This window comes from Pseudomonas sp. Ps21-P2, from assembly GCF_039672565.1.
Taxonomy (GTDB): Bacteria; Pseudomonadota; Gammaproteobacteria; order Pseudomonadales; family Pseudomonadaceae; genus Aquipseudomonas.
In genome coordinates this window covers 1-56,153 of record NZ_JBDFPL010000010.1, presented here as the reverse complement: position 1 = coordinate 56,153, position 56,153 = coordinate 1, and the positions used below count along the sequence as shown (strand labels likewise).

60 protein-coding genes and 4 tRNA genes (1 of these 64 running past the window's edge) are annotated in these 56,153 nt (G+C 57.5%); 11 read left to right on the top strand and 53 right to left on the bottom strand.

Annotated features, from left to right (window positions below; genetic code table 11):
* Nucleotides 1–670, top strand: the 3' portion of a protein-coding gene (gene trxA, locus ABEH28_RS23220) for a thioredoxin (protein WP_346631170.1). It extends 203 nt beyond the left edge of the window; 670 of the gene's 873 nt are visible here — the last part of the coding sequence; its start codon lies off the left edge, out of view; it ends in the stop codon at nt 668–670.
* Between the two features lie 184 nt (nt 671–854).
* Here trxA and ABEH28_RS23215 read toward each other — a convergent pair whose 3' ends face one another.
* A complete protein-coding gene (locus ABEH28_RS23215; RefSeq protein WP_346631169.1) occupies nt 855–1,208 on the bottom strand; it encodes a hypothetical protein in 354 nt (117 codons plus the stop codon).
* 173 nt (nt 1,209–1,381) lie between these two features.
* On the opposite strand from ABEH28_RS23215, the gene ABEH28_RS23210 reads away from it, so the two are divergent.
* From ABEH28_RS23210 to ABEH28_RS23190, 5 genes are all read left to right on the top strand, one after another.
* A complete protein-coding gene (locus ABEH28_RS23210) occupies nt 1,382–1,960 on the top strand; it encodes a DUF2796 domain-containing protein (protein ID WP_282370143.1) in 579 nt (192 codons plus the stop codon).
* Between the two features lie 63 nt (nt 1,961–2,023).
* A complete protein-coding gene (locus ABEH28_RS23205; RefSeq protein ID WP_346631168.1) occupies nt 2,024–2,734 on the top strand; it encodes an ABC transporter ATP-binding protein in 711 nt (236 codons plus the stop codon).
* A 1-nt stretch (nt 2,735) separates the two neighbouring features.
* On the top strand, nt 2,736–4,001 hold the full coding sequence (locus tag ABEH28_RS23200; RefSeq protein WP_346631167.1) for an ABC transporter permease: 1,266 nt from the start codon (nt 2,736–2,738) through the stop codon (nt 3,999–4,001).
* A 10-nt stretch (nt 4,002–4,011) separates the two neighbouring features.
* The gene (locus ABEH28_RS23195) at nt 4,012–4,536 is read left to right on the top strand and encodes a DUF3299 domain-containing protein (RefSeq protein ID WP_346631166.1); all 525 of its coding nucleotides are present in this window, start codon (nt 4,012–4,014) and stop codon (nt 4,534–4,536) included.
* A gap of 112 nt (nt 4,537–4,648) precedes the next feature.
* Nucleotides 4,649–5,335 (top strand): OmpW family outer membrane protein, encoded by a 687-nt coding sequence (locus tag ABEH28_RS23190; RefSeq protein ID WP_346631165.1) that lies wholly within the window; start codon nt 4,649–4,651, stop codon nt 5,333–5,335.
* Nucleotides 5,336–5,417: 82 nt separating this feature from the next.
* On the opposite strand, the gene ABEH28_RS23185 is transcribed toward ABEH28_RS23190, so the two are convergent.
* Nucleotides 5,418–6,347, bottom strand: a complete 930-nt coding sequence (locus tag ABEH28_RS23185; protein ID WP_346631164.1) for an NAD-dependent epimerase/dehydratase family protein — start codon at nt 6,345–6,347, stop codon at nt 5,418–5,420.
* Nucleotides 6,340–7,224: a sugar nucleotide-binding protein gene (locus ABEH28_RS23180; RefSeq protein ID WP_122536834.1), complete on the bottom strand. Its 885-nt coding sequence runs from the start codon at nt 7,222–7,224 to the stop codon at nt 6,340–6,342. The genes ABEH28_RS23185 and ABEH28_RS23180 overlap by 8 nt, the downstream gene beginning before the upstream one ends.
* Nucleotides 7,225–7,427: 203 nt before the next feature.
* On the opposite strand from ABEH28_RS23180, the gene ABEH28_RS23175 reads away from it, so the two are divergent.
* Nucleotides 7,428–11,693 (top strand): DEAD/DEAH box helicase, encoded by a 4,266-nt coding sequence (locus ABEH28_RS23175; RefSeq protein WP_346631163.1) that lies wholly within the window; start codon nt 7,428–7,430, stop codon nt 11,691–11,693.
* A gap of 51 nt (nt 11,694–11,744) precedes the next feature.
* On the opposite strand, the gene ABEH28_RS23170 is transcribed toward ABEH28_RS23175, so the two are convergent.
* Nucleotides 11,745–13,898, bottom strand: a complete 2,154-nt coding sequence (locus tag ABEH28_RS23170; RefSeq protein WP_346631162.1) for a mechanosensitive ion channel family protein — start codon at nt 13,896–13,898, stop codon at nt 11,745–11,747.
* A 219-nt stretch (nt 13,899–14,117) separates the two neighbouring features.
* On the opposite strand from ABEH28_RS23170, the gene ABEH28_RS23165 reads away from it, so the two are divergent.
* From ABEH28_RS23165 to ABEH28_RS23155, 3 genes are read left to right on the top strand one after another with little or no spacing between them, the layout of a single operon-like run.
* Nucleotides 14,118–16,472 (top strand): FdhF/YdeP family oxidoreductase, encoded by a 2,355-nt coding sequence (locus tag ABEH28_RS23165; protein WP_346631161.1) that lies wholly within the window; start codon nt 14,118–14,120, stop codon nt 16,470–16,472.
* Nucleotides 16,473–16,529: 57 nt separating this feature from the next.
* Nucleotides 16,530–17,108: a TetR family transcriptional regulator gene (locus ABEH28_RS23160; RefSeq protein WP_346631160.1), complete on the top strand. Its 579-nt coding sequence runs from the start codon at nt 16,530–16,532 to the stop codon at nt 17,106–17,108.
* A 49-nt stretch (nt 17,109–17,157) separates the two neighbouring features.
* Nucleotides 17,158–17,637, top strand: coding sequence for a DUF1348 family protein (locus tag ABEH28_RS23155; protein ID WP_282370165.1), 480 nt, complete (start codon nt 17,158–17,160; stop codon nt 17,635–17,637).
* Between the two features lie 91 nt (nt 17,638–17,728).
* On the opposite strand, the gene ABEH28_RS23150 is transcribed toward ABEH28_RS23155, so the two are convergent.
* Both ABEH28_RS23150 and ABEH28_RS23145 read right to left on the bottom strand, forming a co-directional pair.
* Nucleotides 17,729–18,268, bottom strand: coding sequence for a single-stranded DNA-binding protein (locus ABEH28_RS23150; protein WP_346627611.1), 540 nt, complete (start codon nt 18,266–18,268; stop codon nt 17,729–17,731).
* A 9-nt stretch (nt 18,269–18,277) separates the two neighbouring features.
* Nucleotides 18,278–19,672: an MFS transporter gene (locus ABEH28_RS23145; protein ID WP_346627610.1), complete on the bottom strand. Its 1,395-nt coding sequence runs from the start codon at nt 19,670–19,672 to the stop codon at nt 18,278–18,280.
* Nucleotides 19,673–19,861: 189 nt separating this feature from the next.
* On the opposite strand from ABEH28_RS23145, the gene uvrA reads away from it, so the two are divergent.
* The gene (uvrA, locus tag ABEH28_RS23140) at nt 19,862–22,696 is read left to right on the top strand and encodes an excinuclease ABC subunit UvrA (protein WP_192174977.1); all 2,835 of its coding nucleotides are present in this window, start codon (nt 19,862–19,864) and stop codon (nt 22,694–22,696) included.
* A 72-nt stretch (nt 22,697–22,768) separates the two neighbouring features.
* Here the strand turns inward: uvrA and bfr are convergent, their stop codons facing one another.
* The 47 genes from bfr to birA form a co-directional block, all read right to left on the bottom strand.
* A complete protein-coding gene (bfr, locus tag ABEH28_RS23135) occupies nt 22,769–23,233 on the bottom strand; it encodes a bacterioferritin (protein WP_122623962.1) in 465 nt (154 codons plus the stop codon).
* Nucleotides 23,234–23,485: 252 nt separating this feature from the next.
* Nucleotides 23,486–23,872, bottom strand: coding sequence for a 50S ribosomal protein L17 (gene rplQ / locus ABEH28_RS23130; protein WP_074891753.1), 387 nt, complete (start codon nt 23,870–23,872; stop codon nt 23,486–23,488).
* 42 nt (nt 23,873–23,914) lie between these two features.
* Nucleotides 23,915–24,916 carry a DNA-directed RNA polymerase subunit alpha gene (gene rpoA / locus ABEH28_RS23125; RefSeq protein ID WP_007970428.1) on the bottom strand — a complete coding sequence of 334 codons (1,002 nt, stop codon included), beginning with the start codon at nt 24,914–24,916 and terminating at the stop codon, nt 23,915–23,917.
* 22 nt (nt 24,917–24,938) lie between these two features.
* The gene (rpsD, locus tag ABEH28_RS23120; RefSeq protein ID WP_037017742.1) at nt 24,939–25,559 is read right to left on the bottom strand and encodes a 30S ribosomal protein S4; all 621 of its coding nucleotides are present in this window, start codon (nt 25,557–25,559) and stop codon (nt 24,939–24,941) included.
* Nucleotides 25,560–25,577: 18 nt separating this feature from the next.
* A complete protein-coding gene (rpsK, locus tag ABEH28_RS23115; RefSeq protein WP_002555466.1) occupies nt 25,578–25,967 on the bottom strand; it encodes a 30S ribosomal protein S11 in 390 nt (129 codons plus the stop codon).
* Nucleotides 25,968–25,997: 30 nt separating this feature from the next.
* The gene (gene rpsM, locus ABEH28_RS23110; protein WP_037017739.1) at nt 25,998–26,354 is read right to left on the bottom strand and encodes a 30S ribosomal protein S13; all 357 of its coding nucleotides are present in this window, start codon (nt 26,352–26,354) and stop codon (nt 25,998–26,000) included.
* 131 nt (nt 26,355–26,485) lie between these two features.
* Nucleotides 26,486–26,602: a 50S ribosomal protein L36 gene (gene rpmJ / locus ABEH28_RS23105; protein ID WP_002555468.1), complete on the bottom strand. Its 117-nt coding sequence runs from the start codon at nt 26,600–26,602 to the stop codon at nt 26,486–26,488.
* Nucleotides 26,603–26,630: 28 nt separating this feature from the next.
* Complete coding sequence (gene secY / locus ABEH28_RS23100) at nt 26,631–27,962, bottom strand: preprotein translocase subunit SecY (RefSeq protein ID WP_065988454.1); 1,332 nt, start codon at nt 27,960–27,962, stop codon at nt 26,631–26,633.
* Nucleotides 27,963–28,394, bottom strand: coding sequence for a 50S ribosomal protein L15 (gene rplO, locus ABEH28_RS23095; protein WP_037017733.1), 432 nt, complete (start codon nt 28,392–28,394; stop codon nt 27,963–27,965).
* Nucleotides 28,395–28,397: 3 nt separating this feature from the next.
* A complete protein-coding gene (gene rpmD, locus ABEH28_RS23090; protein ID WP_028621547.1) occupies nt 28,398–28,574 on the bottom strand; it encodes a 50S ribosomal protein L30 in 177 nt (58 codons plus the stop codon).
* A 2-nt stretch (nt 28,575–28,576) separates the two neighbouring features.
* A complete protein-coding gene (rpsE, locus tag ABEH28_RS23085) occupies nt 28,577–29,077 on the bottom strand; it encodes a 30S ribosomal protein S5 (protein ID WP_037017729.1) in 501 nt (166 codons plus the stop codon).
* 3 nt (nt 29,078–29,080) lie between these two features.
* Entirely contained in the window at nt 29,081–29,431 is a 351-nt protein-coding gene (gene rplR, locus ABEH28_RS23080; RefSeq protein ID WP_037017727.1) for a 50S ribosomal protein L18, read from the bottom strand.
* 10 nt (nt 29,432–29,441) lie between these two features.
* Nucleotides 29,442–29,975 (bottom strand): 50S ribosomal protein L6, encoded by a 534-nt coding sequence (gene rplF / locus ABEH28_RS23075; RefSeq protein ID WP_108121485.1) that lies wholly within the window; start codon nt 29,973–29,975, stop codon nt 29,442–29,444.
* 12 nt (nt 29,976–29,987) lie between these two features.
* Nucleotides 29,988–30,380: a 30S ribosomal protein S8 gene (gene rpsH / locus ABEH28_RS23070; protein ID WP_037017722.1), complete on the bottom strand. Its 393-nt coding sequence runs from the start codon at nt 30,378–30,380 to the stop codon at nt 29,988–29,990.
* Between the two features lie 214 nt (nt 30,381–30,594).
* A complete protein-coding gene (rpsN, locus tag ABEH28_RS23065) occupies nt 30,595–30,900 on the bottom strand; it encodes a 30S ribosomal protein S14 (protein ID WP_003186042.1) in 306 nt (101 codons plus the stop codon).
* 13 nt (nt 30,901–30,913) lie between these two features.
* Complete coding sequence (gene rplE / locus ABEH28_RS23060; protein ID WP_037017720.1) at nt 30,914–31,453, bottom strand: 50S ribosomal protein L5; 540 nt, start codon at nt 31,451–31,453, stop codon at nt 30,914–30,916.
* A gap of 20 nt (nt 31,454–31,473) precedes the next feature.
* Entirely contained in the window at nt 31,474–31,788 is a 315-nt protein-coding gene (gene rplX / locus ABEH28_RS23055) for a 50S ribosomal protein L24 (RefSeq protein ID WP_002555478.1), read from the bottom strand.
* 11 nt (nt 31,789–31,799) lie between these two features.
* Nucleotides 31,800–32,168 (bottom strand): 50S ribosomal protein L14, encoded by a 369-nt coding sequence (gene rplN / locus ABEH28_RS23050; protein ID WP_002555479.1) that lies wholly within the window; start codon nt 32,166–32,168, stop codon nt 31,800–31,802.
* A 23-nt stretch (nt 32,169–32,191) separates the two neighbouring features.
* Nucleotides 32,192–32,458 carry a 30S ribosomal protein S17 gene (gene rpsQ, locus ABEH28_RS23045; RefSeq protein ID WP_003194644.1) on the bottom strand — a complete coding sequence of 89 codons (267 nt, stop codon included), beginning with the start codon at nt 32,456–32,458 and terminating at the stop codon, nt 32,192–32,194.
* Between the two features lie 2 nt (nt 32,459–32,460).
* On the bottom strand, nt 32,461–32,652 hold the full coding sequence (rpmC, locus tag ABEH28_RS23040) for a 50S ribosomal protein L29 (RefSeq protein ID WP_002555481.1): 192 nt from the start codon (nt 32,650–32,652) through the stop codon (nt 32,461–32,463).
* Entirely contained in the window at nt 32,652–33,065 is a 414-nt protein-coding gene (gene rplP / locus ABEH28_RS23035; RefSeq protein WP_003186052.1) for a 50S ribosomal protein L16, read from the bottom strand. Before rplP ends, rpmC begins: the two co-directional genes overlap by 1 nt.
* Nucleotides 33,066–33,077: 12 nt before the next feature.
* Nucleotides 33,078–33,764, bottom strand: coding sequence for a 30S ribosomal protein S3 (rpsC, locus tag ABEH28_RS23030; protein ID WP_003176422.1), 687 nt, complete (start codon nt 33,762–33,764; stop codon nt 33,078–33,080).
* 13 nt (nt 33,765–33,777) lie between these two features.
* Nucleotides 33,778–34,110: a 50S ribosomal protein L22 gene (gene rplV, locus ABEH28_RS23025; RefSeq protein WP_003103908.1), complete on the bottom strand. Its 333-nt coding sequence runs from the start codon at nt 34,108–34,110 to the stop codon at nt 33,778–33,780.
* Between the two features lie 13 nt (nt 34,111–34,123).
* Entirely contained in the window at nt 34,124–34,399 is a 276-nt protein-coding gene (gene rpsS / locus ABEH28_RS23020) for a 30S ribosomal protein S19 (protein WP_002555486.1), read from the bottom strand.
* A 16-nt stretch (nt 34,400–34,415) separates the two neighbouring features.
* The gene (gene rplB, locus ABEH28_RS23015) at nt 34,416–35,240 is read right to left on the bottom strand and encodes a 50S ribosomal protein L2 (protein WP_003210080.1); all 825 of its coding nucleotides are present in this window, start codon (nt 35,238–35,240) and stop codon (nt 34,416–34,418) included.
* 14 nt (nt 35,241–35,254) lie between these two features.
* A complete protein-coding gene (gene rplW, locus ABEH28_RS23010; protein ID WP_065988457.1) occupies nt 35,255–35,554 on the bottom strand; it encodes a 50S ribosomal protein L23 in 300 nt (99 codons plus the stop codon).
* Nucleotides 35,551–36,153 carry a 50S ribosomal protein L4 gene (gene rplD / locus ABEH28_RS23005; protein ID WP_037017717.1) on the bottom strand — a complete coding sequence of 201 codons (603 nt, stop codon included), beginning with the start codon at nt 36,151–36,153 and terminating at the stop codon, nt 35,551–35,553. Before rplD ends, rplW begins: the two co-directional genes overlap by 4 nt.
* 12 nt (nt 36,154–36,165) lie before the next feature.
* Nucleotides 36,166–36,801 carry a 50S ribosomal protein L3 gene (rplC, locus tag ABEH28_RS23000; protein ID WP_065988459.1) on the bottom strand — a complete coding sequence of 212 codons (636 nt, stop codon included), beginning with the start codon at nt 36,799–36,801 and terminating at the stop codon, nt 36,166–36,168.
* Between the two features lie 81 nt (nt 36,802–36,882).
* Nucleotides 36,883–37,194, bottom strand: coding sequence for a 30S ribosomal protein S10 (gene rpsJ / locus ABEH28_RS22995; protein ID WP_003186070.1), 312 nt, complete (start codon nt 37,192–37,194; stop codon nt 36,883–36,885).
* Nucleotides 37,195–37,333: 139 nt separating this feature from the next.
* Nucleotides 37,334–38,527, bottom strand: a complete 1,194-nt coding sequence (tuf, locus tag ABEH28_RS22990) for an elongation factor Tu (protein ID WP_024646116.1) — start codon at nt 38,525–38,527, stop codon at nt 37,334–37,336.
* A 31-nt stretch (nt 38,528–38,558) separates the two neighbouring features.
* Nucleotides 38,559–40,664: an elongation factor G gene (fusA, locus tag ABEH28_RS22985; RefSeq protein WP_192174976.1), complete on the bottom strand. Its 2,106-nt coding sequence runs from the start codon at nt 40,662–40,664 to the stop codon at nt 38,559–38,561.
* 30 nt (nt 40,665–40,694) lie between these two features.
* Nucleotides 40,695–41,165, bottom strand: a complete 471-nt coding sequence (gene rpsG / locus ABEH28_RS22980) for a 30S ribosomal protein S7 (protein ID WP_002555493.1) — start codon at nt 41,163–41,165, stop codon at nt 40,695–40,697.
* A 116-nt stretch (nt 41,166–41,281) separates the two neighbouring features.
* Nucleotides 41,282–41,653 carry a 30S ribosomal protein S12 gene (gene rpsL / locus ABEH28_RS22975; RefSeq protein WP_002555494.1) on the bottom strand — a complete coding sequence of 124 codons (372 nt, stop codon included), beginning with the start codon at nt 41,651–41,653 and terminating at the stop codon, nt 41,282–41,284.
* A 202-nt stretch (nt 41,654–41,855) separates the two neighbouring features.
* Entirely contained in the window at nt 41,856–46,055 is a 4,200-nt protein-coding gene (rpoC, locus tag ABEH28_RS22970; protein WP_108121483.1) for a DNA-directed RNA polymerase subunit beta', read from the bottom strand.
* A 63-nt stretch (nt 46,056–46,118) separates the two neighbouring features.
* Nucleotides 46,119–50,192, bottom strand: coding sequence for a DNA-directed RNA polymerase subunit beta (rpoB, locus tag ABEH28_RS22965; protein ID WP_192174975.1), 4,074 nt, complete (start codon nt 50,190–50,192; stop codon nt 46,119–46,121).
* Nucleotides 50,193–50,413: 221 nt separating this feature from the next.
* A complete protein-coding gene (rplL, locus tag ABEH28_RS22960) occupies nt 50,414–50,779 on the bottom strand; it encodes a 50S ribosomal protein L7/L12 (RefSeq protein ID WP_019409897.1) in 366 nt (121 codons plus the stop codon).
* A 78-nt stretch (nt 50,780–50,857) separates the two neighbouring features.
* Entirely contained in the window at nt 50,858–51,358 is a 501-nt protein-coding gene (rplJ, locus tag ABEH28_RS22955) for a 50S ribosomal protein L10 (protein WP_192174974.1), read from the bottom strand.
* Between the two features lie 197 nt (nt 51,359–51,555).
* Nucleotides 51,556–52,251 carry a 50S ribosomal protein L1 gene (gene rplA, locus ABEH28_RS22950; RefSeq protein WP_122536823.1) on the bottom strand — a complete coding sequence of 232 codons (696 nt, stop codon included), beginning with the start codon at nt 52,249–52,251 and terminating at the stop codon, nt 51,556–51,558.
* Complete coding sequence (rplK, locus tag ABEH28_RS22945) at nt 52,251–52,682, bottom strand: 50S ribosomal protein L11 (RefSeq protein WP_037017696.1); 432 nt, start codon at nt 52,680–52,682, stop codon at nt 52,251–52,253. Before rplK ends, rplA begins: the two co-directional genes overlap by 1 nt.
* Before the next feature lie 119 nt (nt 52,683–52,801).
* The gene (gene nusG / locus ABEH28_RS22940) at nt 52,802–53,335 is read right to left on the bottom strand and encodes a transcription termination/antitermination protein NusG (protein WP_003317113.1); all 534 of its coding nucleotides are present in this window, start codon (nt 53,333–53,335) and stop codon (nt 52,802–52,804) included.
* A 9-nt stretch (nt 53,336–53,344) separates the two neighbouring features.
* On the bottom strand, nt 53,345–53,713 hold the full coding sequence (gene secE, locus ABEH28_RS22935; protein WP_037017694.1) for a preprotein translocase subunit SecE: 369 nt from the start codon (nt 53,711–53,713) through the stop codon (nt 53,345–53,347).
* Nucleotides 53,714–53,757: 44 nt separating this feature from the next.
* Nucleotides 53,758–53,833: transfer RNA gene (locus ABEH28_RS22930), tRNA-Trp, on the bottom strand.
* A gap of 175 nt (nt 53,834–54,008) precedes the next feature.
* Nucleotides 54,009–54,084, bottom strand: a tRNA-Thr gene (locus tag ABEH28_RS22925).
* Nucleotides 54,085–54,110: 26 nt separating this feature from the next.
* Nucleotides 54,111–54,184 (bottom strand) — tRNA-Gly (locus ABEH28_RS22920).
* Nucleotides 54,185–54,211: 27 nt separating this feature from the next.
* A tRNA-Tyr gene (locus ABEH28_RS22915) sits at nt 54,212–54,296 on the bottom strand.
* 142 nt (nt 54,297–54,438) lie between these two features.
* Entirely contained in the window at nt 54,439–54,876 is a 438-nt protein-coding gene (locus ABEH28_RS22910; RefSeq protein WP_346627607.1) for a hypothetical protein, read from the bottom strand.
* A 62-nt stretch (nt 54,877–54,938) separates the two neighbouring features.
* Nucleotides 54,939–55,895: a bifunctional biotin--[acetyl-CoA-carboxylase] ligase/biotin operon repressor BirA gene (gene birA, locus ABEH28_RS22905; protein ID WP_346631159.1), complete on the bottom strand. Its 957-nt coding sequence runs from the start codon at nt 55,893–55,895 to the stop codon at nt 54,939–54,941.
* Nucleotides 55,896–56,153: the final 258 nt, after the last annotated feature.

Sequence of the window (56,153 nt, the reverse complement as noted above, 5' to 3'; positions counted from 1 at the left end):
TGAACAGGACATCGTGGCGCGCTTCGGCATTCGCAGCCTGCCCACCGTGGTGCTGTTCAAGGACGGCCAGCCGGTAGATGGGTTCTCCGGCGCCCAGCCTGAATCGCAAATCCGCGCACTGCTTGAGCCCCACGTGCAAATGCCACCGCCGGCCGCCGCCGACCCGCTGAAAACCGCGCAGGCGATGTTCGCCGAGAGCCATTTCGCCGAAACCGAAGCGGTTCTGCAGACCATCCTCGCCGAGGACAACACCAACGCTGCCGCGCTGATTTTGTATGCGCGCTGCCTGGCCGAACGTGGCGAGCTGACGGAAGCGCGCACGGTGCTGGACGCGGTGAAGAGCGATGAGCACAAAGCCGCGCTGGCCGGGGCGAAGGCGCAATTGACGTTCCTGGGTGAGGCCGCCGCGTTGCCTGACGTCGCCGAGCTGAAGTCGCGCCTGGCGCAGAACCCGCAGGACGACGAAGCCGCGCACCAACTGGCTATCCAGCAATTGTCCCGTCAGCAATACGAAGCCGCGCTGGAAGGACTGCTCAAGCTGTTCATCCGCAACCGCAGCTACAACGAAGGCCAGCCGCACAAGACGCTGCTGCAGGTGTTCGACTTGCTGGGGAATGATCACCCGCTGGTCACGACCTACCGTCGTCGGCTGTTTGCGGCGCTTTACTAGCCTTCCCTGCTGAAGCCGGTCTTTTAATGGACCGAGCCAGTCCCAAGGAATGTACGCGGTCTACTTGCGGGACCGGCTTTAGCCGGGAAGAGGCCCGCATGAGCACCCTCAATTTTGTGGTGTGACGGCTGAAGCATTCCCGGCTAAAGCCGGTCCTACACGGGTCCAAAAACGGTTGTGTGTATCATTCGATCCAGTGATACACCGGCGTGTCGCCCTGGCTTTCCACTTTCACGTTGGCGCTGTGGCGCATCCGCACCATCAGGCGTTTGCCCGCAGCGGTACTGCCGGACAGACCCTCCAACTGACCGAGCAGATCCGGCCCGGTCAGATGGCCCGCTTTGCGCAACAGCTCTTGAGCGATATCCCAGACAGCATCGTTGCGACTGGCCGCAGGCTTGACGGACGTATCAACCGGCGCCGACGTTGCCTGCACCTGCGCGCCTAGCTGAATGCCCAGCCGTGTCCAGTCGGCGTCGTCCATTTCCACAGTCAGATCCACCGGCAGATCGCCGACGGTTCCACGGATTCGCAGCATGGGGTGTGTCCTCTGATAGGGCGGACCGGCATGGTCCCACAGGAATTGTCGACCTGCACGTGATCCCTGACAGCTCACCCTCCCACAAGGCTGATTGAAAAAGTTAAGAAACAGCGCAACGCATTGTTATAAGATCACATAACAAATTTCAGACTCACCCCCGGAGCTTCCCCATGCGTCGTTTGCTACTCGCCCTGCCCTTCGCCTTGCTGCCCCTCGCTGCTGCTCAAGCGTCCGATGAACATGACCACGATCATGAGCACGGCAGTCTCGGCGCGCATGTGCACGGTGTCGCGCGGCTGGATATGGCGCTGGACGGTCGCACCCTGGAACTGGAACTCGACACGCCGGCGATGAACATCGTCGGCTTCGAGCACCCGGCAACCACGGACGCAGACAAGATGACGCTTGCTCTGGCCAAGGAAACCCTGCTCAAACCCCACGCCCTGTTCAGTCTCCCGGAAGCAGCCGGATGCACCGCGACCAAACAGCGGGTGGAAAGCACGCTGTTCGGCGACAAGGATGACGACGATCACGACCACGCCGATGGCGACGCGGCTGAACACGAGCACAGCGAAATTCACGGCCACTATCAGTTCACCTGCAGCGCGCCGAACGTGCTCAACAAGCTCGATCTGACCCAGCTGTTCAAAAGCTTCCCGGCCACCCAGACCATTCAGGTGCAGCTGGTGACACCGAAACGCCAGATGGGCGCTGAAGTGCGTCCGAGCAATCCGGTGGTCAAGTTTTAACCAACGCCACTCCATCAGCGACCGGGCTTCCCGGTCGATCACTTTTCAAACGCACGTGTGGCCATGACTCAAGCGCTCATTGAATTGTCCGAACTCGGCTTCAGCTGGCCGGGGCATCCGCAGCTGCTGGACATTCCGGCGTTTCGCCTCGATGCCGGCGAAACCCTGTTTCTCAAAGGCCCCAGCGGCAGTGGCAAAACCACGCTGCTCGGTCTGCTGGGCGGTGTGCAGCGCCCCAGCCGCGGCAGCGTTCGCCTGCTCGGCCAAGAACTGACACAGCTCTCGGCCGGCGACCGGGACAGGTTTCGTGTCGACCACACCGGCTACATCTTTCAGCAATTCAATTTGCTGCCGTTTTTGTCGGTGCGCGAGAACGTCGAGCTGCCCTGCCGCTTTTCCAAACTACGCACGCAGCGGGCGACCCAACGCCACGGCAGCGTCGACATAGCGGCCGAAACCCTGCTCGCTCACTTGGGTTTGAAAGACCCCGAAATGCTCAGCCGCCGCGCCGATTCGCTGTCCATCGGTCAGCAGCAACGGGTTGCTGCCGCTCGCGCCCTGATCGGCCAGCCGGAGCTGGTGATCGCCGACGAACCGACGTCGGCGCTGGATGCCGACGCCCGGGAAGCATTCATCCAGTTGCTGTTCGCTGAATGCCGGGAGGCCGGCGCCAGCCTGCTGTTCGTCAGCCACGATCAGAGCCTGGCGCCGCTGTTCGACCGCAACCTGTCGCTGGCCGAACTTAATCGCGCCGCCGTCGCTGCAGAGGTTTGAGATGTATATTCTTCGTCTGGCGCTGGCCAGCCTCGCCAACCGCCGCTTCACTGCCTTCCTCACCGCGTTCGCCATCGCCCTTTCCGTCTGCCTGCTGCTGGCGGTCGAACGGGTGCGCACCGAAGCACGCGCCAGTTTTGCCAGCACCATCAGCGGCACGGACCTGATCGTCGGCGCGCGCTCGGGGTCGGTCAACCTGCTGCTGTACTCGGTGTTCCGCATCGGCAACGCCACCAACAACATTCGCTGGGACAGTTTCGAGCACTTCGCCAACAGCAAGCAGGTGAAGTGGGCGATCCCGATTTCCCTCGGCGACAGCCATCGCGGCTATCGCGTGATGGGCACCAACGAATCGTATTTCGAGCATTACCAGTACGGCCGTCAGCAGCACCTGGAGCTGGCCGACGGCCGGCCGTTCGCCACCGACCCGTTCGAAGTAGTGCTCGGTGCGGAAGTGGCGGATGCGCTGCATTACAGACTGGGCGACAAGCTGGTGCTGGCCCACGGCGTCGCGACAGTGAGTCTGGTCAAGCATGACGACAAGCCGTTCACCGTCGTCGGCATTCTCAAACGCACCGGCACGCCGGTGGACCGCACGCTGCACATTAGCCTCGGCGGCATGGAAGCGATTCACATCGACTGGCACAACGGCGTGCCCGCCCAAGGCGCCGGGCGTATCAGTGCCGACCAGGCCCGCAACATGGACCTCACGCCCACCGCCATCACTGCATTCATGCTCGGGCTGAACAGCAAGATCGCCACCTTCGCTGTGCAGCGCGACATCAACGAGTTCCGGGGCGAGCCGATGCTGGCGATTCTGCCGGGGGTGGCGTTGCAGGAGCTGTGGAGCCTGATGGGCACGGCTGAAAAAGCGCTGTTCGTGATCTCGTTGTTTGTGGTGCTGACCGGGTTGATCGGCATGCTGACGGCGATTCTCACCAGCCTCAACGAGCGGCGTCGGGAGATGGCGATTCTGCGCTCGGTGGGCGCACGCCCTTGGCATATCGCCAGTCTGCTGGTGCTGGAAGCGTTTGCCCTGGCGCTGGGAGGATCGGTTTGCGGACTGGCACTGCTTTACATCGGCATTGCCTCCGCGCAGGGTTACGTGCAGGCCAATTACGGTTTGTACCTGCCGCTGTCCCTGCCAAGCACATACGAGTGGACGCTGCTGGCAGGCATTCTCGGCGCTGCCGTGTTGATGGGCACCGTTCCCGCGTGGCGAGCCTATCGCCAGTCGCTGGCGGACGGGCTGTCGATTCGTTTATGAGGTCTTTGTGATGCGGATGGGCTGGCTGCTGTTGTTGATGATTGTCGCTACACCGTTGTGGGCCCAGGACCTGCGCGTGCTGACGTGGCAGGAAATGATCCCGCCCGACGCGCCACCGGTGAAGCTGATCACCGCGCCGATCCATAACCTGTCGAGCATGGCAGACACCCTGTCCGTCGAGTCCGCGCCGGCCGCCCATCAACTGGCGCCCCATGCACCGGTGGTCAAGTCGCTGGACGGCGAGCGAGTGCGTCTGCCGGGTTACATCGTGCCACTGGAAGTCAGCGAGGAAGGCCGGGTGACGGAGTTTCTGTTGGTCCCGTATTTCGGCGCCTGCATTCATGTGCCTCCACCGCCGCCGAATCAGATCGTCCACGTGACCAGCGAACTGGGCGTCAAGGTGGACGAGCTGTACCAGCCCTACTGGATCGAAGGCCCGATGCAGGTCAAATCCTCGACCACCGAACTGGCCGACGCGGGTTACCAGATGGAAGCGGACAAGATTCTGGTGTACGAAATGCCAGATGAGCAGTGAGGGTCGTTAGCAGGCACACCCTAATTGCACTTTCATTGAGCCAGGTCAAAAACCGCGAACCAGACGCTTCGTAACATACGGCATCTCTTTTTTATGCCCTTACGGAGCCCCCATGCACAAGTCCCTGCTCAGCGTGCCCCTGCTCGCGCTTGCACTCGGTGTCCCTCTCGCCGCTCACGCCCACCAGGCCGGTGACTTCATCATTCGCGCCGGTGCTGCCACGACGGCGCCCAACGAAGAAAGCGGAAACCTGAAGCTGGACGGCACCAAAGTCCCGGGTACCAAAGCGACGCTGGACAGCGACACCCAACTGGGGCTGGCGTTCGCCTACATGCTCACCGATCACGTGGGCCTTGAGTTGCTGGCCGCAACGCCCTTCCAGCACACCGTCGCGGTTAAAGGAATGGGCCCGGGTCTGGATGGCAAGCTGGCGGACGTGAAACAGCTGCCGCCTACCCTGTCGCTGCAGTACTACCCGATGGACGCGACGTCGAAGTTCCAGCCCTATGCTGGTGTCGGCGTGAACTACACCTGGTTCTACGACGAAAACCTGAGCAGCGAACGCAAAGGCCAGGGCATGAACAACCTTCACATCAAGAATTCGTGGGGCTGGGCCGGTCAGATCGGCGCGGACTACATGCTGACGGACAAGATCATGCTCAACGCCGCCGTCTGGTACGTGGACATCGACACCCAAGCCACGCTGGACGGTCCGTCGGCGCTGGGCGTCGGCCGGACCAAAGTGAACGTGGACGTCGATCCGTGGGTGTACATGGTCGGGGTGGGTTACAAGTTCTAAGCGCTTGAAGTTCGAAGCGCTTGCGCCCGAACCAGCAGGCACAAAAAAGGCACCTCCTCGGTGCCTTTTTGCTGCGCGGGTTTCAGCGCCCCAGCAGCCGCGCCAGCCCGACTTTCAGCGGCGTCGGCTCGGGCACCTTAAAGCGCTCAAGCAGACGCTGATTGCTGGCACGTGAATGCTTGATGTCACCCGAGCGTGCGGGCAAGTAGCTCACCGGCGGCAGATCTCCCACCACCTCGGCAAGGGCGCCCAGCAGCTCGTTCAGCGAAGTCGTCGCGTTCAGCCCGACATTGACTGCGCCCTCTGCCACCGTCGGCATCTCGATGCCCTGCACCACAAGGTCCACCAGGTCCTCGACGTAGAAGAAGTCCCGGGTCTGCTCGCCGTCGCCGAAGACCGCAATCGGCAGACCGTTTACCGCCCGCTCTGCGAAAATGCTGATCACGCCGGAGTACGGCGAAGAAGGGTCCTGACGCGGGCCGAAGATGTTGAAGAAGCGGAAAATCACGGGCTCGAAACCGTGCTGGCGACGATAGAAATCGAAGTAGTGCTCACCGGCCAGTTTGTCCGACGCGTAGGGGGTCAGCGGCGATTTCGGCGTATCTTCGGTGATGGCCTCGCCTTCACCGTTGTTGCCGTAAACCGCAGCGCTGGAAGCAAACACAACGCGCTTGATGCCGGCCTGACGCATCGCTTCACAGACATTCAGCGTGCCGATGAAATTGCTCTGGTGCGTCTTCACCGGATCATCCACCGAGGCCTGCACCGACGCGACGGCAGCCAGATGCGCCACGGCCTGACAACCCACCGCCGCCCGGGCCACCAGCGCGGCATCGGCGACATCACCTTCGATCAACTCGAGACGGGGATTGTCCAGAGGCAGGTTGCTGCGTTTGCCGGTGGAAAGATCGTCAAGGATGCGTACGGCGTAGCCCTTGGCGAGCAGCGCGTCGGTCAGGTGCGAACCGATGAAACCGGCGCCGCCGGTGATGAGGACAGGAGCATCAGACATGGCGGTAATAGCGGTCCAGTAGGTTGGGCAAACCAGCACGCCAGGCGCGTGGCTTGATACCGAAAGTGTGGAGAATTTTCTTGCAGGCGAGCACGGCGTTCTGCGGCTCTTCGCTGGCGTCCGGGCGCGCGGCGTGGGCCTGGGCGGTCGGCGTTTCGATTGCCAGCGGGCGCAGCAGACGTGCTTCGGTCAATACGGCCTGACCGAACGCCAATGGCGTGGTCGCTTCGTGCCCGGCGTAGTGGTAAGTGCCCCACAGCGGCGCGGCGCAATCGAGCTGTTTGAGCACCGAAATGATGACCCTTGCGGCGTCATCGACCGGGGTCGGATTGCCACGACGGTCGTCCGCCAGCAGCAACTCACCGGGGGATTCGGCGCGGCTGAGAAAGCGCCCGAGCACGCCTTCGGCGCTGTCGTCGAGCAGCCAGCCGAACCGAAGCAGCACGTGCTGCGGGCAGGTGGCGCGCACGCTTTGCTCGATGCGCCACAAGGCCTGGCCACGGGAACCCAGCGGCACGGGCTCGTCTTTTTCGCTGTAAGCCGTCGCCCGCGAACCGTCGAACACGCGGTAGCTGGACGGTTGGACGAGGACGATATTGTGGTGCTGGCACAGTTCAGCGAGACGCTCGACGGAGCGTTCCTGATTGTCCAGCCTGTCAGCGCTCACCCGCTCCGCCTGAAACCAGTCGAAGTAGTAAGCGAGATTGATCAAGGCATCCGGGCGGGTGTCATCGAGCAGTTGCGTCAGGCTTGCCGCGTCCCAACCGTCTTGGGGTGGACGCGGCGCGAGGAAACCAATGTTCTCCTCGGCACCTAGACGAATCAACGCCTGCCCGAGGGCATTCCCGCCGCCCAACAGCATAAGGCGCATTCGCATAGAGTCAGCAGGCTCAGTCTTCAGGTCGATTAAAAATAGGTGAAAAACGTCCGCAAACATAACACGTCATCGGGCAAGTCCCAACAACGGCGGGCATGCGCGCGTGCGGCCGCCCCTGAAATCCTTCGCCGATCACTCGCCCTGCGTCTTCCACTGAATATCTGACCCTTGCATCTACCAGCCGGCGCCCGCATTAATTGCGCATGAACCTTCTCCAGACGCCCGACCCGGTGCTCGACGCCTTTCATCCGGCGGTCAGCGCGTGGTTTCGCTCCACGTTCCCGGCCATTACCGCGGCCCAGGCCCAGGCGTGGCCGCTGATCAAACGACGCGAGTCCACGTTGATTGCCGCGCCCACCGGCTCCGGGAAAACCCTGACGGCGTTTCTGGCAGTCATCGATGATCTGGTGCATCAAGGGCTGGAGCACGGCGGCGAGCTGCCGAATGAGACCTTCGTGGTCTACGTCTCGCCCCTGAAAGCGCTGTCCAACGACATCCAGATCAACCTGCAGAATCCGTTGGCGGGCATCACCGATCAATTGGTTCAGCAAGGCCTGCCCGGGCTGCGCATCACCACCGCCGTGCGCACCGGTGACACGCCGCAGAAAGAACGCTCCGCCATGCGTAAAACCGCGCCGAACATCTTGGTCACGACGCCGGAGTCGCTGTACGTGCTGCTGGGCTCCGACTCCGGTCGGCGCATGTTGTCGAGCACGCAGACCGTCATCGTCGATGAGATTCACGCGATCGCGGCCGGCAAGCGTGGCAGCCATCTCGCCCTGACGCTGGAGCGTTTGCAGGCGCTGTGTGCAAAACCGCTGCTGCGCATCGGGCTGTCGGCGACGCAAAAGCCCATCGAGCGGGTGTCACGCTTTCTGGTCGGCAGCGATCCGATCAGTCGCCCTTGCGCCATCGTTGACATCGGCCACGCGCGTCCTCGGGATCTGGCCATCGAAGTGCCGCCGGTTGCCTTGAGCGCCGTGATGTCCAGTGACGTCTGGCAACTGGTCTATGACCGGCTCGCGGTGCTGGCGCGCGAACACCGCACCACTCTCATCTTCGTCAACACCCGGCGGCTGGCTGAGCGCATGGCGCGGCATCTGAGTGAGCGACTGGGCAAAGAGGCGGTAGCGGCCCACCACGGCAGCATGGCAAAAGAGCAACGACTCGACGCCGAGCAGCGCCTCAAGCGCGGTGACCTGCAGGTGTTGATCGCCACGGCTTCGCTGGAGCTGGGGATTGATATCGGTGACGTCGATCTGGTTTGCCAGATCAGTTCGCCCCGATCCATCGCTTCCTTCTTGCAGCGGGTCGGTCGTTCCGGGCACCACGTAGGCGGGACGCCCAAGGGACGGCTGTTTGCTGTTTCCCGGGATGATCTGATCGAGTGCGCGGCGCTGCTGGATTGCGTGCGTCGCGGCGAGCTCGACACACTGGTCATTCCCGAGGCGCCGCTGGATGTGCTGGCGCAGCAGATCATTGCCGAGGTCAGCTGTCAGGAATGGCAGGAGCAGGACCTGCTGGCGCTGTTCCGCAAGGCCTCGCCCTACGCCGAAGTCGACGAAACCCATTATCAGGCGCTGCTCAGCATGCTCGCCGAGGGTTACAGCGGGCGTCAGGGCGTGCGCGCGGCGTACCTGCATCGCGACGCGGTAACCCGCACGTTGCGTGGTCGGCGCGGCAGCAAACTCACGGCGGTCACCAGTGGCGGCACGATTCCGGACAACGCCGATTACAGCGTGGTCCTCGAACCCCAGGCGCTCAACATCGGCACCGTCAACGAAGACTTCGCCGTGGAAAGCGCGACGGGTGACATCTTCCAGCTGGGCAACACGTCCTACCGCATTCTGCGGATCGAGTCCGGCCGCGTGCGGGTTGAGGACGCCCACGGCATGCCGCCAAACATTCCGTTCTGGATGGGCGAGGCCCCGGGGCGCAGCGATGAATTGTGTTTTGCCGTCGCACGCTTGCAGGCCGACATCGACCAGCAGCTCAGCGCCCATCCCGGCAACCTTCTGGCCTGCACGGACTGGCTGATGAAAAGCCTGGGCCTGGATCTCGCGAGCGCCGAGCAGATCATTGAATACCTCGCCCGCGCGCACTCGGCCCTGGGTGCGCTGCCGTCACAGGACACGCTGGTCATTGAGCGCTTTTTCGATCAGTCCGGCGGCACACAGCTGGTGATTCATTCCCCGTTTGGCAGCCGGGTCAATCGCGCGTGGGGCCTGGCGCTGCGCAAGCGCTTCTGCCGCACCTTCAACTTCGAGCTGCAAGCCGCCGCCAGCGAGGACGCCATCGTGCTGTCGCTGTCCACGGCGCACAGTTTTGCGCTCGATGAAGTCTGGCGTTATCTCAACTCCGCCACTGCCGAGCATTTACTGATTCAGGCAGTACTCGATGCGCCGCTGTTCGGCGTGCGCTGGCGCTGGAACGCCGGTGTCGCATTGGCCCTGCCGCGTTACACCGGCGGGCGAAAAGTGGCGCCGCAGCTGCAGCGGATCAAGAGCGATGACCTGATCGCCACGGTGTTTCCGGACCAAATCGCCTGCCTGGAAAATCTGGTGGGCGAGCGGGAGGTGCCGGAGCATCCGCTGATCGAGCAGACCCTGGACGATTGCCTGCACGAAGCCATGGACGCCGAAGGCTGGCTCAAACTGCTGCGGCGTATGGAAAACGGCGAAGTGCGTCTGGTCAGTCGCGATCTGCCCGCGCCCTCTCCGCTCGCAGCGGAAATTCTCAACGCCAAGCCGTATGCGTTTCTCGACAACGCGCCGCTGGAAGAACGTCGCACCCAGGCGGTGCTGAATCGGCGCTGGAGCGATCCGGAATCCACCGATGATCTCGGCGCGCTGGATGTCGATGCGATCAAAGCGGTGGCCGATGAAGCCTGGCCGCAGCCGCAAAGCGTGGATGAGATGCACGAGGCGCTGATGACCCTGGGCTGCATCACCGGCGTTGAGGCCCGCGAGCACGGCGACTGGATGAAATGGCTGGAAAGTTTGGCCCGCTCAGGCCGGGGCACGCGCTTGCAGGTCACCCCGGAGCAGGCGTTGTGGATTCCGCTGGAGCGGCTGACCTGTTTGCAGGCGATCTATCCCGCCGCCGAAATGCACCCGCCCTTGGCGGCATTGGCCGGGTTCGATGAAACGTGGAGCGAGGACGAAGCGCGCGTAGAAATCGTGCGGGCGCGGCTTGGCGGTTTCGGCCCGCTGACGGTTCCCGCCATTGCCGAGCCGTTGGCGCTGACGCACAGCGAAGTCGCACAGGCGCTGGCCCAGCTGGAGAACGAAGGTTATGTGCTGCGCGGCCAGTTCAACCCTGACGCCCGCGAGGAACAATGGTGCGAGCGGCATCTGCTGTCGCGTATCCACCGGTATACGGTCAAACGCCTGCGCCGGGAAATCGAGCCGGTGTCGCTGCAGGACTTCACCCGCTTCCTGTTCGACTGGCAGCATCTGTCCGCCACGACCCAGAGTCAGGGCAAAGCCGCCTTGCCGGAAGTCGTCGCGCAACTGGAGGGTTTTTCGTCGGCGGCAGGCGCCTGGGACAGTGATCTGCTTCCAGCCCGCTTGAAGGACTATTCATCGATCTGGCTGGATGACCTGTGTCGGTCCGGCAAGGTGGTGTGGATGCGCCTGACCAGCCGCAACAAGGTCGGCAGCGCTGCGTTGCGCAGTACGCCGATTGTGCTGCTGCCGCGACCGCAGGTTCGCCTGTGGACCGGGCTGACCGAACAGCCGGCGCCGATCGAGTTATCACTGCGCGCGCAGAAGGTCCATGAAGTGTTGTCGAGCCAGGGCGCGATGTTTTTCGATGAGCTGACCTCCGAAGCTCACTTGCTGCGGGCTGAACTGGAAACGGCGCTGCAGGAATTGGTCGGCGCAGGGCTGGTCAATGCCGACAGCTTCGCCGGGCTGCGCGCGCTGATCACCCCGGCGAGCAAACGCAGCAGCCACACCAGCCGACGCAATCGCGGCGCCTTCATTGGCGGCATGGACGATGCCGGGCGCTGGGCGTTGTTGCGTCGCGCGCCGGCGAAGGAAGAAGGCGTGTCGCAACGGATCGACAGCGACACACTGGAGCATGTCGCCATGACCTTGCTGCGTCGATACGGCGTGGTGTTCTGGCGCCTGTTGGAGCGCGAGGCGGACTGGCTGCCGACGTGGCGCGAGTTGCTGCGCACGTTCCATCGGCTTGAAGCTCGCGGAGAGATTCGCGGCGGGCGCTTCGTTGCCGGCCTGGCCGGTGAGCAATTCGCGCTGCCCGAAGCCATCCCGTTGTTGCGCGAAGTCCGCAACCGCCCGCTGGACGGCAGCTTGATTGCCGTCAGCGGGGTCGACCCGCTCAACCTCGCCGGGACGCTGCTGCCCGGCGCGAAAGTCCCGGCGATTGTCGGCAACAAGCTGGTTTACCGCGACGGCATTCCCATCGCCGCCATCATCGCCGGCAAGCCCCAGTACTGGGGCTAGGTGGATGAGGCGCTGATGTTGCAGGTGCGTGATCGGCTGTTCCGGTAGATCTCAAGCCGGGCTTTCGGACCCGTCCTTGTTCACCACCGATGTCTTGCCGGGCAGCGCTTGTTGCTCTGCACCTTCTTCCCCCTCAGGTGCCTGACGATTGTGCGGGCTCATTACCAGTTGTGGATAAGTTTGCGCGAAGCGCACATCAGCTGACTTATCCACAAGCCGCTTGAGCCGGTCGTTGAATGCACGGCTCACCGCGTACTGCCCACCCGAAGAGGTGCGGAACTGCGCCGTGATGACAATGCCGTTCATGTCCATGCGGTCCAGCCCGAACACCTCCAGCGGCCCCTGCAGTTTGCTCGCCAGCAGCAAATCGTCGCTGATCGACTGGCCCGCTTCACGAATCAGCGAGGTCGCCGCGTCAACGTCCGTGTCGTAAGTGAACTGGAACGAGAAGAACGCATAAGCGAACTGCCGGGACTGGTTGGTGACGGCCTTGATCTGTCCGAACGGCACCGAATGCACGAAGCCCTTGCCGTCGCGCAGACGCAGGGTGCGGATGGTCAGGCTCTCGACTGTGCCGGCGTGGCCTGAATCCAGCACCACCCAGTCGCCGATGGAGATGGTGTCCTCGATGATGATGAACAGTCCGGTAATGACGTCCTGCACCAACTGCTGCGAACCGAAACCGATCGCCAGACCGACTACCCCGGCACCGGCCAGCAGTGGCGCGACGTTGATGCCCAGGTTCGCCATCGTCGTGATGGTGCAGATCACCACCAGGATGATCTTCATCGCGTTGCGCAACAGCGGCAGGATGGTCTTCACCCGCGTGCTCGGCTGACGCGCGGAACGTCCATTGGCCGGAGGCTTCAGGGCTTCCTGAATGGCTGTATCCATCACCACCCACAGCAGCCAGGTCACCAGCAGAATCAGACCGATGCTGCTCAGCGAATCGCTGATCACTTTGCCCAGCGCATTGCGTTGGGCGAATTCAAACAGCGAGAAACCCCAGATCCGGCCCAGCAACTCGATGAAGCCAATCGCCAGCGCAATACGCATGACTGCGTGCAACAGGCTCAGCAAACGCTCCTTGTAAACACTGTCGGTCCGCGCCTCGGTGGGCTTGAACACGTGCTGGAATAAGGTGCTGAGAAACACCGCGCCGATCAACAGGACCGTCGTCAGCAACGCGCAACGCAAGGCTTCCTGGCTGCCTTCGCCGGCGCCGATCAGATTCACCGCCGAGACCAGAATCATCAGCAGGATCGGCAAGTGCCACAGGCTGGAGAAAATCTTCAGCGTCTGTTGCACCGCGGGCCGCGCCAGCCGGGCGCCGAGGGAACGATTGCGGATCAGATGGGCGATCGGCCGACGCATGCGGATGACGACCATGCCAAACATGACCGACGCCATCAGCCCGGTGAACGCGGCGATGCTGGTGGTCACGTTACCGCCGAACAGCCGGGCAATCTGCGGACTGGTCAGCGCGTCGCTCAACGCCGCGAGAAAGCCGATGATGAACAACGGGTGCGGCGCGTAGTGACGAATGATGCGCACCGCCGGCCGTTTGTGGCCCGAATTGAACAGCACGATCAGCGACAACAGCACGGATGTGGAGAAAATCCCGCTGCTGGTCGAGTACGCCAGACACAGCGCCAGCGCGCGCCCCACCGAGGTCGGCATGAAGTGACTGACGTAGAGCGTCAGCGGCAGGCAGATCAGCGCCGGCACCATGTAAGGCAACACATAGCCCAGCACACCGACCACGCGATCGCGGCGAATCAGGAACCGATGCCGTGATAACCGAGTGACCAGAAACGCGCCGATTCGGTTGAGCAGCAGGAACGCGCCCGCCCACACCAGGGACAGCATCACGAAATCGCCGGCAATCCGCCACGCTGAGCGCGACTGCGGCTTGTTGACCAGCGCGTCGATCTCGTCAGCGGCTCGGTCGGCGCGCAGGCGCCAGGAGTCGAGCAAGTGGCCATCCACATCGAGCTTGTCTTGCACGCTGTCGATGCTGGAACTGATGGCGCCGAGCAATCCGCCTTTGACCAGAATCTCCGCTTTGGTAGGATCCTCTGGCGCCGGGTCGGCAGGTGCGGCAGCGGGAGTAGTGGCAGCGGCGGGGGCGTCGGCGGCTTGAACATTGACGCTGAAAACGCTTAACAGCAGGCACAGCAACAGAAAGGGTTTGAAATTCGGCAAAACGCGAGTCACTCCTTCGGTCAGGGAACCGTGGAAAAATCGGCCCTCTGGAACTGATCGAATTTCATCCAGCAAGTTCGTTTCCAAGGCGCAATCGTCATGTTGGCCGTTGACGGTCTGCCCGCCAGCAAATGTAACGAACCTTTACCGAGCCGCTTCGTCGTAGCCTAAACGAGGGCGACTGTCTCCAGTGCGCCCGCTCCGCCGAGGATCAACTCCATGTCGCTCATCCATCCCAAAGCTCATTTCCGTCCCTACACGTCTGCCGCCGGCGGCTGGGGCTCGGCAAAGTCGGTGATGGAGATCCTCTGGCGCGAGCAGGCGCCGATTCGAGCAGGCCTGCCGCTGATCAAGCAAAACAAGCCGGGCGGATTCGCCTGCGTCAGCTGCGCGTGGGCCAAGCCCGGCAAACCCCACAGCCTCGAGTTTTGCGAAAACGGCGCGAAGGCCACGGCCTGGGAGCTGACGTCGCGCAAGACCGACCCGGCCTTTTTCGCCGGTCACACGCTCACCGAACTGCGCCGGTGGCCCGATTACGACCTTGAGCAACAGGGCCGCCTCACGCACCCCATGCGGTACAACGCTGCGACCGATCGCTACCAGGAAACCACGTGGGAGGAAGCCTACCGTGACATTGGCGCGCAACTGAAAAGCATGACGCCCGAGAGCGTGGTTTTTTATGCATCGGGCCGGGCCTCGCTGGAAACATCGTTCATGTACCAGCTCATCGCCCGCGCCTACGGCAACAACAATTTGCCCGACAGCTCGAACATGTGCCACGAGAGCACCTCGGTCGGCTTGCAGGAAAGTATCGGCGTGCCTGTAGGAACGGTGACGCTGGATGACTTCGAGCACACCGACTGCATTCTGTTTTTCGGCCAGAACGTGGGCAGCAACAGCCCGCGGATGCTGCATCAACTGCGTGAAGCCCGGCAGCGTGACGTGCCGATCATCACGTTCAACCCGATCCGCGAGCGCGGCCTCGAGCGCTTCGTCAATCCGCAGTCCCCGGTGGAAATGCTCGGGCCGAAGTCGACGGTCATCAGCACCCAATACCATCAGTTGGCAATCGGTGGCGACACGGCGGTTGTGCTAGGCATCGCCAAGTCGCTGTTTGAGATGGACGAGGCGGCGCTGGCAAAGGGTCAGCCTGCGATCATCGATCAGGCGTTTATCGCCCAGCACACTGAAGGGTTCGCCGAGTTCTGCAACTGCGTGCTCGAAACACCGTGGGAAACCATCGAGCGTCAGGCAGGACTCAGCCGTAGCGCGCTGGAGGCAGTGGCGACGGTGTACGCCAGACACGAGCGCGTGATGCTGGTTTACGGCATGGGCATCACCCAACACCGGCGCGGGGTGACCAACGTGCAAATGTTGGTGAATTTGCTCCTGCTGCGCGGCAACATCGGCAAGCGCGGCGCCGGGATTTGCCCGGTGCGGGGTCACTCCAATGTGCAGGGGCAGCGCACGGTTGGCATTACCGAAGACCCGAAAAAAATTCCTGTGGATAAGATTGAGGCGCTGTATGGCTTCTCGGTCCCGTCGAAAAAAGGCTTGAACACCGTTGAGACCTGCGAAGGACTGCTGGACGGGAGCGTGCGCGGATTCATCGGGCTCGGCGGGAATTTTCTGCGGGCGATCCCGGACACGTCCCGCATGGAGCCGGCCTGGAACACGTTGGACCTGAACGTCCAGATCGCGACCAAGCTGAACCGCACACATCTGGTTCCGGGGAAAAACGCGTGGATCCTGCCCTGCCTCGGGCGCATCGAAAAGGATGTGCAAAATGGCGTCGAGCAGGTCTATACCACTGAAGACAGTACGGGCTGCGTGCGGGCCTGGCAGGGTAATAGCGAACCGGCCAGCGCCCATCTCCGCGCCGAAATCGCCATCCTCGCGGGCATCGCCGAGGCAACGTTACCTGGAACCACTCAAATCGACTGGGACGCCTGGCGCCGCGATTACGCGCTGATTCGTCAGGGCATCGCTCAGGTCTACCCCGAGATTTTCCACGACATGGAAACCCGCATGTGGGAAACCGGCGGTTTTCATCGCCCCATTGCCGCAGCGAAGCGTGAATGGAAAACCGAGAGCGGTCGCGCAATGTTCATTACGCCCGAGCTGCTTGAAGAAGACGATGACGTGTACCCGAACCATACTCGCCGCGACGTGCTGCAACTGATGACGCTGCGCAGCAACGACCAGTTCAACACCACGATCTACGGCTACGAAGATCGCTTCCGTGGCGTCAGCGGCACCCGCGCGGTCATCTTCATGAACCGTAATGATGTCCTGCGAATGGGCTTCAAACCGGGAGACTGGGTCAACGTCACCACCGCCATCGAGCCGCAGGTCACGCGTGCGGTAGGGCCTCTACAGATCATCGCTTACGACATCCCCGAAAACTGCTGCGCAGCGTACTACCCCGAGTGCAACCCACTCGTTCCGTTGTGGCACCACGCTGAACGCAGCAAGGTGCCTGCGGCCAAATCTATCCCCGTTACGCTGGCCAAGGCCTCACCCAGCGCAGCCGATTTGAAACGTGCGCTGCCGGACTCCGATCAGGTGCGTTGAGCCTGTTTTTGAATGAGTGGCTTGACGCAGGAGAACGTACGTTCTACCTTCTGCGTCATGAATACATCAACGAACCTCACTCGCGAGAAAATCCTCGCGACTGCCGAGCAGCTCATTTACCAAAACGGCATCCAGGCCACCGGCATGGACCTTCTGGTAAAGACGTCGGGCGTCGCGAGGAAAAGCATCTATCGCTATTTCGCCACTAAAGACGATGTGGCCGCCGCTGCACTCAACGCCCGTGACGTGCGCTGGATAGACTGGTTCCGGACTGAATCAAACAAGGCCGACACCCCTGAAGCGCGCATCCTGAATATGTTTGACGTGCTCAAAGGCTGGTTCGAGTCCGAAAGCTTTCGCGGCTGCGCGTTCATCAATACCGCAGGCGAAGTGGGCGACCCGCAAAACCCCATCCGTCTGATCGCCAAACTGCACAAACAGAAGCTGCTTGATTACGCGCTGGAGCTCTGCGAACAGCTTGGGATTTCCGATCCGCGCGCTCTTGCCAAACAGCTGCTCATCCTCATGGAAGGCGCGATCACCGTCGCCCGCGTCATGGGTGACTACAGTGCTGCTGAAAACGCCAAGGCGGTTGCGCAACTGATGCTGGAGCAGCGTTTGCGTTCCAGTTCCTAGCCTTAAACGTCCCACCCACCACCGAATCATCACCGCCTGGAGGTCCACCATGTCGTCCAATGCCCAGACTCGTCCGCCACTTCCCCCTTTCACCCGCGAATCCGCCATCGAGAAGGTTCGCCTGGCTGAGGATGGCTGGAACAGCCGGGACGCTGAAAAGGTTTCGCTGGCCTACACACTCGACACCAAGTGGCGCAACCGCGCCGATTTCGCCGAGAACCGTGAAGAGGCGAAAAATTTCCTGATCCGCAAGTGGAACAAGGAGCTCGACTACCGCCTGATCAAAGAACTCTGGGCGTTCACCGATAACCGCATCGCGGTGCGTTACGCGTACGAATGGCACGACGACTCAGGCAATTGGTTCCGCTCGTATGGCAACGAGAATTGGGAATTCAATGAAGACGGCTTGATGGCGCGGCGATTCGCTTGCATCAATGACATGCCGATCAAAGAAGCGGATCGCAAGTTTCACTGGCCGCTGGGCCGTCGTCCTGACGATCATCCCGGGTTGTCCGATCTGGGTTTGTAATCCTCGAACGCGACCCAAAACAAAGCCCCCGACAGCTGAGCTGTGCGGGGGCTTTTGTTTGCAGCGTTACTGCGTTTGGGTAACGCGCTGCTTAGAACGGGATGTCGTCATCGAAGCTGTCGAAATCCGGTGCCGGCTGCGGCGCCTGTTGCGGCGCGGGACGCGACTCGCGCTGTGGCTGAGGAGCGGACTGCTGCGGGCGGGCCTGCTGCTGCGGACGCGGCGCGGCGTTCTGGGAGTTCTGATAACCGCCACCACCCTGGCCCTGAGGAGCACCGTCGCCCTGAGGACGGCCACCGAGCAACTGCATGGTGCCTTGCATGTCGACGACGATTTCAGTCGTGTAACGCTTGATGCCGTCTTTCTCCCACTCGCGGGTCTGCAGCTTGCCTTCGATGTAAACCTGCGAACCCTTGCGCAGGTACTCGCCGGCGATTTCGGCGACTTTGCCGAACATCGATACGCGGTGCCATTCGGTCTTCTCGACCTTCTGACCGGTTTGCTTGTCGGTCCACTGTTCGCTTGTCGCCAGACTCAGGTTGGTCACGGCATTACCGTTAGGCATGTAGCGGACTTCGGGATCCTGGCCGCATGTGCCGACCAATATGACTTTGTTTACCCCACGGGCCATAACGTTCTCCTAGGCTTCACACGTTTCCGACGCTGGATTGACCACTTCGTCGAAAGACGCCCGATCCAACAGTTCTTTGTCAAATTTGATATAGATGGCAGCCTCGTCGGCCACCACTACTGCATCTGTTACTCCACGTACGGCCAACACGCGATCGGCAAGGCCTGTGTCGCGTTGAGCCTCGGGCGACAACGGCAAGCGAAGGCTGGTTACGTAGGGAGGTTCACGCATGGTAACAGCAAACGTTAGCCAGAGGGCGGCCAGCCCGGCGCCTCCCAGGAACACCACATCCAGTCCGCCGTGCTGGAAAAGCCACCCACCGAGGATGCCCCCCGCTGCCGAACCCAGGAACTGACTGGTGGAATAAATCCCCATCGCCGTGCCCTTCCCGCCCGCCGGAGACACTTTGCTGATCAGCGACGGCAGCGACGCTTCGAGCAAATTGAATGCGGTGAAAAAAACCACGGTGCCGATGACCAGTGCTCGCAGCGTGTCGCCGAACTCCCAGAAGAATAGCTCAGTGAGCATCAGCACCAGTACGGCGCCGAGTAACACGCGCTTCATCTGACGCTTCTTCTCGCCGTAGATGATGAAAGGGATCATTGCGAAGAACGAAATCAGCAGTGCGGTCAGATACACCCACCAGTGCTGCTCTTTGGGCAGGCCGGCTTTCTCGACGAGCGCCAGCGGCAATGCCACGAAACTGGACATCAGCATGGCGTGCAACGCGAAGATACCCAGGTCCAGACGCAACAGGTCAGGATGACGAAGCGTCGCGCCCAATGCCTGTCGCGCCAGACCGGACTCCCGGTGCTGCAGGGTTACCGTGGACTTGGGCACGACGAAGGCGACGATTGCCACGCCCACCAGCGCCATCGCGCCGGTCGCCAGAAACAGGCCGGACAATCCGAAAGCACTGGTCAGAATGGGGCCGACCACCATCGCAACGGCGAAGGACACACCAATAGTCATGCCGATCATCGCCATGGCTTTGGTGCGATGCTGCTCGCGGGTCAGATCGGACAGCAACGCCATGACCGCAGCGGAGATAGCGCCCGCGCCTTGCAGAACCCGACCGGCGATCACGCCCCAGATCGAGGTCGACTGAGCGGCCAGCACGCTGCCGAGCGCAAACACGATCAGTCCCAGATAAATGACGGGACGACGGCCGATGCGATCAGAAATAATGCCAAACGGAATCTGCAGCACCGCTTGTGTCAGGCCGTAAGCGCCGATCGCCAGACCGATGAGTGCCGGGCTGGCGCCCGCAAGGTCCATCCCGTAAGTGGCGAGGACGGGCAGCACCATGAACATGCCAAGCATACGGAAGGCGAACACCAGCGCCAGACCGCCCGCGGCGCGGGTTTCGCTGCCGCTCATGCGCTCGCTGTGAGAATCGTGCATGAAGGAACCTCGTATGAACCGGCGGCGATTCTACCAGTCCCATCGTTTAGAGCACATACGACGGTTTGCCGCGCATCGCAGGAATTTTCTTTTTTCCAGGTGAGGCGGCGCGATCCTCAATAGTGTGTATCCATCCAGTATTTCCCCGTATACTTCCACGTTTTACACGCCCGCCGTGCGAGGCCAGCTTTGGACAAGATCTTGATTCGTGGGGCTCGAACCCACAACCTGAAGAACATCGACCTGACCCTTCCACGCGACAAGCTGATCGTCATCACCGGATTGTCCGGCTCGGGAAAATCGTCCCTTGCGTTCGATACGCTCTACGCCGAGGGCCAGCGCCGCTACGTCGAGTCGCTGTCCGCCTACGCGCGTCAGTTCCTGTCGATGATGGAGAAGCCGGACGTCGACACGATCGAAGGCCTGTCGCCGGCCATTTCCATCGAGCAGAAGTCCACGTCCCATAACCCGCGCTCGACCGTGGGCACCATCACCGAGATCTACGACTACCTGCGTCTGCTGTATGCGCGTGTGGGGCAGCCGCGTTGCCCGGATCACGACATTCCTCTGGAGGCGCAAACCGTCAGCCAGATGGTCGACCTGGTCCTGGCCCAGCCGGAAGGCGCCAAACTGATGCTGCTTGCCCCCGTGGTACGGGAGCGCAAAGGCGAGCATTTGGCCGTCTTCGAAGAGCTTCGCGCTCAGGGTTTCGTCCGCGCTCGGGTGAACGGTCGGCTGTGCGAGCTGGACGAACTTCCCAAGCTCGATAAACAGAAGAAGCACTCGATCGATGTCGTCGTTGACCGCTTCAAGGTGCGCTCGGACTTGCAACAGCGCTTGGCTGAGTCCTTCGAGACCGCGCTGAAGCTGGCCGACGGCATCGCGCTGGTTGCGCCGATGGACGACGAGCCCGGCGAAGAGATCATTTTCTCCGCGCGATTCGCTTGCCCAATCTGTGGCCATGCGATCAGCGAGCTTGAGCCAAAGCTGTTTTCGTTCAACAACCCCGCCGGCGCATGCCCAACCTGCGACGGGCTGGGCGTGAAACAGTTTTTCGACACCAAGCGCCTTGTCAATGGCGAGCTCACGCTGGCGGAAGGCGCGATTCGTGGCTGGGACCGGCGAAACGTCTATTACTTCCAGATGCTCGGCTCGTTGGCGAAGCATTACGGCTTCAGCCTGGAGGTGCCGTTCAAGGAACTGCCGGCCGATTTGCAGAAGGTCCTGCTGGGCGGCAGCGGTAAGGACAGCGTTGATTTCCGCTACCTGAACGACCGCGGCGACATCGTCAAACGTGCGCACCCGTTCGAAGGCATTGTCCCGAATCTTGAGCGCCGGTACCGGGAAACCGAATCGACAACGGTTCGCGAGGAGCTGGCGAAGTTTCTCAGTACCCAACCCTGCCCCGAATGTCGTGGCACGCGGTTGCGCCGAGAGGCCCGTCATGTGTGGGTTGGCGAGAAGACACTTCCCGCCGTCACCAACATGCCGATTGGCGACGCAACCAATTATTTTGGTGAGCTGAAGCTCACGGGGCGACGCGGCGAAATCGCTGACAAAATTCTCAAGGAAATTCGCGAGCGCCTGCAGTTCCTCGTTAACGTCGGGCTGGACTACCTGACACTGGATCGAAGCGCCGATACGCTTTCCGGGGGCGAGGCGCAGCGGATTCGTCTGGCCAGCCAGATCGGTGCAGGCCTGGTCGGCGTGATGTACATCCTCGATGAGCCTTCAATCGGCTTGCACCAGCGCGATAACGATCGGCTGCTGGACACGTTGCGGCACCTGCGAGACATCGGCAACACGGTGATTGTGGTGGAGCACGACGAGGACGCCATCCGACTGGCCGACTACGTGGTCGACATCGGGCCGGGCGCAGGCGTGCATGGCGGCAAGATTGTCGCGGAGGGCACACCACAGGAGGTGATGGATCATCCGGACTCGCTGACCGGTAAATACCTGTCGGGCCGGGTGAAGATCGCGGTCCCTGCCAAGCGGACGCCTCGCAATAAAAAGCTCTCGCTCAAACTCAAAGGCGCGCGTGGCAATAACCTGCGCAACGTCGATCTGGAAATTCCAATCGGCTTGCTGACCTGCGTGACCGGTGTATCGGGATCGGGCAAATCTACGCTGATCAACAACACGCTGTTCCCTCTCAGCGCTACTGCGCTCAATGGCGCAACGACGCTTGAGGCTTCGGCACACGACAGCATTGATGGCCTGCAGCATCTGGATAAAGTCGTTGATATTGACCAGAGCCCAATCGGGCGTACCCCACGGTCAAATCCTGCGACCTATACCGGGCTGTTCACGCCAATCCGTGAGCTATTCGCCGGCGTGCCCGAGTCAAGGTCTCGTGGCTACGGCCCTGGCCGATTCTCTTTCAACGTCAAGGGTGGTCGCTGCGAAGCGTGCCAGGGCGACGGCTTGATCAAGGTTGAGATGCATTTTCTGCCTGACATCTACGTTCCTTGCGATGTGTGCAAGAGCAAGCGATACAACCGTGAGACGCTTGAGGTTAAGTACAAGGGCAAAAACGTCCACGAGGTCCTGGAAATGACGATCGAGGAGGCGCGGACATTTTTCGACGCCGTGCCTGCCCTTGCCCGGAAGCTGCAGACGCTGATGGATGTGGGGCTGTCCTATATCAAACTTGGCCAGTCAGCGACCACGCTTTCTGGTGGTGAAGCGCAGCGGGTGAAGCTGTCGCGCGAGCTGTCCAAGCGTGACACCGGCAAGACCCTGTACATCCTCGACGAGCCCACCACCGGCCTGCACTTCGCGGATATTCAGCAATTGCTGGATGTATTGCATCGACTTCGCGACCACGGCAACACGGTTGTTGTGATCGAGCACAACCTGGATGTGATCAAGACCGCCGACTGGCTGGTCGACCTGGGCCCTGAAGGGGGTTCGAAAGGCGGGCAGATCATCGCGACCGGTACGCCAGAGCAGGTGGCGGACATGAAACAGTCCTACACCGGCCACTATCTGAAGCCGCTTCTGGAGCGCGATCGCGCCTGATTGCATGGCCTTAACAAAAAGCCCTTGTCGCAATATGCGGCAAGGGCTTTTTTTTAGCGGCGGTCTGAGTAATCAGAACTGCGACTGAAGATAGTTTTCGAGTCCGATGGACTTGATCAGGCCTAATTGCTTCTCAAGCCAGTAGGTATGGTCTTCTTCGGTGTCGGCGAGTTGAATGCGGAGGATGTCGCGGCTGACGTAGTCTCTGTGCTGCTCACAGAGCGCAATACCTTTGCACAGTGCGGCTCGCACCTTGTATTCCAGGCGAAGATCGCTGGCGAGCATCTCCGGTACCGTAGTGCCCACATCCAGATCGTCAGGACGCATACGCGGAGTGCCTTCGAGCATCAGAATCCGGCGCATCAACGCATCTGCGTGTTGAGCCTCTTCTTCCATCTCGTGATTGATACGTTCGTACAGCTTGCTAAAACCCCAATCTTCGTACATCCGCGAGTGAACGAAATACTGGTCGCGCGCAGCCAGTTCGCCAGTCAACAGCGTGTTGAGGTAATCAATTACATCCGGGTGGCCTTGCATCGCCGTCCATCTCCACGTGAAAGGCGTTAGTTTGAACCAACCAGACTGGTTGGTCACCCTGCGGCATAGCAAATAAACATAGAAATCCGGCGAAATTCGGACATTTGGTACCGAAAAGACGGGTAAATGAGGAGGGTTCCGTTTATCACTTAGAATCACCCCGAATTGCGCTGAGCCTAGCGCTCCGGGAGGCTTTGGTGCGGACAACAAAAAACCGGGCGCTAGGCCCGGTTCTTTGTATTGACTGATGTCTTATTCAGCGGCTTCTACAGAGCCACCGACAGGACGATCAACCAGTTCGACGTACGCCATAGGCGCGTTGTCGCCAGCGCGGAAGCCGCACTTGAGGATGCGCAGGTAGCCACCCTCACGAGTTGCATAACGCTTGCCCAAATCGTTAAACAGTTTGCCGACCATTTCTTTCGAACGGGTACGGTCAAATGCCAGACGACGGTTAGCAACGCTGTCAATCTTGGCCAAGGTGATCAGCGGCTCAGCAACGCGACGCAGTTCTTTGGCTTTCGGCAGGGTAGTTTTGATCAGCTCGTGCTCGAACAGCGACACCGCCATGTTTTGGAACATGGCCTTACGGTGAGAGCTGGTACGGCTCAGGTGACGTCCACTTTTACGATGACGCATGGTTCATTCCTTACCAAACAGTACGTTCGGTGATTACGACGATCAGGCAGTCGCCTTGTCGTCCTTCTTAAGACTTGCAGGCGGCCAGTTGTCGAGGCGCATGCCGAGGGAGAGACCACGAGAAGCCAGAACGTCCTTGATCTCGGTCAAGGATTTCTTGCCCAGGTTCGGAGTCTTCAACAGTTCTACTTCGGTGCGCTGAATCAGGTCGCCGATGTAGTAAATGTTCTCCGCCTTAAGGCAGTTGGCCGAACGTACGGTCAGTTCCAAATCGTCAACCGGACGAAGCAGGATCGGATCGATCTCGTCTTCCTGTTCGACTACAACGGGTTCGCTATCACCTTTGAGGTCGACGAACGCAGCCAACTGCTGTTGCAGAATGGTTGCTGCACGACGGATAGCCTCTTCAGGATCCAGAGTACCGTTGGTTTCCAGATCGATAACCAGCTTGTCCAGGTTGGTACGTTGCTCGACACGGGCGTTTTCCACCACGTATGCAATGCGACGAACCGGGCTGAACGAAGAGTCGAGCTGCAAGCGACCAATGCTGCGGCTTTCGTCTTCATCGCTCTGACGCGAGTCTGCTGGTTCATAACCGCGACCACGAGCTACAACGAGCTTCATGTTCAGGGCGCCGTTAGACGCCAGGTTAGCGATTACGTGATCGGGGTTAACGATCTCGACATCATGATCCAGCTGAATATCGGCAGCGGTAACCACCCCCGAACCCTTCTTCGACAAGGTCAGCGTAACTTCGTCTCGACCGTGCAGCTTGATAGCCAGACCTTTCAGGTTCAACAGGATTTCAATGACATCTTCCTGTACACCTTCGATTGCGCTGTACTCATGGAGTACACCATCAATCTCGGCCTCGACTACTGCACAGCCGGGCATGGAGGACAACAGGATGCGGCGCAGCGCGTTGCCCAGGGTATGGCCGAAACCACGCTCGAGAGGCTCGAGAGTGATTTTGGCGCGGGTCGGACTGACAACCTGCACATCAATGTGGCGGGGTGTCAGGAACTCATTTACCGAAATCTGCATGGATGCACCTATTTTCTAGCCCTTACTTGGAGTAGAGCTCGACAATCAGGCTTTCGTTGATGTCGGCGGACAGATCACTGCGAGCTGGGACGCTTTTGAAGACGCCAGACTTTTTCTCAGTGTCTACTTCTACCCATTCTACGCGGCCACGTTGGGCACACAGATCGAGAGCCTGGACAATACGCAGCTGGTTTTTCGCTTTTTCGCGAATTGCCACTACGTCACCAGCACGGACCTGGTAGGACGGAACGTTAACGGTTTTGCCGTTTACGCTGACCGACTTGTGCGATACCAGCTGACGCGATTCGGCACGAGTCGAACCAAAGCCCATGCGGTATACAACGTTGTCCAGACGGCATTCGAGCAGTTGCAGCAGGTTCTCACCAGTTGCGCCTTTCTTGCCGGCAGCTTCTTTGTAGTAACCGCTGAACTGACGCTCGAGAACGCCATAAATACGACGGACTTTCTGCTTTTCACGCAGTTGGGTGCCGTAGTCGGACTGGCGACCGCGGCGTTGGCCGTGGATACCAGGTGCTGCTTCGATGTTGCACTTCGATTCGATCGCGCGCACGCCGCTCTTCAGAAAGAGATCGGTGCCTTCGCGACGAGCGAGTTTGCATTTTGGACCAATGTAACGAGCCATTCTTTACAATCTCCTGGATTACACGCGGCGCTTCTTCGGCGGACGGCACCCGTTGTGCGGGATTGGCGTCACGTCGGTGATGCTGGCGATCTTGTAGCCGCAGCCGTTCAAAGCACGGACAGCAGATTCACGACCTGGACCTGGACCTTTGACGTTGACGTCGAGGTTTTTCAGGCCGTATTCCAGCGCAGCTTGACCAGCACGTTCGGCAGCTACTTGAGCAGCAAACGGCGTGGACTTGCGGGAACCGCGGAAACCCGAACCACCGGAGGTTGCCCAGGACAGAGCGTTACCTTGACGGTCGGTGATGGTCACGATTGTGTTGTTAAAAGATGCATGGATGTGGGCGATGCCATCAACCACTGTCTTTTTAACTTTTTTACGAGGACGAGCAGCAGGTTTTGCCATGATTTAATTCCTGTCGATTCGCTGGGGCGATTACTTGCGGATCGGCTTACGCGGACCTTTACGGGTACGCGCGTTAGTCTTGGTACGCTGACCGCGTACTGGAAGACCACGACGATGACGCAGACCGCGATAGCAACCGAGGTCCATCAAGCGCTTGATTTTCATGTTGATTTCGCGACGCAGATCACCTTCAGTGGTGAACTTCGCGACTTCGCCACGCAGCTGTTCAATCTGCTCGTCGCTCAGATCTTTGATCTTTACCGCCGGGTTAACCCCGGTAGTAGCACAGATTTTGTGTGCAGTTGTGCGACCAACACCATAGATGTAGGTCAGCGAGATAACAGTATGCTTGTTATCTGGAATGTTAACGCCTGCAATACGGGCCATTCAGTGGGACTCCAATTGACAGCTACCTACGCCCCGGAAGCCAAGAAATAGGGCGCGAGATAATATCGCTGTAATAACAAATAATCAACCCAGCAGCGCACTAGCTGCTGGGCTTTTAGCACAGATCACATTTAGCCTTGGCGCTGCTTGTGACGTGGTTCCGCGCTGCAAATTACTCGAACAACACCTTCGCGGCGAATAATCTTGCAGTTGCGGCACAGCTTTTTCACCGATGCACGAACTTTCATCACCAACTCCTCGAACCTTATGGGTGCTTCAGCGCAGCATGCCGCTGCCGTAGCCCTTCAGGTTGGCTTTCTTCATCAGGGATTCATACTGGTGCGAAACGAGGTGCGATTGCACTTGGGACATGAAGTCCATCACAACCACGACCACGATCAGCAACGAGGTCCCGCCAAGGTAAAACGGCACGTTTGCAGCGACCACGAGAAACTGTGGAAGCAAGCACACGGCCATCATATAGAGAGCACCGAACATGGTCAGACGAGTCAGAACGCCATCAATATAGCGCGCAGACTGCTCACCAGGACGAATGCCCGGAATAAAGGCACCGGACTTCTTCAGGTTTTCCGCTACGTCTTTCGGATTGAACATCAACGCCGTATAGAAGAAGCAGAAGAAAATAATCCCTGCACTAAACAGCAGAATATTCAACGGCTGACCAGGTGCGATCGACTGCGAGATGTCCTGCAACCAGCCCATACCTTCAGACTGACCGAACCAGGCACCCAGCGAAGCCGGAAACAGCAAGATGCTGCTAGCGAAGATGGCAGGAATAACGCCCGCCATGTTCACTTTCAACGGCAAGTGGCTCGTCTGCGCAGCGAAGACCTTGCGGCCCTGCTGACGTTTGGCGTAGTGAACAGCAATACGACGCTGACCACGCTCGATGAACACCACGAAACCGATGATCGCTACTGCCAGCAAACCGATGGCGACCAAGGCGAAGATATTGATATCACCCTGACGTGCAGACTCGAAAGACTGCCCGATCGCTCTCGGAAGACCGGCGACGATACCCGAAAAAATCAACATCGAGATACCGTTGCCAACACCTCGCTCAGTGATCTGCTCGCCCAGCCACATCATGAACAGCGCACCAGCAACAAAGGTGGTGACTGCAACGAAGTGGAAGCCGATATCTGCTGAGAACGCAACGCCCTGACCGGCCAAACCAATGGACATGCCAATAGCTTGAACCAGAGCCAGGACGACGGTGCCATAGCGGGTGTACTGGCTGATCTTACGACGACCAGCCTCACCTTCCTTCTTCAACTGCTCCAGCTGCGGGCTGACCGCGGTCATGAGCTGCATGATGATCGATGCCGAGATATACGGCATGATCCCCAGTGCAAAAATGCTCATGCGCTCCAGCGCACCACCTGAAAACATGTTGAACAAGCTAAGAATGGTCCCCTCATTCTGTCGAAACAGGTCCGCCAGACGGTCAGGGTTGATACCCGGAACTGGGATATGCGCACCGATCCGATAGACGATAATCGCCAGGAACAGGAAACGCAGACGAGCCCAGAGTTCGGACAACCCGCCGCTTTTGCCTAGCGCTGAGAGAGCACCTTGCTTAGCCATTTATTCCTCGAACTTGCCGCCAGCTGCTTCGATAGCCGCACGCGCACCTTTGGTGGCTGCGATACCTTTGAGGGTGACTGCGCGAGTAACCTCACCGGACAGCATGATTTTCACACGCTGTACGTTTTGGTTGATCACGTTGGCATCCTTCAGGGACTGCACAGTGACGACGCCTTCTACTTTAGCCAGCTCGGAGGTGCGAACTTCAGCACGATCCATAGCTTTCAAAGAGACGAAGCCGAACTTGGGCAGACGACGATGCAACGGCTGTTGGCCGCCTTCGAAGCCCGGAGCAATGGTGCCACCGGAGCGGGAGGTCTGACCTTTGTGGCCACGGCCACCGGTCTTGCCCAAACCACTACCGATACCACGGCCCGGACGATGCTTTTCGCGACGGGAACCCGGCGCTGGACTCAGATCATTGAGTTTCATCGATTAACCCTCGACTCGCAGCATGTAGTAAGCCTTGTTGATCATCCCACGGTTTTCCGGGGTATCAACGACTTCTACAGTGTGACCGATGCGACGCAGACCCAAACCCTTAACGCACAATTTGTGGTTAGGGATGCGGCCGGTCATGCTTTTGATCAGCGTTACTTTAACGGTAGCCATGATCAGAAGATCTCCTGGACGTTCAGGCCGCGTTTAGCAGCGATGGACTCAGGGGACTGCATGGTCTTCAAACCCTTGAACGTTGCGTGAACAACGTTGACCGGGTTAGTCGAACCGTAGCACTTGGCCAGAACGTTGTGGACGCCAGCAACTTCGAGAACGGCGCGCATTGCGCCGCCAGCGATGATGCCAGTACCTTCCGACGCAGGCTGCATGTAGACCTTCGAAGCCCCATGAGCGGACTTGATAGCGTACTGCAGCGTGGTGCCGTTCAGATCGACCTGGATCATGTTGCGGCGAGCAGCTTCCATTGCCTTCTGGATCGCAGCAGGCACTTCACGTGACTTGCCACGGCCGAAGCCAACACGCCCTTTACCATCACCAACCACGGTCAACGCGGTGAAAGTGAAGATACGGCCGCCTTTAACGGTTTTTGCTACGCGATTAACTTGTACCAGCTTCTCGATGTAGCCTTCGTCGCGTTTTTGGTCGTTATTTGACATAACTTAGAACTCCAGCCCGCCTTCACGAGCAGCATCAGCCAGCGCCTTAACGCGACCGTGGTACTTGAAGCCAGAACGATCAAAAGCCACTTGCGATACACCGGCGGCTTTCGCACGCTCAGCGATCAGCTGGCCAACTTTAGTGGCCGCGTCGATGTTGCCAGTGGCGCCATCACGCAGTTCTTTGTCCAAAGTCGAGGCGTTTGCCAGGACTTTGCTGCCGTCGGCCGAGATGACCTGGGCATAAATGTGCTGCGAAGAGCGGTACACGCAGAGACGCACGACTTCGAGTTCGTGCATTTTCAGGCGTGCTTTGCGAGCGCGACGCAGTCGGGTAACTTTTTTGACGGTCATTTGCTATGCCCTACTTCTTCTTGGCTTCTTTACGACGGACGACTTCGTCCGCGTAACGCACGCCTTTGCCTTTGTACGGCTCTGGACGGCGGAAGTCGCGGATCTCAGCGGCCACTTGACCAACCAACTGCTTGTCGATACCGCGAATAACGATATCGGTTTGGTTGGGAGTCTCAGCGGTGATGCCTTCCGGCAATTCGTAGTCCACTGGGTGCGAGAAGCCAAGGGCCAGGTTCAGTACCGTGCCTTTTGCTTGCGCTTTGTAACCAACACCGACCAGCTGGAGCTTGCGCTCGAAGCCTTGGCTTACGCCTTGGACCATGTTGTTTACCAACGCACGAGTGGTACCGGCCATTGCGCGAGTTTGTTGATCGCCGTTGCGAGCAGCAAAACGCAGCTCACCGGACTCTTCAACAATTTCAACGGACGAATGAATGTTCAGGTCTAGAGTGCCCTTGGCACCCTTCACCGAAAGCTGCTGGCCGACGAGCTTGACTTCGACGCCTGCTGGCAACTTAACGGGGTTCTTAGCTACGCGTGACATGCTTATCCCCCCTTAGAACACAGTGCAAAGCACTTCGCCGCCGACACCGGCAGCGCGCGCAGCACGATCCGTCATCACACCTTTGTTGGTGGAGACGATAGACACACCGAGGCCGCCACGAACTTTTGGCAACTCATCGACGGACTTGTACTGACGCAGGCCTGGACGGCTAACGCGCTTCACTTCCTCGATGACCGGACGGCCTTCGAAGTACTTCAGCTCGATGGATAGCAACGGCTTTGTTTCGCTGCTGATCTGATAACCCGCAATGTAACCTTCGTCCTTCAGGACTTTGGCTACAGCCACCTTCAACGTGGAGGATGGCATGCTTACGACGGGCTTTTCAGCCATCTGGGCATTACGGATACGAGTTAGCATGTCCGCTAACGGGTCCTGCATACTCATGGGCTAGACGCTCCTGATACAAAAAAAATGAGCCTTACGGCTACAACCTGTCGCCTTAAAATTCCGGGCACGTGCGAGCACGGGCTCTGGCGAGCCGGCAATTCTAGGCGCACCCCAGAAATGAATCAAGCCCCAAAAGGGGCTTGATTCAAATTCAGGCTCTACGCCCATCGGTTCGACGTGAACACAATGGGCGTACTGCGTGAATAACTGCTTACCAGCTGGCTTTAACCAGACCTGGTACGTCGCCACGCATTGCTGCTTGACGCAGCATGTTACGGCCGAGGCCGAACTTGCGGTACACGCCGTGCGGACGACCTGTCAGGCGGCAACGGTTACGCATGCGCGAGGCACTTGCGTCACGTGGCTGCTTCTGCAGTGCGACCGTAGCTTCCCAACGTGCTTCTGGACTTGCGTTCAGATCTACGATGATCGCTTTCAGCGCAGCACGTTTGGTAGCGTACTTGGCAACGGTGAGCTGACGCTTCAGCTCACGGTTTTTCATGCTCTTCTTGGCCATGGTCCTACTCCAATCAGTTGCGGAACGGGAACTTGAAAGCACGCAGCAATGCGCGACCTTCTTCGTCCGTACGAGCAGTGGTGGTCAGGGTAATGTCCAGACCGCGCAGGGCATCGATCTTGTCGTAGTCGATTTCCGGGAAAATGATCTGCTCTTTAACGCCCATGCTGTAGTTACCACGACCATCGAAGGACTTGGCATTCAGGCCGCGGAAGTCGCGGACCCGAGGCAGGGAGATCGACAGCAGACGATCCAGGAATTCATACATACGCTCACGGCGCAGAGTCACTTTGACGCCGATCGGCCAACCTTCACGGACTTTAAAGCCAGCGATAGATTTGCGAGCGTAGGTCACGACGACTTTTTGGCCGGTGATTTTTTCCAGATCTGCAACAGCGTGCTCGATGACTTTTTTGTCGCCGATCGCTTCGCCCAGACCCATGTTCAGGGTGATCTTGGTAACGCGTGGAACTTCCATCACGTTCGAAAGCTTAAGTTCTTCCTTAAGCTTCGGTGCGATTTCTTTCCAGTAAATCTCTTTTAGTCGTGCCATGGTCTTCTACCTAGCAGTGTTCAAGCATCAACCGCTTTTTGGGTCGACTTGAAGACACGAATTTTCTTGCCGTCTTCAACTTTGAAACCAACGCGGTCAGCCTTGTTGGTTGCGCCGTTGAAAATGGCGACGTTAGAAGCGTGCAATGGCGCTTCTTTCTCGACGATACCGCCCTGTACGCCCGACATCGGGTTTGGCTTGGTATGACGCTTCACCAGGTTGATCCCACCAACGACCAAGCGGTCGTCAGCGAGAACCTTGAGCACCTTACCGCGCTTACCTTTGTCTTTGCCGGCGATCACGATGATCTCGTCGTCACGACGAATCTTTTGCATGTCGGATCTCCTTACAGCACTTCTGGGGCGAGCGAGACGATCTTCATGAACTTCTCAGTACGAAGTTCACGGGTCACTGGCCCAAAGATACGGGTGCCGATCGGCTCTTGCTTGTTGTTCAACAGAACAGCAGCGTTGCCATCAAAGCGGATGATGGAGCCGTCTGCGCGACGAACACCATGGCGAGTGCGGACTACTACTGCAGTCATCACTTGGCCTTTTTTCACCTTACCGCGCGGAATTGCTTCCTTGACGGTAACTTTGATGATGTCACCGATACCAGCGTAACGACGATGAGAGCCACCAAGCACCTTGATGCACATAACGCGGCGTGCGCCGCTGTTATCGGCCACATCGAGCATGGATTGAGTCTGAATCATATAATTTCTCCGACCCCTAGCCCTTAGACTTCCACAGCGCGTTCGAGAACATCAACCAGTGCCCAGGACTTAGTCTTGGCCATCGGACGAGTTTCACGAATAGTGACCTTGTCGCCGATGTGGCACTGATTGGTTTCGTCGTGCGCGTGCAGCTTAGTCGAACGCTTAACGTATTTACCGTAGATTGGGTGCTTGACGCGACGCTCGATCAGTACGGTGATGGTCTTGTCCATCTTGTCGCTGACGACACGGCCAGTCAGCGTACGGACGGTTTTTTCGGCTTCAGCCATGATTACTTACCTGCCTGCTGGTTGAGCACAGTCTTCACGCGAGCGATGTCACGCTTAACTTGCGAGAGCAGGTGAGACTGCCCCAACTGGCCAGTTGCTTTCTGCATGCGCAGATTGAACTGGTCGCGCAGCAAGCCGAGCAGTTGCTCGTTCAGTTGCTGTGCTGATTTTTCACGAAGTTCATTCGCTTTCATCACATCACCGTCCGCTTAACAAAGGAGGTGGCGAGCGGCAGCTTTGCAGCAGCCAGGGCGAAAGCCTCACGCGCCAACTCTTCGGAAACACCCTCGATTTCATACAGGACTTTGCCTGGCTGAATCTGGGCAACCCAGTACTCCACGTTACCCTTACCTTTACCCATCCGAACTTCGAGTGGCTTTTTGGTGACAGGCTTGTCCGGGAATACACGGATCCAGATCTTGCCGCCACGTTTAACGTGACGGGTCAGTGCACGACGCGCTGACTCGATCTGACGAGCGGTGAGACGACCACGAGCAACAGACTTCAGCGCGAACTCGCCGAAGCTGACTTTGCTACCGCGCAATGCCAGACCACGGTTGTGGCCGGTCATCTGCTTGCGGAACTTCGTACGCTTAGGTTGCAACATTTGGCGTACCCCTTACTTAGCAGCTTTTTTACGAGGCGCTGGTGCTTGCGGTTTCAGCTCTTCTTGGCGACCACCAATTACTTCGCCTTTGAAGATCCAAACCTTTACACCGATCACACCGTAAGTGGTGTGAGCTTCGTAGTTGGCATAGTCGATGTCGGCACGCAGGGTGTGCAATGGCACACGACCTTCGCGATACCATTCAGTACGTGCAATTTCAGCACCGCCGAGACGACCGCTCACTTGGATTTTGATGCCTTTGGCACCAATGCGCATGGCGTTCTGCACTGCACGCTTCATAGCGCGACGGAACATTACGCGACGCTCCAGCTGCTGAGCTACGCTCTGCGCAACCAGCATACCGTCGAGCTCCGGCTTACGGATCTCTTCGATATTGATGTGCACAGGCACACCCATTTGCTTGGTCAGGTCCTGACGCAGCTTCTCAACATCCTCACCTTTCTTCCCGATAACGATACCTGGACGAGCGGTGTGGATGGTGATGCGTGCAGTCTGCGCCGGACGATGGATATCGATACGGCTTACGGACGCGCTTTTTAGTTTGTCTTGGAGATACTCTCGCACCTTCAGATCAGCGAACAAATAGTCCGCATAAGTCCGACCGTCTGCGTACCAGACGGAGGTGTGCTCCTTGACGATTCCCAGGCGAATGCCAATGGGATGTACTTTCTGACCCATCTCTTCGACTCCGTTACTTGTCAGCAACCTTGACAGTGATATGGCAAGACCGCTTGACGATGCGATCAGCACGGCCTTTGGCACGTGGCATGATGCGCTTCAGCGAACGCCCTTCGTTGACGAAAACGGTGGAGACCTTGAGGTCATCAACGTCTGCGCCTTCGTTATGCTCGGCGTTGGCTACGGCCGACTCCAGCACTTTCTTCATGATCTCGGCGGCTTTCTTACTGCTGAAAGCCAACAGGTTGAGCGCTTCGCCCACCTTCTTCCCGCGGATCTGGTCGGCGACCAAGCGGGCTTTCTGGGCGGAGATTCGAGCGCCCGACAACTTAGCGGCTACTTCCATCGTTCCTTACCCCTTAACGCTTGGCTTTCTTGTCTGCCACGTGCCCACGATAAGTGCGGGTACCGGCAAACTCGCCTAGTTTGTGGCCGACCATGTCTTCGTTCACGAGAACAGGAACATGCTGACGACCGTTATGCACAGCAATGGTCAAACCGACCATTTGTGGCAGGATCATAGAACGACGCGACCAGGTCTTAACTGGTTTGCGATCGTTCTTTTCCGCCGCCACTTCGATCTTCTTCAGTAGGTGAAGATCAATAAAAGGACCTTTTTTCAGAGAACGTGGCACTGTCGTATCCCTCTATTTACTTGCGACGACGGACGATCATTTTGTCGGTACGCTTATTACCACGAGTCTTCGCGCCCTTAGTCGGGAAGCCCCACGGCGATACCGGATGACGACCACCAGAGGTACGACCTTCACCACCACCATGTGGGTGGTCAACCGGGTTCATGGCAACACCACGAACGGTTGGGCGAACGCCACGCCAGCGTTTGGCACCAGCTTTACCCAGCGAACGCAGGCTGTGCTCGGAGTTCGAGACCTCACCCAGAGTCGCACGGCATTCAGCCAGAACTTTACGCATCTCACCGGAGCGAAGACGCAGAGTCACGTAGACACCTTCACGAGCGATCAGCTGTGCAGACGCACCAGCAGAACGAGCGATCTGAGCACCTTTACCCGGCTTCAGTTCGATGCCGTGAACGGTAGAACCCACTGGGATGTTGCGCAGCTGCAGAGCGTTGCCTGGCTTGATTGGAGCCAAAGCGCCCGCGATCAGCTGGTCGCCAGCACTCACGCCTTTAGGCGCGATGATGTAACGACGCTCGCCGTCTGCGTACAGCAGCAGTGCGATGTGAGCAGTACGGTTTGGATCGTATTCAATACGCTCGACGGTGGCAGCAATGCCATCCTTGTCGTTGCGACGGAAATCGACCAGACGATAATGCTGCTTATGACCACCACCGATGTGACGAGTAGTGATGCGGCCATTGTTGTTACGACCACCAGTCTTCGATTTTTTCTCGAGCAGCGGTGCGTGAGGAGCGCCTTTATGCAGCTCCTGGTTGACCACCTTGACCACAAAACGGCGGCCAGGGGAAGTCGGTTTGCATTTAACGATTGCCATGATGCACCCCTTCCTTACTCAGCACTGCTGCTGAAATCGAGATCTTGGCCTGGCTGAAGGGAGATAACCGCCTTCTTCCAGTCATTGCGCTTGCCCAGACCGCGAGCAGTGCGCTTGGTCTTACCCATAACATTCAGGGTAGTGACACGCTCTACTTTCACGCTGAACAGGCTTTCGACGGCCTTCTTGATTTCCAGCTTGGTTGCATCAGTAGCAACCTTGAAAACGAACTGACCTTTTTTGTCTGCCAGAACCGTAGCCTTCTCGGAAACGTGCGGGCCAAGCAGAACTTTAAATACGCGTTCCTGGTTCATCCCAGCAGCTCCTCGAATTTCTTCACGGCCGACACAGTGATCAACACTTTGTCGTATGCGATCAGACTAACTGGATCGGAACCTTGAACATCACGTACATCAACGTGCGGCAGGTTACGAGCAGCCAGGTAAAGGTTCTGATCAACAGCGTCCGACACGATCAAAACGTCGGTCAGGCTCATGTCATTCAGTTTGCCCAGCAGATCTTTGGTTTTCGGCGATTCAACAGCGAAATCCTGAACCACGACCAGACGATCAGTACGGACCAGTTCAGCAAGGATGGAGCGCAGTGCAGCGCGATACATCTTCTTGTTGAGCTTCTGAGAGTGATCCTGAGGACGTGCTGCGAAAGTGGTACCGCCGCCGCGCCAGATCGGGCTACGGATAGTACCGGCACGAGCACGGCCAGTTCCCTTTTGACGCCAAGGGCGCTTACCGCCACCGGATACGTCAGAACGGGTCTTTTGCTGCTTGCTACCCTGACGACCGCCAGCCATGTAGGCCACGACTGCCTGGTGAACCAGCGTCTCGTTGAATTCGCCGCCAAATGTCAGTTCGGAAACTTCGATCGCTTGAGCGTCATTTACATTTAATTGCATGTCAGCTTCCCCTTAACCGCGAGCCTTGGCTGCTGGACGTACAACCACATTGCCGCCAGTAGCGCCAGGAACAGCACCCTTGACCAACAATAGATTGCGTTCAGCGTCCACGCGCACTACTTCCAGGGACTGCACGGTCACGCGCTCAGCGCCCATATGACCGGACATTTTTTTGCCCTTGAATACACGACCAGGAGTCTGGCACTGGCCGATAGAGCCCGGGACGCGGTGGGACACGGAGTTACCGTGAGTATTATCTTGACCACGGAAATTGTGGCGCTTGATAGTACCTTGGAAGCCTTTACCCTTGGACTGACCGGTAACATCTACCATCTGGCCAGCAGCAAAGATTTCTGCATTGATCAGATCGCCAGCCTTGTATTCGCCTTCTTCAAGACGGAATTCCAGGACAGTACGACCTGCAGCAACGTTCGCTTTAGCGAAGTGACCTGCTTGAGCAGCAGTCACACGGGAAGCACGACGAACGCCGACAGTGACTTGCACTGCACGATAGCCATCGACTTCTTCGGTTTTGAACTGGGTGACGCGATTCGGCTCGATCTCAATGACCGTAACCGGAATGGAGACACCTTCTTCGGTGAAAATACGGGTCATACCGCATTTACGACCGACTACACCAATAGTCATGTTGTAAACCTCATGAGTGTACGGGGCTTTCACCCGCTATGGCCGCCCATTTCAGAGCGTTACACGACTAAGACCCGAGTCTTAGCCGAGGCTGATCTGTACTTCCACACCTGCCGCAAGATCAAGCTTCATCAGCGCATCAACGGTTTTATCCGTTGGCTGGACGATGTCCAGAACACGCTTATGAGTGCGGATCTCGTACTGGTCGCGCGCGTCTTTGTTGACGTGCGGAGAAACCAGAACGGTGAACCGCTCTTTACGGGTAGGGAGTGGAATCGGACCACGCACTTGAGCACCAGTACGTTTCGCGGTTTCCACGATTTCCTGGGTGGATTGGTCGATCAGGCGATGGTCAAAAGCCTTCAACCTGATACGGATTTGCTGATTTTGCATTGGATTTCAGACTCCAGGCTACTTCCCACCGAGCGCAATACGCCCGTTTAAAGGAGGCGCAATTCTATAGACGAGCTAACGGGGTGTCAACCCAATAAAAAAGCCCCCGCAAGCGGGGGCTCTTTTTGAAGATCATCGCTTATGCGATGATTTTGGCCACGACGCCAGCGCCGACGGTACGACCGCCTTCACGAATAGCGAAACGCAGACCGTCTTCCATTGCGATTGGCTTGATCAGGGTAACGGAAACTTTCACGTTATCGCCTGGCATAACCATCTCAACGCCTTCCGGCAGTTCGCAGCTACCAGTTACGTCGGTAGTACGGAAGTAGAACTGTGGACGGTAGCCTTTGAAGAACGGAGTGTGACGGCCGCCTTCTTCTTTGCTCAGCACGTAAATTTCAGCTTCGAACTGAGTGTGCGGCTTGACGGTGCCTGGCTTGACCAGAACCTGGCCACGCTCAACGTCGTCACGCTTGGTGCCGCGCAACAGAACGCCGCAGTTCTCGCCAGCACGACCTTCGTCGAGCAGCTTACGGAACATTTCAACACCGGTGCAGGTGGTGACAGTAGTGTCACGCAGACCAACGATTTCCAGTGGATCTTGAACCTTGACGATACCGCGCTCAACACGACCAGTCACAACAGTACCGCGACCGGAGATCGAGAATACGTCTTCGATTGGCATCAGGAACGGCTTGTCGACAGCACGCTCTGGCTGAGGAATGTAGCTGTCCAGAGTTTCAACCAACTTCTTGACGGCAGTGGTGCCCATCTCGTTGTCGTCTTTGCCTTCCAACGCCATGCGGGCAGAGCCGATGATGATTGGAGTGTCGTCGCCCGGGAAGTCGTAAGTGCTCAGCAGATCGCGCACTTCCATCTCAACCAGTTCCAGCAGCTCAGCGTCGTCTACCAGGTCAGCCTTGTTCAGGAAGACCACGATGTACGGAACGCCTACCTGACGGGACAGCAGGATGTGCTCACGAGTTTGTGGCATCGGACCATCAGCAGCCGAACAAACCAGGATAGCGCCGTCCATTTGGGCAGCACCAGTGATCATGTTCTTCACGTAGTCGGCGTGACCTGGGCAGTCAACGTGTGCGTAGTGACGCACGGACGAGTTGTACTCAACGTGAGCAGTGTTGATGGTGATACCGCGAGCCTTCTCTTCTGGTGCGCTGTCGATCTTGTCGAAGTCAACACGAGCCGAACCGAAAACTTCGGAGCAGACGCGAGTCAGAGCAGCGGTCAGCGTGGTTTTACCATGGTCAACGTGACCGATAGTGCCAACGTTGACGTGCGGAAGGGAACGATCAAATTTTTCTTTAGCCACGACAAATAACTCCTAGCCTAAAGGCGCTGAATCAGCCTTGTTTTTTGGTTACAGTTTCGACGATGTGCGACGGAGCTGTATTGTATTTTTTGAATTCCATAGAGTAGCTTGCGCGACCTTGGGACATGGAGCGAACGTCGGTCGCATAACCGAACATCTCACCCAACGGAACCTCGGCACGAATTACTTTGCCGGAGACCGTATCTTCCATACCCAGGATCATGCCGCGACGACGATTAAGGTCGCCCATCACGTCACCCATATAGTCTTCAGGCGTAACAACCTCTACAGCCATGATCGGCTCAAGCAACTCACCACCGCCCTTCTGGGCCAGTTGCTTGGTCGCCATGGAAGCAGCCACCTTAAACGCCATCTCGTTCGAGTCGACGTCGTGGTAAGAACCATCAAACACGGTAGCCTTCAGGCCGATCAGCGGATAGCCGGCAACAACGCCGTTCTTCATCTGCTCTTCGATGCCCTTCTGGATAGCCGGGATGTATTCCTTAGGAACCACACCACCCACTACTTCGTTCACGAATTGCAGACCTTCCTGACCTTCGTCAGCAGGTGCAAAACGGATCCAGCAGTGGCCGAACTGACCACGACCGCCGGACTGGCGAACGAACTTGCCTTCGATTTCACAGTTCTTCGTGATGCGCTCACGATACGAAACCTGAGGCTTACCGATGTTGGCTTCGACGTTAAACTCACGGCGCATCCGGTCAACCAGGATGTCCAGGTGCAGCTCGCCCATGCCAGAGATGATCGTCTGACCAGTCTCTTCATCAGTTTTGACGCGGAAAGACGGGTCTTCCTGAGCAAGTTTGCCCAGTGCGATACCCATTTTTTCCTGGTCATCCTTGGTTTTAGGCTCTACGGCAACCGAAATAACCGGCTCCGGGAAGTCCATCCGAACCAGGATGATTGGCTTGTCAGCGTTGCACAACGTTTCACCAGTGGTGACGTCCTTCATGCCGATCAAGGCCGCGATGTCACCAGCGCGTACTTCCTTGATCTCTTCGCGAGCGTTTGCGTGCATTTGCACCATACGACCCACGCGCTCTTTTTTGCCCTTGACCGAGTTGATCACGCCGTCGCCGGATGCCAACACGCCCGAGTAAACACGGACGAACGTCAAGGTACCCACGAATGGGTCGGTAGCGATCTTGAACGCCAGAGCCGAGAACGGCTCGTTGTCGTCTGCGTGACGCTCCATCTCTTCTTCTTCGTTATCAGGGTTGGTGCCCTTGATAGCAGGAATGTCGACTGGAGCTGGCAGGTAGTCGATAACGGCGTCGAGAACCAGGGGGACACCCTTGTTCTTGAAGGAAGAACCGCAAACAGCAAGAACGATCTCACCAGCGATAGTACGCTGACGCAGAGCAGCCTTGATTTCCTCGTTGGTGAGTTCTTCACCCTCAAGGTACTTGTTCATCAGCTCTTCATTGGCTTCGGCCGCAGCCTCTACCATGTTGCTGCGCCATTCGTTAGCCAGTTCCTGCAATTCAGCAGGGATAGGCTTGCGAACCGGGACCATACCCTTATCGGCATCGTTCCAGTAGACCGCTTCCATGGACATCAGATCGATCTGACCCTGGAAGTTGTCTTCAGCACCAATTGCCAGCTGGATCGGCACCGGAGTGTGACCCAGACGCTGCTTGATCTGAGCAATTACGCGCAGGAAGTTTGCGCCAGCACGGTCCATTTTGTTCACGTAAACGATACGTGGAACACCGTACTTGTTGGCTTGACGCCATACAGTTTCGGACTGAGGCTCAACGCCAGAAGTACCACAGAACACAACGACCGCGCCGTCGAGTACACGCAGGGAACGCTCAACTTCAATGGTGAAGTCTACGTGGCCCGGGGTGTCAATGACGTTGAAGCGGTATTGGTCTTTGTGTTGCTTCTCGGAACCCTGCCAAAAGGCAGTAATAGCAGCAGAAGTAATGGTAATACCACGCTCCTGCTCCTGAACCATCCAGTCGGTGGTCGCGGCGCCGTCATGCACCTCGCCCATCTTGTGGCTTTTACCGGTGTAAAAAAGGACGCGCTCGGTGGTGGTGGTTTTACCAGCATCCACGTGAGCAACGATACCAATGTTACGGTAACGGTTGATCGGTGTAGTACGAGCCATAAAGCCCTCGCAAAATTAGTGACGCTGAAATTAGAAGCGGTAGTGCGAGAAAGCTTTGTTGGCTTCAGCCATACGGTGCACGTCTTCACGCTTCTTGACCGCAGCACCTTTACCTTCGGCGGCGTCCAACAGTTCGCCAGCCAAACGCAGAGCCATAGACTTCTCACCGCGCTTGCGCGCGAAGTCTACCAGCCAACGCATTGCCAGAGCATTACGACGGGACGGACGAACTTCGACCGGAACCTGGTAAGTAGCACCGCCTACACGGCGCGACTTCACTTCGACCAGCGGAGCGATGGCGTCGAGAGCTTTCTCGAAGATTTCCAGGGGATCGGAGTTCTTGCGTTCTTTAACCTTTTCCAGCGCGCCATAAACGATACGCTCGGCAACGGCTTTCTTGCCGCTTTCCATAACGTGGTTCATGAACTTGGCCAGGATCTGGCTGCCGTATTTTGGATCGTCAAGCACTTCGCGCTTGGCTGCTACGCGTCTTCTTGGCATGGATAAGCCCTCAAACGGTCTTCAGGTTCGCTCGGAATCAGCACCTACTGGCGCCTCCGACCTTACTCTTATCGACTCAGAAAATAAGATGATTCAATTTTTACAAAAAGCCGCTACTACTTAGGCTTCTTGGTACCGTACTTCGAACGACCCTGGTTACGACCTTTGACACCGGAGGTATCCAACGAACCGCGAACGGTGTGGTAACGAACACCTGGCAAGTCTTTTACACGGCCGCCGCGAATCAGTACGACGCTGTGCTCTTGCAGGTTGTGGCCTTCACCACCGATGTACGAGGAAACCTCGAAACCGTTGGTCAGACGCACACGGCAGACTTTACGCAATGCCGAGTTAGGTTTTTTCGGCGTAGTTGTATACACGCGAGTGCACACACCACGACGCTGCGGGCAGTTCTGCAGCGCAGGCACGTCGGATTTCTCGACGATACGCTTACGCGGCTGACGTACCAGCTGGTTGATAGTTGCCATCTACTAGCTCCACTGTTGTCTTGCGACGCTATTGTCTTACAAGAAAAGCAAAATGGCAGGACATACGTCCCGCCAGATTTAGGGGTACAAGAGTCTAAAGAGGATCCTGCCCCCAGTCAAGGCAAAGCCCCGATGTCCACAGCCACTGGCAACCCATAGAAACCGGGTAATGCCAATGACCATGAAAATCGGGGCCCTACTCTCAATTACTGCTTGAGTTCAACGCTTCGGTCAGCGCGGCTTCAACTTCGCTCGCACTTACACGCATCGGCTTGTCGGCTTCACGACGACGCTTGCGCTCGCTGTGATATGCCAGACCGGTACCTGCAGGGATCAAACGACCCACAACCACGTTTTCTTTCAGGCCGCGCAGATAATCACGCTTGCCGGTCACTGCCGCTTCGGTCAACACGCGAGTGGTCTCCTGGAAGGAGGCCGCCGAGATGAACGATTCGGTGGACAGCGAGGCCTTGGTGATACCGAGCAACACCCGAGTAAATTTGGAAACAAATTTCTCGTCAGCCGCGAGGCGCTCGTTTTCAACCAGTACGTGCGTCAACTCCATCTGGTCGCCCTTGATGAAGCTGGAGTCGCCCGACTCAGCGATCTCGACTTTACGCAGCATCTGACGCAGGATCGTCTCGATATGCTTGTCGTTGATCTTCACGCCTTGCAGGCGGTAAACGTCCTGAATCTCGTTGACGATGTATTTCGCCAGAGCGCTGACACCCAGCAGACGCAGGATATCGTGCGGATCGCTAGGACCGTCGGAGATAACCTCACCACGGCTGACCTGCTCACCTTCAAAGACGTTGAGGTGACGCCACTTTGGAATCAGCTCCTCGTACGGATCGGTACCATCGTTTGGCGTGATAACCAGACGGCGCTTGCCCTTGGTCTCTTTACCGAACGCGATCGTACCGCTGACTTCAGCCAGGATCGATGCTTCTTTCGGACGACGCGCTTCGAACAAGTCGGCAACGCGCGGCAGACCACCGGTGATGTCGCGAGTCTTGGAGGTCTCTTGCGGAATACGGGCGATAACGTCACCCACACCCACTTGCACACCATCCGCAACACCGACGAGGGCGTTTGCCGGCAGGAAGTACTGAGCGGGTACGTCGGTACCCGGCAACAACAGATCCTTGCCATCAACACCAACCATCTTGACCGCAGGACGAATGTCTTTACCTGCTGCAGGACGGTCTTTGGCATCCAGTACTTCGATGTTGGTCAAACCGGTCAATTCGTCGGTCTGGCGCTTGATCGTAATACCTTCTTCCATGCCCACGTAGGTCACGGTGCCTTTCATCTCGGTGACGATTGGGTGAGTGTGCGGATCCCACTTGGCCACGATGGACCCTGCGTCGACCTTGTCACCTTCCTTCACCAGAATCACAGCGCCATACGGCAGTTTGTAACGCTCGCGCTCACGCCCGAATTCGTCGGCAATTGCCAGCTCACCAGAACGCGAAACCGCGACCAAGTGGCCATCAAGACGCTCAACGTGCTTCAAGTTGTGCAGACGAACGATACCGCCGTTCTTGACCTGGACACTGTCCGCAGCAGAAGTACGGCTTGCCGCACCACCGATGTGGAATGTACGCATGGTCAGCTGGGTACCCGGCTCACCGATCGACTGCGCGGCGATAACGCCGACAGCTTCACCGATGTTCACCTGGTGACCACGTGCCAGATCTCGGCCGTAGCATTTGGCGCAAATACCGAAACGGGTTTCGCAGCTGATTGGGGAACGCACGATGACTTCGTCGATGCTATTCAGCTCGATGAATTCAACCCACTTCTCGTCAACCAGCGTGCCGCCTGGAACGATGACATCTTCAGTACCAGGCTTGAATACGTCACGGGCGATCACTCGACCCAATACGCGTTCGCCCAACGGCTCTACGACATCACCGCCTTCGATGTGCGGCGTCATTACCAGACCGTGTTCAGTACCGCAATCAACCTCGGTAACAACCAGATCTTGTGCCACGTCTACCAGACGACGAGTCAGGTAACCGGAGTTCGCGGTTTTCAACGCAGTATCCGCAAGACCCTTACGAGCACCGTGAGTCGAGATGAAGTACTGAAGAACGCTCAAACCTTCGCGGAAGTTCGCAGTGATCGGCGTCTCGATGATCGAGCCATCCGGCTTGGCCATCAGACCACGCATACCTGCCAGCTGACGAATCTGTGCTGCGGAACCCCGCGCACCCGAGTCGGCCATCATATACATCGAGTTGAAGGATTCCTGGTCAACAGTCTCACCGTGACGGTCGACAACCTTCTCTTTCGAGAGGTTGGACATCATCGCCTTCGAGACTTCATCGTTGGCCTTGGACCAGAGGTCGATCACCTTGTTGTACTTCTCGCCCTGAGTAACCAGGCCTGAGGCGTACTGACTTTCGATCTCTTTCACTTCATCGGTTGCGGCGTCGATGATGCGAGCTTTTTCATCAGGGATAACGAAGTCGTTAACGCCGATGGAAACACCCGAGATCGTCGAATAGGCAAAACCGGTGTACATCAACTGGTCAGCGAAGATAACGGTCTCTTTCAGGCCAACCACGCGATAGCACTGGTTGATCAGCTTGGAGATTGCCTTCTTCTTCATCGGCTGGTTGACGACGTCGTATGACAGGCCGGCCGGGACCACCTGGAACAGCAGCGCACGGCCGACGGTTGTGTCGACGATACGGGTGTTCTTGACGCTGCCACCGTCACGATCATTGACCGTTTCGTTGATGCGCACTTTTACTTTCGCATGCAGTGCGGCTTCGCCGGCACGGAACACACGGTCAACTTCCTGCAGATCCGCGAATACACGACCTTCGCCTTTGGCGTTGATCGCTTCACGAGTCATGTAGTACAGACCCAATACAACGTCCTGCGAAGGAACGATGATTGGCTCACCGTTAGCAGGCGACAGAATGTTGTTGGTCGACATCATCAGCGCACGGGCTTCGAGCTGGGCTTCCAGCGTCAGCGGCACGTGAACGGCCATCTGGTCACCGTCGAAGTCGGCGTTGTATGCCGCACAGACCAGCGGGTGCAGCTGGATTGCCTTACCTTCGATGAGGACCGGCTCAAACGCCTGGATGCCCAGACGGTGAAGCGTCGGCGCCCGGTTCAGAAGCACTGGGTGTTCGCGAATGACTTCGGCGAGAACGTCCCAGACTTCTGGCAGCTCGCGCTCAACCATCTTCTTGGCAGCTTTGATGGTGGTCGCGAGACCACGCATTTCGAGCTTGCCGAAAATGAATGGCTTGAACAGCTCAAGTGCCATCTTCTTCGGCAGACCGCACTGGTGCAGACGCAGGGTCGGACCTACTGTAATTACCGAACGGCCAGAGTAGTCAACACGCTTACCAAGCAAGTTCTGACGGAAACGACCCTGCTTACCCTTGATCATGTCAGCCAGGGATTTCAGAGGACGCTTGTTCGAACCAGTGATGGCGCGACCGCGACGACCGTTATCAAGCAGCGCATCCACAGCTTCCTGCAGCATGCGCTTTTCGTTGCGCACGATGATGTCAGGAGCAGACAGATCCAGCAGACGCTTCAAACGGTTGTTACGGTTGATCACCCGACGATACAGATCGTTGAGGTCAGAAGTCGCGAAGCGACCACCATCCAGTGGAACCAGTGGACGCAGGTCTGGCGGAAGAACCGGCAGAACGGTCAACACCATCCACTCTGGAAGGTTGCCGGAACCCTGGAAGGCTTCCATCAACTTCAGACGTTTGGACAGCTTCTTGATTTTGGTTTCGGAGTTGGTTTGCGGAATCTCTTCGCGCAGACGGCCAATCTCGTGTTCCAGATCAATAGCGTGCAGCAGCTCACGGACAGCTTCGGCACCCATACGGGCGTCGAAGTCATCACCGAACTCTTCAAGAGCTTCGAAGTATTGCTCGTCGTTAAGCAGCTGCCCTTTTTCGAGGGTAGTCATGCCCGGATCGATAACGACATAGCTCTCGAAGTAGAGAACGCGTTCGATGTCACGCAGGGTCATGTCCATCAGCAAGCCGATACGGGACGGCAGTGATTTCAGGAACCAGATGTGAGCAACCGGCGATGCCAGTTCGATGTGAGCCATGCGCTCACGACGGACTTTGGCCAGTGCGACTTCAACGCCGCATTTTTCGCAGATAACGCCACGATGCTTCAAGCGCTTGTACTTACCGCACAGGCACTCGTAATCCTTGACCGGGCCAAAGATCTTGGCGCAGAAAAGGCCGTCACGCTCAGGTTTGAACGTACGGTAGTTTATGGTTTCCGGCTTTTTAACTTCACCGAACGACCACGAACGGATCATCTCAGGCGATGCCAATCCGATACGGATGGCGTCGAACTCTTCGACTTGACCCTGGTTTTTCAGCAAATTCAGTAGGTCTTTCAAGGCCTTTCCTCCTGGCGGAGCAGAGGGCAGTCATACCGACCCGCCCTCGATTCGCGTCACGTGTTATTCGGTTTCCAGATCGATATCGATACCGAGCGAACGGATTTCTTTGATCAACACGTTGAAGGACTCGGGCATGCCCGGCTCCATACGGTGATCGCCGTCCACGATGTTCTTGTACATCTTGGTACGGCCGTTCACGTCGTCCGACTTCACTGTGAGCATTTCTTGCAGAGTGTACGCCGCGCCATATGCTTCCAGCGCCCAGACTTCCATCTCCCCGAAACGCTGACCACCGAACTGAGCCTTACCACCCAGCGGCTGCTGGGTGACCAGGCTGTACGAACCAGTGGAACGCGCGTGCATCTTGTCGTCCACCAAGTGGTTCAGCTTCAGCATGTACATGTAGCCAACGGTGACCGGACGCTCAAACTTGTTACCGGTACGGCCGTCGAACAGCTGCATCTGGCCACTGTCCGGCATGTCCGCCAGGCGGAGCATTGCCTTGATTTCGGATTCCTTGGCGCCGTCGAATACCGGGGTAGCCATAGGAACGCCGCCACGCAGGTTCTTCGCCAGATCCAGAATTTCCTGATCAGACAGGTCATCAAGACTTTCCTGACGGCCGCCAATCTCGTTGTAGATCTCGTTCAGGAACTTGCGCAGTTCAACGACTTTACGCTGCTCTTCGAGCATGCGGTTGATCTTCTCGCCCAATCCTTTAGCCGCGAGGCCCAAGTGAGTTTCGAGGATCTGACCGACGTTCATACGCGAAGGTACACCCAACGGGTTGAGGACGATATCCACCGGCGTGCCATTGGCATCGTGCGGCATGTCTTCAACCGGCATGATCACGGAGACCACACCTTTGTTACCGTGACGACCGGCCATCTTGTCGCCCGGCTGGATGCGACGGCGAATGGCAAGGTAGACCTTGACGATCTTCAGCACGCCTGGAGCAAGGTCATCGCCCTGCTGCAGCTTGCGCTTCTTGTCTTCGAACTTGTCGTCAAGCAGACGGCGACGGTCAACGATGTACGCCTGGGCCTTCTCGAGCTGCTCGTTTAGCGCATCTTCGACCATGCGCAGCTTGAACCACTGACCGTGCTCCAGACCGTCCAGAACTTCGTTGGTGATTTCCTGCCCTTTCTTCAGGCCGGCACCACCTTCAGCGACACGACCGACCAGCGCGGAACGCAGACGCTCGAAAGTTGCGCCTTCAACGATGCGGAACTCTTCGTTCAAGTCCTTGCGGATCTCGTCAAGCTGGCTCTTCTCGATGGACAGCGCACGAGCATCACGCTCAACGCCATCACGCGTGAAGACCTGGACATCAATGACGGTGCCTTTGGTACCGGTAGGTACACGCAGGGAGGTGTCTTTAACGTCGCTGGCTTTTTCACCGAAGATTGCGCGCAGCAGCTTCTCTTCCGGCGTCAGCTGGGTCTCGCCTTTCGGAGTGACCTTACCTACCAGAATGTCACCAGCGCCGACTTCCGCACCCACATAAACGATACCGGCTTCGTCCAGCTTGTTAAGTGCTGCTTCACCCACGTTAGGGATGTCAGCAGTGATCTCTTCAGGCCCAAGCTTGGTATCACGCGCCACACAGGTCAGTTCCTGAATGTGGATCGTGGTGAAGCGGTCTTCCTGGACAACACGCTCGGACAGGCAAATGGAGTCTTCGAAGTTGAAGCCGTTCCACGCCATGAACGCGATGCGCATGTTCTGACCCAGTGCCAGCTCACCCATATCGGTGGACGGGCCGTCAGCCATGATGTCGCTACGCTGAACGCGATCACCCTTGCTCACCAGCGGGCGCTGGTTGATGCAGGTGTTTTGGTTCGAACGTGTGTATTTGGTCAGGTTGTAGATGTCGACACCGGCTTCGCCTGTCTCAACTTCGTCATCTGCAACACGAACCACGATACGGCTAGCGTCAACCGAGTCAATCACGCCGCCACGACGGGCCACGACGCAAACGCCGGAGTCACGCGCAACGTTACGCTCCATGCCAGTACCAACCAGCGGCTTGTCAGCGCGCAGTGTTGGAACAGCCTGACGCTGCATGTTCGAACCCATCAACGCACGGTTGGCATCGTCGTGCTCAAGGAACGGGATCAGCGATGCTGCAACGGAAACAACCTGCTTCGGCGAAACATCCATCAGGGTGACGTCTTCCGGCGCCTTGACGGTGAACTCGTTCAGGTGACGAACAGCAACCAGCTCGTCGATCAGGATCTTCTTGTCGTTCATTGCCGCAGATGCCTGGGCAATGACGTGATCCGCTTCCTCAATAGCTGAGAGGAAAACGATTTCGTCAGTTACCAGAGCGTCCTTAACCACACGGTACGGGCTCTCGAGGAAGCCGTACTGGTTGGTGCGCGCGTATGCCGCCAAGGAGTTGATCAGACCAATGTTCGGACCTTCCGGCGTTTCAATCGGGCAGACACGACCGTAGTGAGTCGGGTGTACGTCACGAACTTCAAAGCCGGCACGCTCACGCGTCAGACCACCAGGGCCGAGTGCAGAGACACGACGCTTGTGAGTGATCTCGGACAGCGGGTTGTTCTGGTCCATGAACTGGGAAAGCTGGCTGGAACCGAAGAACTCTTTCACCGCCGCCGCAACAGGCTTGGCGTTGATCAGGTCCTGAGGCATCAGCCCTTCGCTTTCTGCCATCGACAGACGCTCTTTAACCGCACGCTCAACACGCACCAGACCTACACGGAACTGGTTCTCGGCCATCTCGCCTACGCAACGAACGCGACGGTTACCAAGGTGGTCGATGTCATCGACGATGCCTTTACCGTTACGGATGTCGACCAGGGTCTTCAGCACTGCAACGATGTCGTCTTTGTGCAGGACGCCCGAACCTTCGATCTCGGTACGACCGATACGACGGTTGAACTTCATCCGACCTACAGCCGACAGATCGTAGCGCTCTGGGCTGAAGAACAGGTTGTTGAACAAGGTCTCGGCGGCATCCTTGGTAGGTGGCTCGCCAGGACGCATCATCCGATAGATTTCGACCAGGGCTTCAAGCTGGTTGCCGGTCGAGTCGATCTTCAGGGTGTCGGAGATGAAAGGACCGCAGTCGATGTCGTTCGTATACAGCGTCTCGATGCGAACAACCTGAGCCTTGGCAATTTTTGCCAGGATCTCGGTATTCAGCTCGGTATTGCACTCGGCAATGATCTCACCCGTCGCTGGGTGCACGATCGCCTTGGCGCTGGTGCGGCCAATAACGTAGTCGAGCGGAACCTCAAGGGTCTTGATGTTCGCTTTTTCGAGCTGGTTGATGTGACGGGCCGTAATACGACGGCCTTGCTCAACAATCACCTTGCCCTTGTCGTCCAGAATATCCAGAACGGCAATTTCGCCACGCAGGCGCTGAGGCACCAACTCCAGATTCAGGTTCTCGCCCTGAACGTGGAATACGTTGGTGGTGTAGAAAGCATCCAACACTTCTTCAGTGGTGTAACCCAATGCACGGAGCAGAACCGATGCAGGGAGTTTGCGGCGACGGTCGATACGAACGAAGACACAGTCTTTCGGATCGAATTCGAAGTCCAGCCACGAACCACGGTAAGGAATGATGCGAGCCGAATACAACAGCTTGCCCGAACTGTGCGTCTTGCCGCGGTCATGGTCAAAGAACACGCCCGGGGAACGGTGCAGCTGGGAAACGATCACACGCTCGGTACCGTTGATAACGAAGGTACCGTTTTCAGTCATCAGGGGGATTTCACCCATATAGACTTCTTGCTCTTTGATGTCCTTGATCGCTTTGTTCGACGATTCTTTGTCGAAAATGATCAGACGTACTTTTACCCGCAAAGGTACGGCGTATGTCACACCGCGGAGCACGCATTCCTTGACATCAAAAGCCGGTTCGCCCAGACGATAACCCACATACTCCAGAGCAGCATTGCCGGAGTAGCTGATGATCGGGAAAACAGATTTGAAGGCCGCATGCAGGCCCACGTCGCGGAACTGATCTTTAGTCGCTCCCGCTTGCAAGAATTCACGATACGAATCCAGCTGGATGGCCAGGAGGTAAGGCACATCCATGACGTCCGGCAACTTGCTAAAGTCCTTGCGGATACGTTTTTTCTCAGTATATGAGTAAGCCATCAGCGTTCCCCAGCTTGGTCACCTGCTTGTTTGGCTCCTCCCGACGGGAGCAGCCAGAAAAATCTTGCGAACCCCATGGTTCGCGCCACCGTTCGAGGTGGGTAGATCACGTAATCAGCGCTAACCGAATCAGCTGCCAACAACGGAAAAAGGCCGGTGGCAGAAGCCACCAGCCATCAGCCTTTCGCTTAACGCTTGGGCTGGAAACACAAAGTCGATGCTTACTTCAGCTCGACTTTAGCGCCTGCTTCTTCCAGAGTAGCCTTGGCTTTGTCAGCAGCGTCTTTAGCTACTGCTTCCAGAACCATTGCTGGAGCGCCGTCAACGACTGCCTTGGCTTCTTTCAGGCCCAGACCGGTCAGTTCACGAACTGCCTTAATAACGTTAACTTTCTTCTCGCCAGCTTCCAGCAGCATGACGTTGAATTCAGTTTGCTCTTCAACAACGGCGGCAGCAGCAGCTGGGCCAGCGGAAGCAGCAGCAGCGCTAACACCGAATTTTTCTTCGAATGCTTTGATCAGCTCTACAACCTGCAGAACGGACATTTCAGCTACGGCGTTGAGGATATCGTCTTGAGAGATAGACATGACTCTAATTCCTGAATTGGGGGACGGCCTACGCGACCATCGAAATAAACAAAAATACGCGAGAAGAAGTGCCGGCCCTTAGGCTGCAGCGGCTTCTTTCTGTTCGCGAATAGCCGCCAGAGTACGAGCGAGCTTGCTGGTAGCGCCTTGAATCACGCTCATCAGCTGCGAAATCGCTTCGTTGCGGGTCGGCAGTGTTGCCAGTACGTCGATCTGATTAGCTGCGAGGTACTTGCCCTCAAACGCAGCTGCCTTGATCTCGAACTTATCCTGACCTTTAGCGAACTCTTTGAACAAACGGGCAGCAGCACCTGGATGTTCGTTGGAGAAGGCGATCAAGGTCGGGCCGGTGAACACATCGTTGAGGACACTGTATTCAGTATCAGCAACGGCGCGCTTGAGCAGGGTGTTACGTACGACACGTACGTAAACGCCAGCTTCACGAGCCTCTTTACGGAGTCCGGTCATCGCGCCTACCGTCACACCGCGGGCATCAGCCACAACAGCAGACAGAGCGACTTTGGCAGCCTCGTTGACTTCAGCGACGATGGCCTTCTTGTCTTCGAGTTTAATTGCCACGGGTTTAACTCCTGCTTGTTACCGTTTCATCTGACCTGAGCCGGATGTCGTTTTGGTGTCTGATTCGGTAAGGAACCGGGAGCACCATCTGCGTAGGCTTGTGGTTTAAGGCTTTCGCCGCCTACGGTCTTGGATAGCCCCCGCCAGGCAGGGACCCCAATTTTCGCAATGACGCGGTTACCCGCGTCATGCCAGTCTTACGCGTCCAACGAACCTTGGTCGATGACCAAGCCTGGGCCCATAGTGGTGCTCAGTGTTACGCGCTTAACGTAGATACCTTTCGAGGAAGCTGGCTTGATACGCTTCAGATCAGCGATCAGAGCTTCAACGTTCTCACGCAGCTTGTCTGCATCAAAGCCGACCTTGCCAACGGAGGTATGGATAATGCCGTTTTTGTCGGTGCGATAACGAACCTGACCAGCCTTGGCGTTTTTCACGGCAGTGGCTACGTCTGGAGTAACGGTACCGACTTTAGGGTTAGGCATCAGGCCGCGCGGGCCGAGGATCTGACCCAGCTGACCAACAACACGCATTGCGTCCGGGGAAGCAATCACGACGTCATAGTTCAGGTCGCCGCCTTTCATTTCAGCAGCCAGATCGTCCATACCAACACGATCAGCGCCGGCAGCCAAAGCAGCCTCAGCAGCTGGACCCTGAGTAAATACTGCGACACGAACGGTCTTGCCAGTGCCGTGAGGCAGCACGGTGGCGCTACGTACGACCTGATCGGATTTACGAGGATCAACACCGAGGTTCACAGCGACATCTACAGACTCGCTGAACTTCACTGTCGACAACTCAGCCAGCAGAGCAGCGGCTTCGTTGAAGTTATAAGATTTGCCAGCTTCGACTTTGGAAGCGATAGCTTTTTGGCGCTTAGTCAGCTTAGCCATTACACACCCTCCACGTTAAGGCCCATGCTACGAGCAGAACCGGCGATGGTGCGCACGGCGGCGTCCATATCAGCAGCGGTCAAGTCGGCATTTTTTGCCTTGGCGATTTCTTCCAGCTGAGCACGGGTTACTGTGCCAACTTTTACGGTGTTCGGACGAGCCGAGCCGCTGGTCAAGCCAGCTGCTTTTTTCAGCAGTACCGAAGCCGGGGTGCTTTTGGTTTCAAAGGTGAAGCTGCGGTCACTGTAAACAGTGATGATCACAGGGGTCGGCAAACCTGGCTCAATACCCTGAGTACGGGCGTTGAACGCTTTGCAGAACTCCATGATGTTCACGCCGTGCTGACCCAGTGCAGGACCAACAGGCGGGCTCGGGTTAGCCTGAGCGGCTTTCACTTGAAGCTTGATGTAAGCGGTAATCTTCTTGGCCATGAGGCACTCCAATTACGGGTTCTAGCGCCTCGAAAGGCTCCCCGGTTACTTGCGCGTTTATCCCGGTGACGAAAAAACCCCACAGCCCAGGGCTGCGGGGTATGGGATTCTGAGTTCAGTTACGCCTTTTCGACCTGACTGAACTCCAGCTCCACCGGAGTGGAGCGTCCGAAAATGAGCACCGCCACTTGGATTCGGCTCTTTTCGTAGTTGACTTCTTCTACAGTACCGTTGAAATCAGCAAACGGACCATCTGTAACACGGACGACTTCGCCCGGCTCGAAGAGAGTTTTTGGCTTCGGCTTGTCGCTGCCATCAGCAACGCGACGCAGAATTGCCTCAGCTTCTTTATCGGTAATAGGGGCCGGCTTGTCTGCCGTGCCACCGATGAAACCCATGACACGAGGAGTATCCTTGACCAAGTGCCAAGTGCCCTCGTTCATGTCCATCTGGACAAGCACATAGCCAGGGAAGAATTTGCGTTCACTTTTGCGTTTCTGGCCGTTACGCATTTCCACTACTTCTTCAGTAGGGACCAGAATCTCGCCGAAGCCATCTTCCATGCCTGCAAGCTTTACACGCTCAACCAGTGAGCGCATGACATGCTTCTCGTAACCCGAGTAGGCATGCACTACGTACCAACGCTTAGCCACGGGACACCCTTAGCCGACAATCAAGGAAACAAGCCAGCCGAGCAGGGAATCTAAACCCCACAACAGCAGCGCCATGACGAGAACCACTGCAACCACGATCAAAGTGGTCTGGGTAGTCTCTTGACGCGTAGGCCACACGACTTTACGAATCTCAGCGCGAGCTTCTTTGGCCAAAACAAAGAAAGCCTTACCCTTCCCCGTCTGCAGAGCCACATAGGCTGCCACGGCGGCGATCACAAGCAGGGCAAGAACGCGATACAGGATTGGCTGCGCGGAGTAGTATTGATTTCCAACGACACCCACGACTACCAGAAGCACTACTACAAGCCACTTCACGAGATCAAAACGGGAGTCTTGGGCTTCAGCCTTTGGATTCATCTACTAAAATCCTGTGAAAAGAAAGCCAGATACTTTGGAGAATCTGGCAGGTCAGGAGGGAATCGAACCCCCAACCTACGGTTTTGGAGACCGTCGCTCTGCCAATTGAGCTACTGACCTAAAAGCAAAATCAGGCCGAACATTATGCGGACCTGACAGGAAGATTTCAACAGCAACTCGACAACTGCGATTGTGCAGGTCGACTCACTGCGGCGCCATCTCACCAAGACCTTGAAAACCTTGGTATTCGTAGCGCCTAAAACAAAGGCAGATACTCACATATCTGCCTTAGTAATGGAGCTCTTGAGCGGATTTGAACCGCTGACCTCACCCTTACCAAGGGTGTGCTCTACCAACTGAGCTACAAGAGCAAAACACATTGCACAACCAGAAAACTTGGAGCGGGTAGCGGGAATCGAACCCGCATCATCAGCTTGGAAGGCTGAGGTTCTACCACTAAACTATACCCGCTGAGCTTTGCTGCTTACGCTCAAAATATGGTGGAGGGGGAAGGATTCGAACCTTCGAAGTCGTAGACGTCAGATTTACAGTCTGATCCCTTTGGCCGCTCGGGAACCCCTCCTAAGCGAGGCAGCATTCTATATCATGCTACCCTTCTGTCAATCTTTTTCTCAATAAAAACTTGAGGTTACAAGCATTGACCATTGCTACATCAGCACCTATCAATTGATCTGCACTGCGAAGCGGGCGCCATTCTATTCAAACTAATCTGCGGTTGCAATGCCTTCACATGACATTATTTCATTTTTTAGCATGGGAAAATCCCTGCGGAGCTCGGCAATCAAAGCCTCGCTGACCAAGCGCCGGCTAGCAGGCGCAATTTTCAGCCAGTACACGCCGCCTTCCTGATCCAGGCGCTTTCCAAGGTGAGTATCGATATCTAAGGCAACAAGACGCTGCTCGAGAAGTGCGGCTTCAGCCTGCTTGGCAGTTCCGCCCAGGTAGAGGCAGTTCTCTTGCCCTGTAGAGGTACGCGCAGTACCACCACCGACTCCCGACTCGCCCAGCAAACGAATATTTTGTCCATACGCTCGATGAGTCAGCAGCGGCTCGACCTCTTTAGGACGCAGCGGCGCATCCTGCTGATGCCAGAAGAAATACAGACCGTTCAACATGAGTAACAACAAAAACGTCCATGGCATACCCACCTCATTAACGATACGCACCTGAATGCAGGCCGATCTTACTAACTCTGATTTCTACCCTAACTACCCTGGAGCCTGAGAGTCACCTCCCCCCCGCTGAAATACTCTTCACGCCCATCTACCTCCAGGCGTAACGCCCCATCGTCACCAATGCCCTTCACAACGCCCTGGGTGGTGTTCGCACCCGCGGTGAGAGCGACCACGAGGCCTTGCCATAGATGCTTGTCCTCCCACGCTTTTCTATACGCTGCAAATCCACTTTCCTGATGGCCAGCAAGATAGCCACTGAGATTTCGACTTAGCGCGCAAGCGACCTTGTTTCTGTCCTGAATATCTCCCAGCTCAAGGGCCACCGACGTCCAAGCCTGATCGACGTCAACGGAATCACGCATATTGATATTGATCCCAATACCGATAACTACATGGCAAACATTAGCGAGATCGCCAGTTACCTCGAGCAGCACTCCAGCGAGTTTTTTGCGGCCAACCAGAATGTCGTTAGGCCATTTTAGGCCCGCTCTATGGATACCGAGTTCTCGCAGCGTATCTACAACTGCAAGCCCTACGACAAGGCTAAGACCGTCGAGCCGACGGGTACCGCCATCCATACGCAAAGCAAGGCTGTAATAGAGGTTTTCAGCAAAAGGACTTACCCATTGACGCCCACGCCTGCCGCGGCCTGCTGTCTGCTGCTCTGCAAGAACCAAAGCCGGAAGGGCTGCGCCTGAACTTGCCATTCTCATGGCTTCGGCATTCGTGGAGTCGATAGTTTCGTGAATGCGACATGTCCAACCCAATCTTTCGTGCTCATCGATCAGCACCTCACTGTCCAACAACGAAAGCGGGGAAGCCAAACGGTAACCTCGGCCGCGCACCTTGTAAATTTCGATGCCCAGCTCAGCCTGGACCTGCTGCAGCTTCTTCCAGACAGCACTTCGGCTGACGCCCAGCGCGAGCCCCAGATCCTCGCCGGAGTGAAACGCCCCATCTCCAAGTAGCTTTAGCAACGTATGCATGGGTTTCAGCGCCTGGTAGTAAGACGCGCATGATAGCCATCTAGCCGACCTACGCAAGCGTACCGTGCAGGGCACAAGCCGAAGTCAAACATTGCGGATGTGTGGGTTTTAATGTGGGGAGTTGTTAACAGCTTTTCCGCGCGCAAAAAACAAAACCCCACCTGCTTTCGCAAATGGGGTTCTGGAATTTAATCTTGACGATGACCTACTCTCACATGGGGAAACCCCACACTACCATCGGCGATGCATCGTTTCACT

Excerpts from the sequence above, each read along its gene's own strand:
- ABEH28_RS23215 (WP_346631169.1), bottom strand. The coding sequence starts at position 1,208 with ATGCTGCGAATCCGTGGAACCGTCGGCGATCTGCCGGTGGATCTGACT.
- ABEH28_RS23210 (WP_282370143.1), top strand. The coding sequence starts at position 1,382 with ATGCGTCGTTTGCTACTCGCCCTGCCCTTCGCCTTGCTGCCCCTCGCT.
- ABEH28_RS23205 (WP_346631168.1), top strand. The coding sequence starts at position 2,024 with ATGACTCAAGCGCTCATTGAATTGTCCGAACTCGGCTTCAGCTGGCCG.
- ABEH28_RS23200 (WP_346631167.1), top strand. The coding sequence starts at position 2,736 with ATGTATATTCTTCGTCTGGCGCTGGCCAGCCTCGCCAACCGCCGCTTC.
- ABEH28_RS23195 (WP_346631166.1), top strand. The coding sequence starts at position 4,012 with ATGCGGATGGGCTGGCTGCTGTTGTTGATGATTGTCGCTACACCGTTG.
- ABEH28_RS23190 (WP_346631165.1), top strand. The coding sequence starts at position 4,649 with ATGCACAAGTCCCTGCTCAGCGTGCCCCTGCTCGCGCTTGCACTCGGT.
- ABEH28_RS23185 (WP_346631164.1), bottom strand. The coding sequence starts at position 6,347 with ATGTCTGATGCTCCTGTCCTCATCACCGGCGGCGCCGGTTTCATCGGT.
- ABEH28_RS23180 (WP_122536834.1), bottom strand. The coding sequence starts at position 7,224 with ATGCGAATGCGCCTTATGCTGTTGGGCGGCGGGAATGCCCTCGGGCAG.
- ABEH28_RS23175 (WP_346631163.1), top strand. The coding sequence starts at position 7,428 with ATGAACCTTCTCCAGACGCCCGACCCGGTGCTCGACGCCTTTCATCCG.
- ABEH28_RS23165 (WP_346631161.1), top strand. The coding sequence starts at position 14,118 with ATGTCGCTCATCCATCCCAAAGCTCATTTCCGTCCCTACACGTCTGCC.
- ABEH28_RS23160 (WP_346631160.1), top strand. The coding sequence starts at position 16,530 with ATGAATACATCAACGAACCTCACTCGCGAGAAAATCCTCGCGACTGCC.
- ABEH28_RS23155 (WP_282370165.1), top strand. The coding sequence starts at position 17,158 with ATGTCGTCCAATGCCCAGACTCGTCCGCCACTTCCCCCTTTCACCCGC.
- ABEH28_RS23150 (WP_346627611.1), bottom strand. The coding sequence starts at position 18,268 with ATGGCCCGTGGGGTAAACAAAGTCATATTGGTCGGCACATGCGGCCAG.
- ABEH28_RS23145 (WP_346627610.1), bottom strand. The coding sequence starts at position 19,672 with ATGCACGATTCTCACAGCGAGCGCATGAGCGGCAGCGAAACCCGCGCC.
- bfr (WP_122623962.1), bottom strand. The coding sequence starts at position 23,233 with ATGCAAGGCCACCCGGATGTAATTGATTACCTCAACACGCTGTTGACT.
- rplQ (WP_074891753.1), bottom strand. The coding sequence starts at position 23,872 with ATGCGTCATCGTAAAAGTGGACGTCACCTGAGCCGTACCAGCTCTCAC.
- rpoA (WP_007970428.1), bottom strand. The coding sequence starts at position 24,916 with ATGCAGATTTCGGTAAATGAGTTCCTGACACCCCGCCACATTGATGTG.
- rpsD (WP_037017742.1), bottom strand. The coding sequence starts at position 25,559 with ATGGCTCGTTACATTGGTCCAAAATGCAAACTCGCTCGTCGCGAAGGC.
- rpsK (WP_002555466.1), bottom strand. The coding sequence starts at position 25,967 with ATGGCAAAACCTGCTGCTCGTCCTCGTAAAAAAGTTAAAAAGACAGTG.
- rpsM (WP_037017739.1), bottom strand. The coding sequence starts at position 26,354 with ATGGCCCGTATTGCAGGCGTTAACATTCCAGATAACAAGCATACTGTT.
- rpmJ (WP_002555468.1), bottom strand. The coding sequence starts at position 26,602 with ATGAAAGTTCGTGCATCGGTGAAAAAGCTGTGCCGCAACTGCAAGATT.
- secY (WP_065988454.1), bottom strand. The coding sequence starts at position 27,962 with ATGGCTAAGCAAGGTGCTCTCTCAGCGCTAGGCAAAAGCGGCGGGTTG.
- rplO (WP_037017733.1), bottom strand. The coding sequence starts at position 28,394 with ATGAAACTCAATGATCTGAGTCCAGCGCCGGGTTCCCGTCGCGAAAAG.
- rpmD (WP_028621547.1), bottom strand. The coding sequence starts at position 28,574 with ATGGCTACCGTTAAAGTAACGCTGATCAAAAGCATGACCGGCCGCATC.
- rpsE (WP_037017729.1), bottom strand. The coding sequence starts at position 29,077 with ATGTCAAATAACGACCAAAAACGCGACGAAGGCTACATCGAGAAGCTG.
- rplR (WP_037017727.1), bottom strand. The coding sequence starts at position 29,431 with ATGACCGTCAAAAAAGTTACCCGACTGCGTCGCGCTCGCAAAGCACGC.
- rplF (WP_108121485.1), bottom strand. The coding sequence starts at position 29,975 with ATGTCACGCGTAGCTAAGAACCCCGTTAAGTTGCCAGCAGGCGTCGAA.
- rpsH (WP_037017722.1), bottom strand. The coding sequence starts at position 30,380 with ATGAGTATGCAGGACCCGTTAGCGGACATGCTAACTCGTATCCGTAAT.
- rpsN (WP_003186042.1), bottom strand. The coding sequence starts at position 30,900 with ATGGCCAAGAAGAGCATGAAAAACCGTGAGCTGAAGCGTCAGCTCACC.
- rplE (WP_037017720.1), bottom strand. The coding sequence starts at position 31,453 with ATGGCACGACTAAAAGAGATTTACTGGAAAGAAATCGCACCGAAGCTT.
- rplX (WP_002555478.1), bottom strand. The coding sequence starts at position 31,788 with ATGCAAAAGATTCGTCGTGACGACGAGATCATCGTGATCGCCGGCAAA.
- rplN (WP_002555479.1), bottom strand. The coding sequence starts at position 32,168 with ATGATTCAGACTCAATCCATGCTCGATGTGGCCGATAACAGCGGCGCA.
- rpsQ (WP_003194644.1), bottom strand. The coding sequence starts at position 32,458 with ATGGCTGAAGCCGAAAAAACCGTCCGTACGCTGACTGGCCGTGTCGTC.
- rpmC (WP_002555481.1), bottom strand. The coding sequence starts at position 32,652 with ATGAAAGCGAATGAACTTCGTGAAAAATCAGCACAGCAACTGAACGAG.
- rplP (WP_003186052.1), bottom strand. The coding sequence starts at position 33,065 with ATGTTGCAACCTAAGCGTACGAAGTTCCGCAAGCAGATGACCGGCCAC.
- rpsC (WP_003176422.1), bottom strand. The coding sequence starts at position 33,764 with ATGGGTCAGAAAGTACATCCCATTGGCATTCGCCTGGGAATCGTCAAG.
- rplV (WP_003103908.1), bottom strand. The coding sequence starts at position 34,110 with ATGGAAGTAGCCGCTAAGTTGTCGGGCGCTCGAATCTCCGCCCAGAAA.
- rplB (WP_003210080.1), bottom strand. The coding sequence starts at position 35,240 with ATGGCAATCGTTAAATGCAAACCGACTTCCCCTGGCCGCCGTTTTGTG.
- rplW (WP_065988457.1), bottom strand. The coding sequence starts at position 35,554 with ATGAACCAGGAACGCGTATTTAAAGTTCTGCTTGGCCCGCACGTTTCC.
- rplD (WP_037017717.1), bottom strand. The coding sequence starts at position 36,153 with ATGCAATTAAATGTAAATGACGCTCAAGCGATCGAAGTTTCCGAACTG.
- rplC (WP_065988459.1), bottom strand. The coding sequence starts at position 36,801 with ATGACTATTGGTGTAGTCGGTCGTAAATGCGGTATGACCCGTATTTTC.
- rpsJ (WP_003186070.1), bottom strand. The coding sequence starts at position 37,194 with ATGCAAAATCAGCAAATCCGTATCAGGTTGAAGGCTTTTGACCATCGC.
- fusA (WP_192174976.1), bottom strand. The coding sequence starts at position 40,664 with ATGGCTCGTACTACACCGATCAACCGTTACCGTAACATTGGTATCGTT.
- rpsG (WP_002555493.1), bottom strand. The coding sequence starts at position 41,165 with ATGCCAAGAAGACGCGTAGCAGCCAAGCGCGAAGTGCTTGACGATCCA.
- rpsL (WP_002555494.1), bottom strand. The coding sequence starts at position 41,653 with ATGGCAACTATCAACCAGCTGGTACGTCAGCCGCGTAAGCGTATCGTC.
- rpoB (WP_192174975.1), bottom strand. The coding sequence starts at position 50,192 with ATGGCTTACTCATATACTGAGAAAAAACGTATCCGCAAGGACTTTAGC.
- rplL (WP_019409897.1), bottom strand. The coding sequence starts at position 50,779 with ATGTCTATCTCTCAAGACGATATCCTCAACGCCGTAGCTGAAATGTCC.
- rplA (WP_122536823.1), bottom strand. The coding sequence starts at position 52,251 with ATGGCTAAGCTGACTAAGCGCCAAAAAGCTATCGCTTCCAAAGTCGAA.
- rplK (WP_037017696.1), bottom strand. The coding sequence starts at position 52,682 with ATGGCCAAGAAGATTACCGCTTACATCAAGCTTCAAGTGAAAGCCGCT.
- secE (WP_037017694.1), bottom strand. The coding sequence starts at position 53,713 with ATGAATCCAAAGGCTGAAGCCCAAGACTCCCGTTTTGATCTCGTGAAG.
- ABEH28_RS22910 (WP_346627607.1), bottom strand. The coding sequence starts at position 54,876 with ATGCCATGGACGTTTTTGTTGTTACTCATGTTGAACGGTCTGTATTTC.
- birA (WP_346631159.1), bottom strand. The coding sequence starts at position 55,895 with ATGCATACGTTGCTAAAGCTACTTGGAGATGGGGCGTTTCACTCCGGC.